This is a genomic window from Streptomyces sp. CAI-85 (assembly GCF_013363615.1).
GTDB lineage: Bacteria > Actinomycetota > Actinomycetes > Streptomycetales > Streptomycetaceae > Streptomyces > Streptomyces antibioticus_B.
Map to the genome: position 1 here is coordinate 282,188 of NZ_JAANNX010000005.1, position 41,341 is coordinate 323,528.

Genomic DNA, 41,341 nt, shown 5'->3' on the forward strand with positions numbered 1-41,341 from the left:
GGGCTGAGTTCAAGGGGGGTGCCGCCGCACAAACCGCAAAATCCGCAGAAAAGCCGGGGATGGTCGCTGACCTGCGGTGATGTGGTGTGCGGGTGGCTGTGGGTGGTGCTCCGCAGAAATCCGCGATATTCCGCAAAAATCAGGGGCGGCCGGTGGGCGGTCCCGGCGGCCGGGGTGGTGCTCGGTTTTTTGCGGAATATCGCGGGATTGTGCGGCGGGCCCCTCGCCGCCGGGGGCTCAGGGTCCCGCCGCAGGTCAGCGGGGGTGTCCGGGGGTTTTTGCGATTTTGCGGTTTGTGCGGGAGGGGTTCAGGGCGCGGCCGGGGTGTCCCCTACCGCAGTGCGGGGTGGACGAGGAGGCGGGGCGCGGGTGGGCGTCCTCGCTTGCCGGTGCGCTCGGGCTGGTAGGACCGCAGGTATCCGTGGTCTTCCAGCAGCGCGAGGGCGGGTTCCAGGTCGGCGACGGTGGGCACCTCGCTGCGGGACAGGACCGTGAACACGTCCCGCCGGCTGACGTCCTCCCACCGGTTGCCCCTCACGGCCTCCAGCACGCTGCGGGCCCGGGAAAGGACCGGGTCGGCGCCCATGACGTCGAACACCGCGAGGGCGTGAGCGGTGTAGTACTCCCCCAACTCGATCGCCGCGCGCATGGTGTCTTCGGTGACGGGGTGGGCGTAGCCGTTGCCGCCGTGCTCGGCGAGGTGCAGCAGCGCGGCCATGCGGGCGGTCGCCCCGGCAAGCTTTCCGGCCCAGTTGGAGATGTGGCCCAGCTTGCCGCCACGCGCCTTGAGCTGCGGTTCGATGCGCTTCTGATAGGCGATCAGGGCCGCGTCCGCTTCCGGGGTGAGCTGGATGACGGCCGGGTCGGTCCACTCCGCAAGAGACAGGGTGAGGTCGATGACCCGGGCGGTGTAGGTGGCGGCCGTCTGCTCGGGGACCGGGTCGGTGATGATCGCGCGTTCGCCGACCGTGGAGACCGGGAGGGAGTACAGGAAGCGGGCGAGCAGTCCGCGTCCCTCGAACCCCTTCACCTTGCCGATGTCGCGCAGGACGTCGGGCTGTACGGCGAGGCCGATGGTCAGCGCGGGGGCGTCGATGTACTCGCGGCGGGTCTGCCGGTTGACCCTCAGCCGGTCCCCGGCATGCCCCTTGAGGAAGACTTCCATGTTGGGGGCCCCGGAGTAGCGGCCGGCGATGATGTCGAAGATGCCGCCCTCCGCGCTCATCACCGACAGCCGGCCGCCCTGCTCCGCCATGAGCGAGGTGACCGTCTCGGGTGTCGAGTCGTCCGCCAGCAGCACCGGTTCGGCGGGGACGGTGAGCGTGTCGGCGGTCTGTGCGAGGCCGACGGCGGTCGCCACCATCTCTTGCCGCTTGTCCGTGTCGGCGGACGCGGCCTTGGCGGCGGCCTTGTCCGCCGCTTCCTTGGCCAGCCTCGCCGTCAGCTCCGCCTCCACGATCACGGGCTGCATGGCGGTCTTGAGCTGTTTCTCAGCCTCATACAGGGGGTCGGTCAGCAGCGCGAAGACGGCCGACTTGCGGTTGGCGGGCGGGAGCGCGACCACGGTGTAGAGGTTGGTGGGCTCGCGCCAGTTGCCGCGTACGTGGACCACGGACCGGCCGCCGGCCGCCGTGGCGAGCACGGCGAGGGCGACCGACCCTGCAAGGTCCACCGGGGTCTGTGTCTCCTCCGCGACGGCCGCCACGAACTCCCCCAGCCAGGTGGGCAGGACGTGGGCGGGGAACGTGGGGCGCTCGCGGCGGCCGGTGAGGGGAATGGGGTCCTCCCACACGTCCGGTGCCGCGTCGTCCTCGCCCGGCGGTTCGTCCAGGGTGGGCAGTCCGGCCCACAGGTCGTTGTCCACAGGCTGTGGAGTCATGATGCCGCCCTCCCTTCGGCGGTGGTGGTGTGCGGGCAGATGCCGACGACGACGCGGGCTTGCAGCGCGATGACGGCGGCACGGCCCCGGGCGCGTTCGTGATGCCCGCACGCGCACAGCCAGTCCGCGACGGGTACGCCCTCGCACTGGAGCTGAAGCCCCGGGGTGATGCCGGTGACGGTGACCGTGTGCGGGTCAGAGCCCACGGCAGAAAGGACGCCCTTGCGGGCGGCGGCCTTCGGTTCGCCCACGGTCGGCCGTGGCGGGCTCTGTACGGCGCCCTGAGGGCCGTTCGCAGGGGTTCGGGATGCTTTGTTCATGCCGCACGCTCCACAGCCGTCTCAAGGCCGTTGGCGACCGCGCGGCGGGCGTAGGCCTCCGGGACGCCCACCGAGACGGCGGCCGTCACGATCTCCTCGCCGAGCGCGGCGAGGCCGCACGGTCCGGGGCACGCGGTGTGCTGGGCGGCGAGGAACCGGGCGACGCCGAACGCCTGTGATCCGGCGCCGGATTCGATGCGGGCACGCACGAGGGCGAGGCCGCGTTCCAAGCCGGTGCGGACGTAGCGCTCGGTGTGGCGGCACCCGGTGGCCACCGACCGGCCCCACGGGGCGGGGAGGGAAGATGCCACCTCCCCCGGGGCGGGGGTGGTGTCTTCCTTCACCAGCAGGGCGCGCACGGCCGCCGGGAGAACAGCCATGCGGCCGGTCCCGGGACCGAGCCAACGGGCGTACTGCATGGCTGACTTGATGTCGACGCCGGGGCGGACCGCATTCGACGACGGCATGGCGCCCCGGTAGATCCAGTGCTCGCCCCGCGTCGTCGGCACCGTGCGGGTGGCGGGCAGAGTCTCGCGGGCCCATGCGACGGCCGCCGCGTTGTCCAGGTCGACGACCGTCAGCCCGGCCCCGCCGGGGTGGTAGGCAACCGACACGGCCTCACGCCACACCGGCGACCACACGGGCGAGGCGATCACGTGCGGGTCGGTGGTCGCGGCGGCCCATGCGTGGCACGGCGCGGGGCACCCGCAGGGGCCCGCCGCCTTCATGTTGGGCCGCCCGCCGCACCGGGGCGGGCGGCCCGTGCAGGAGGGGCAGTTGCCGAACGGGACCTTGCCCGCCCGCAGGGGCAGGACCGGGACACCGGCCGCCGCGAGGGCGAGGGCGGCCCGCAGGGGTTCAGGCGTCACGGTCATGCCGCCTGCCTCAGGGCGAGGGCCGCGAGGAAACCCCGGCCGATCCACTCGGTGTAGGCGGGCGGGATGCACTCGCGGATGCCGTCGCGGTTCATCCAGTCCACGCCCATCACCCGGCGGGCGAGGGCGACCCCAGAGAAGTTGCCGATGAACTGCCCGAAGTGGCCGGGCGGGACGGGGCGGCCCATCTTGGCCTGAGGTGTGGCGTGGGCGGGGTGCGGGAGCTGCGGGAGCTGGAGGCGTCCGCCGGCTTCGAAGTAGCGGTGGCGGTAGGTCTCCAGAGCGAACATGGGCCCGCACAGCAGCACAGGACGGCGCAGCTTGGGCAGCGCGCCGCGTACGTTCTCGATGACCCACGGGCGGCCGGTGGACTCCAGCGCGGCGCGGGTGGGGGCGATCAGGTCGGGGTGGGTGTTGCCCTGGATGCGCTGGCAGTCGCTGTCGTGCTGGCACGGCGGCGAGGTGTGGATGAAGTCGAACTCTGCGCCGTGCTCGCGGATGAAGGCGACCGCGTCCGCCTGCACGAAGGTGAAGGGGTAGCGGGGCTGCGGGGCGAGGTCGACGCCGGTGACGTCGAACCCGGCGAGGTGGTAGCCCATCGCGGCCCCGCCCTGGCAGCAGAACGCGTCCAGCAGACGCGGCCGGGACGCTCGCCCCGATCGGGTGGCCGGGACCGAGGGGCCCTCGCCGAAAACGCGCAGTTCGGTCATGCTGTAGGTCTCCTGTTCTGCAACGTCGGGATACGGAGACCGAGGGCGGCGGGTTGTCCTTGTCCGGGAGCCGCCGCCCTCGGGCGTAGCTAGTTCGGGGTGCGGCCGGCGCGGCGGATCAGGCTCGCGATGGTGGCCACGGTGGGGTAGTCCCAGTGGGCGATCCAGTCGACGATGAGCCGGTCGTACGTGCCGAGTTCGACGCCCGCGTCGGCGAGTTCGGCGTAGAGGGCCTCGCGCTGCAAGGACTCGGGCGAGTAGCCGAACGGGGCGTTGCCGAGCGGTCCGTCAGAGATGGGGTCGTTGTCGCGGTAGGGCACGGGGCCTCCCGTCGGGGTCAGAAGGGCGGTTCGTTGCTGTAGCCGCCGGGCGCCCACGGGTCACGGCCGCTGTCACGGCGGCGCAGCCACCGGGGCCGGCGCGGGAGCGGCAGCAGGGTCACGGCCCACGGCGTCCAGCAGCCGCAGAACTCCCACTCGATACCGGCCCACTCGCCGGTCTCGTAGTCGCCGTAGTCGTGCTCGATCCCACCGAAGCCCTCACAGGTACGGCAGTCCGGGCGGGGCGTGTCGGTGAGGATCAGCGCGGTGCGGGGCAGCGCGGTGAGCCGGATACGCAGCCTGAGCATGGGTGTCTGTCTCCTGTCAGCCGTAGAACTTGTTCCGCTTGATGACGGCCTTGCGGATGTTGACCGTGGTCCCGGTGCCGTGCCGGTTGCTGCTGAAGATCTGCACGGCGATCCATCCGCCGAAGACGACGGCGGCCAGGGTGATGAGCTGGGTGATGAGCGCGGTCAGGGCGGTGATGAAGGTGGTGAGCAGCAGCAGTCCGCCGCAGACGGCGAGGAACCCGATGCCTCCGAGGGCGACGTTCACCGCCGCCCGCGAGACGACCGGCTTGGCGACGACCGGTTCGGGCTGCGCGGGGGTGACCGCGTAACCGGTGACGACCCGGCCATCCGGGAGGACGACGCTCGCCACGGCCGGGACGGTGCCCGGCTGCACGGGCACGAGCGGGGCGGTGTGCGTGGGGGTGAGGGGGGTGGGGGTGTGGACGTGCACGGCCGTCGTCTCGTTACCCGTCGTGCGGTCGTACGGGGTGGGTTCGTTCATGGCGGGTGTCTCCCTTCGGTTCAGCGGCCGGCGTCGTTGAGGGCGTCGGTGAGGGCGGTGACGATCTGGGTGACGGTGTCGGCCGCGCCGGTGTCGGCGAGGTAGAAGCCGAAGAGCGCGACGGCGACGGCCGCCCCCGCGCCGACGGCCCTGGAGCGCAGCAGCAGCGCGACGACGACGGCGAGCAGCAGCACGAGCGGGATGGTGAGCGTCACGGGACCTCCGGGGGGTCAGCGGTGTGTGCAGGCGGGGTAGGCGGAGCCGTGGAAGCAGTGCTTGTAGTCGTCGCGGGTGACGCGGAAGTCGTGGCGTCGGCCGTCGTTCGTGGTGACGGTCAGCCGGTAGTGCCAGCCGCCGGACTTGAAGTAGGCGGCGTTGCGGTCGCTCACGGTCCCGGCAGGGCCGGGGGTGTAGTCCGGGCTGCACGCGGTCAGGGCCACCACGGCACCGACGGTCGCGGCGGCAGCCGCAAGGGACTTGCACATGGCGGCACTCCTTCGGCCGGATGGTCAGCGGGTGCCGGCGCGGTAGGTGCGCGCGGCGCGGTTGTAGATCCAGCGGCCGACGCGTATGCGCTTGCCGGTCGCGTCGCAGCGGCGGCAGTCCTTGCCGCGCCGGGTCTTGCCCTTGCGGTCGGTCTTGAAGCCGTGGCCCATGCCGTCGCACTTGCGGCAGTCCCCGAACGGGCTCAGCCAGCACTTGACGATGTAACCGAGCGTGATGATGAACAGGCAGGCGGAAGCGAGCAGAGCAAGGCTCATCAGGGGCCTCTCAGAGGGGTTTCGAGGGGTTTCCGCAGGTCGGCCGCTAGACGCTAGCGACCTGATCAGGTGCCGTTTTGGTCGCTAGCGGGGTCGCTACCGGTAGCGACGTCCAGCGCTACCGGTAGCGGGCTGCGAGGCCTATTCGGCGTCCCGCTTGTTGTTGCGCTGCGTAATCGCGGTGGCGAGGTCGTCGCGCTTGATGCCGCGCTTGTTGACCTGTCCCTCGCCGTCGATGCGCCGGCTGATCTGCACGGTGCCGATGCCGTACGGCTTGAGCGCGGCGGTGAGCGCTTCGGCCTTGGGCTTGGCGTCCAGCGCGGCCCACGGGCCGTAGACGTCCGGACGCAGGTCGGCAAGCCGGTCCACGATCGTCTCGGACCACACCTTGGCCTCGCCCTTGCCGAGCACGGCCGCGACGTCGTCCAGGATCGTCGTGGACGTCTCCGGGGCCGGGGCCTCGCCCACCGCGTCGCCGGACAGGGTCCCTTCGGCCTCGCGCAGGGCGGCGGCGCGGGTCAGGATGCGGTCGGCGTCGCGGCCGTCGGCGAGGTAGGTCCGCACGATCCCGGAGTCGTCGGACATGCCCTTGAGCAGACCGACGCCCTTGTGGGACTTCAGCAGCTTGGACGCGTCCAGACCCTCCGAGTACGAGCCGGCGCCGAGGATGGTGTCCGACACCTGGTAGGCACCGACCCGCAGCGCGAACCGGGCCTGATGCTGGTCACGCAACTCCGACGGGCACGCCTTGTCGTCCGGCTTCTGCGTCGCCGTCATCACCGAGACACCGACCGCCGGCGCGACGCGGGCGAGGTAGACCATCAGCGACAGGATCTCCTTGCCGTGCTCGGGGTGGGTCAGGTACTCCTGCACCTCATCGACCACGAACAGCGTGAGCGGCATGTTCAGCTTCTTGTCCCGGCTGATCTCCGGGGTCAGCTTGCCCTCCGGGCAGACGTGCAGCGGCAGTTCGGACAGCCGGTGATAGCGGTCCTCGACGTCCGCCTTCAACTCCCGCAGCGAGGTCAGCAGATGCTGAACCGGGTCGACCCCGTTCTTCGGCACGATGCCGAACCCGATGCGGTGGGCGACCTTGGCAAACGTGCGCCAGTCCGGCGACGCCTTCCCGTCGAACACGTACAGGCGCACGTACGGGTCCAGCGCGGCGGCCAGCGCGATCGTGCGGGCGGAGAACGTCTTGCCCTGACGCGGCACGGCACCGACCAGCAGCGACAGCCACAACATCGTGGCCATGACCGGGTTGCCGCGCTCGTCGACACCCCACGGGAACGGCTTCCAGAAGTCCACCCGCGTCGCCCCCAGCAGCGGCGACCTGCCCGACGGCACGGCGAGCGGGTCACGGTCGGCGATCCAGTACGACACCCGCCGCCCGCTCGTCTCGTCCTTGTCCAGGAAGAGCTGAGTAGGAGCGATGTCCATGCCGGACGCGAGACGGGCGTGAGCCTTCATCGCGTCCTCGAACGTCTTGCCGTACGGCAGGTCCACGACCACCCGCCACCCGTCGCCGTCCCGCCCGATCGGGCGCGGGAACGCGATCGTCTGGTCCTTGCTGGTCAGCCCGGCCACCTCGTGCGCGCGGATGACGATGTCGGAAGACAGCTTGCGCTTGCGGAACGTCACCTTGGCCAGGTCGATCAGCGGCCGGTCCGCCGGCGCACCCGCCACACCGAGGGTGGTCGTCAGGGTGGCCACGGCGAGCATGAGCAGCCACGACGGCGCCATGACGTAGAGGGTGAGCGCGGCTGCGAGGCCGACGAACCCGCCCACGGTGGCGACGATCCCCCGCAGCCGGACGCGGTCGTTGCGCTGCCGGGACAGCTTCAGGTAGTCGGCCGCGTTCTCCTCCGCCACGGCGGCCAGGCGCAGGGGCTTGCCCTCCGCGTCGGACACCCACCGGCCGATCGCGGTCGACCACCGCCACGCGCCGCGCGGGGAGTACATGCAGATCTTCGGCGTGTAGACCAGCGGCAGACGGAGCGCGTGATAGCCCGCCACGGCCGAGTAGTGCCGGACGGCCCACTTGCGCACGGCCGCGCGCTGGTCAGGCAGCTTCACCCAGTCCGGCAGCACCGGCAGACGGGCCTTGTCCTTGGCCTCCATCCACTCCGCCACCGACGGCGGGTAGACCTCGCGCAGCGGGTCGACCGGGGCGCCCTCGCTCAGGCCGTCGGCCTCCGGGTCGTCGGTGTCGGGGAGTTCGGCGTCCCACTCCCCCGGCTTGGCCTCGCCCTCACGCGGGGCGGCCGGGGCGGGGGTGGTGGTCTTCTTCAGCGGGAACGGCAGCACGTCGGCCGCCGGCCGCTCGGTGCCCTCCGGGTCCCCGGCGGGCGTGAAGGTGGTGGTCTCGGTCACGATGTACCTACTCCCTTGTGGAGTCGAAGGGTCCGGCCGGCTTGCTGTGGAAGGTCGGGCGGCCGGACCCGGGTTGCGATCGTCGATGCGGCAGAGGAAAGCCGGTGACCGGATTCCGGTCCCCGTGCAGATGTGCGATTCAGGCAGTGCGCTGTTCTTCGGGGTATGCGCAGGTCACACAGGATCCGAGCGTGGGCGGGATGACGTACCCGGCGTCCCGGCCGCACTCGGGGCACCGGCGGCGGGCGGCATTTGCCTTGGCGAGGGCCGCCCACTTTGCCGGGGTCATCGGACGCACCGGGCGGGCGAGGTCGATGCGGTACAGGTAGGCGACCAGCGGCGGGCGGCCCCGCCGCCGGGGCCGTTCGAGCTGAGCAGCCACCCCCTGCCCACCGGGCCGCAGGTCGCGGGCCCGAAGCTGACGGCGGGTGGCGTAGCCGTCCGGGGCGAGGTGCCACCGGAAGACCGGCAGCGTGCTCATGCCACCCCGCGCCGTCCGTGCAGCCACCGGACGTGCACCGCCCACCCGATGACCGGCGGCACGGCCGGTAACAGCGCGGCGAGGATGCTCACGGCGTCACCGCCCCGGCGGCGCGCTCGGCGAGCAGGGCGTCACGCAGCATGCGGGCGTTCGCCGGCGAGGTGCGCAGGGCCCGGCGGATGCCCTCCCCGGTCACCTGAGCGTCCGGGAGACCGGCCATGGCCTTGCGTGCTTCCGCCATGAGTTGGTCGGGGGTGCGGCGGGTGCGGGTCGACTTGGCGGCGACCGGGACACGGCCCGTCGCCCGACGCGGCGCGGTCGACGCCGCCGGGACCGAGCGGGCGGGCGCGGGGGCGATCGGGACCGGCTGCACGATCGGGGCGACGGCGGGCATCGGCTTCATGCCGCCGCCCGACTTGCCGAGGGTCACCGGCGCCGGGTCGGGGACCGTGAGCCGCGTCAGGACGACCGTGGCCGGGGTCGATACGGGCAGGTCAGAGGTAGACCGTTCTCGACTGCTTTCAGTCGATTCCTCCGCATTTGAGATCGGGGAGGGATCGAGGGCGGCCGTGCCGAACATCGAGGCGAGGGCCGCGTCCGCACCGTCGGTGATCCGGGTGCGCTGCACGTCCAGCAGCCTCGATCCGAGCGCGACATCCCCGACCCCGACCTTGCGGGCGAGGCGCCACGACTTGCGCTCCGACCACTTCTTGACCCGATCGCTCGGGTGGTGGGCGGCGCGGGCCCGGTGGTAGGCGAGGGCCTGGACGATGTCGGCGGTGCGCCGCTCGTTCTCGGCGTCGCGGCCGTCGGTGTGGACGACGATCCGGCGGGCGAGGAACGCCATGCCCTCCGCCGAGACGGACATGCCCAGCGGGGTCAGCGCGTAGACGACCGTGCGGCCCGGGTCGGGGGCGGCCATCGCGGCCATGACGGACGCGGCGGCCGGCAGCAGCCACAGCCCGGCCCGTACGACGGGGGGCGAGGACTGGCCCAGCATGGTCAGCCCCAGAAGAACCAGGGCGAGCACGGCCGTCGCGCCCTCGCCGGCACCGAGCGCACCGAGCGCGGTGCCGGAGCCGTAGGCGTGGCCGATGTTGCTGTAGGTGCCGATACCGCCGACCACGCCCGTGGCGAGCATCGGCACGAACGCGGCCGACAACACACCGATCTGAACCTTGGTCAGAGGCTTGCGGGTCTCGTTCATGCCGCTTCCCCCGTCCCCGCCCGCAGGCCGCGAACGGACCGCAGGAACGGCACCGTGCGGGTCAGCGCGTCGGCGTACAGGGCGTCCCAACCGGCGATCTCGTCACCGGCCTCCGCCTCCGCCCGCAGGTCGGCGAGGACGTCACGGGCCGCGTCCTCACGGGCGGCCCGCTCGTCGTCCGTCTCGGACTCCAGCGGGCCCCGGAACAGGTCGACGTCGACACCGAGCGCCAGTTCCGCGAACTCGAAGTCGCCGTGCGCTTCCTGGCCGGCGACGAACGTGCGCATACGCATGATGGATCTCTCCTCATTGCTACGTCGGGAGGAAGACCGGGCGGCGCGTTGTCCTTGTCCGGGAGAACGCCGCACCGGCCTTTGAGGGCCGTCACCGCAGGAAGCGGCAGGCCAGTGCCCCGGGCGAGATTCGATCTCGCGCCCTCACGGCTGGATGCCGGGGCCGATCGCTCAAAGCACTCTGTTGAGTTCTCAAGGAACACACGCTGCCTTCGTACTCACCCCCTCGGGCTTTCCTCCGGACGTCGTTGCAGTACCTGTTTTACAGGTACTGCATGGGGTCCCGTCAAGTACAGCGACGGAACCTCTTGGCTTCGCGCCGGGACTTCTTGGCGCACCATCAGAATCGCCCCAGGTCAGGGGACTTGGTCACCCCATACGTGGACACCTCAAGGGCATCTGAGTACCTTCAAGAGGTCCCTAGACGTCCCACCGGGGGTACAGATGTCCAACGAACGCTTGCGGTCTGCCTTGTTGGCCAGCGGCATGACGGTTCAGGCACTGGCCGAAGAGATCGATGTCAACCCGAAGACCGTCGAACGCTGGATCACGAAGGGGAAGGTTCCGTATCGGCGACACCAGTACGCGACTGCCGCAGCGCTCAAAGTCGATGTCACAACGCTGTGGGACGACGACCGGGCCGTTGAGAGCGCGGCGGACCTGACGAAAGCTGAGATCGTCACGGTCTACCCGCATCGGCACACGGTGCCGTCCGGCCTCTGGCGAGAGATCTATGGGCGGGCCCAACGGAACGTAGATGTGCTCGTCTACTCCGGGCTCTTCCTGTCCGAGGACCCCGTCTTTCATGACCTCGCCAAGGCGAAGGTTGAGGCAGGCACCCAGGTGCGCATCCTGCTCGGGGACCCCGACTGTGCGGCGGTCGAGCAGCGCGGCATAGACGAGGGACATCGGATCATGGGCGGCAAGATTCGGAACGCCCTACTGCACTACCGCCCGCTCATGAAGAGTCATCCCGACATCGGGGTCCGGCTGCACGATTCGACGCTCTACAACTCCATCTACCGGTCCGATGACGAGATGCTCGTGAATCCCCACGTCTACGGCATCGGCGCGTACATGGCCCCAGTCCTGCATCTGCGCCGTCTGCCCGGCGGCGGGCTGTTCGACACGTACGCGAATAGCATCGAACACACCTGGGACAACGCCCGGCCGATCACAGATCAAGACATCGCAAGCATCACAGGAGCCTGACCATGGGACGCATTGACTACCTGCATGACCCCGATGCCCCGCCAGCCAACTCGGTGGTGCCGTCCGTCGTTGCGTTCGTGCAGAACGACGCGGGACAGGTGCTGATGATCCAGCGGTCCGACAACGGCCGGTGGGCACTGCCCGGCGGTGGCCACGACGTCGGCGAGTCCATCAGTGACACCGTGGTCCGCGAGGTCTGGGAGGAGACCGGAATCAAGGCGGAAGTCGTCGACATGTCCGGGATCTATACCGACCCTGGCCACGTGATGCAGTACGACGACGGCGAGGTCCGGCAGCAGTTCAGCATCTGTTTCCGCGCGCGTCCGGTCGGGGGCGAGGTGCGAACGAGCAATGAGACGACGCAGGTCCGATGGGTCGCCCCATCGGACCTGCCAACGCTAGACGTCCACCCGACCATGCGGCTCCGGATCGAGCACGCGATGGACCGGACCCGCACAGCCCCTTACGTCGGCTGACGCTTCCCGGCGGCGACGCGTTCGAGCACGCGTGAAGTGCTCGCGAGGATCTCCGGTTCAGCCCGGCGGATGAACATCCCGATCAGGCTGTCCGGCCCGTACCGGCCGGCAATCTCGTTGATCCGGTCCACTGGATTGGTGGGCACCCCGTCCGGGGTCGTGTTCATGTCGCAGTAGCACAGCGCGTCATTGAGGTGCGCGTGCTCGCGTGGAAATTCGCCCTCAAGTTCCTCGCGCAGCCCCCGGGCATCTGCCTCCATCCATGAGCAGGAATGGTGAGCCACGAGGTTCACCACCCGCTCGTCGGCGTGCGCGATGTCGCGAAGGTAGCGGGCCCCGTCGAGCGGGTGAAATCCCGTCTTGGCGAGGTCCGGCGCGTAGCCGATGTCGTGCAGGACCGCCGCCGCCTCCAACAGCTCCGCGTCCGCACCGAGGATCGGCGCGATGGTGCGTGCGCGCTCGGCGACTCCGACCGAGTGCTTCCAGCGGCGCGGCAGTGGGTCGGAAAGCAGCGATTCAGCGAGCGGGTATGCCCACTCTGTCAGTCCCGTCACAGTGAGGAACTCTCCTCTCGATTCGGCAGGGCCCGCACGGTACGTAGCTTGCCCTGTCCCCCTTCGGACAGCCATCCTGCGGCTTCCAGCTTCCCCAACGCCTTGGTGACCGTCGGGCGCGAGACACCGAACCTCTCGCACAGCGCGGAAGCACTCGGGAACGCTGCCCCGACTTCAAGGCCGTCATCCGCGAAGACGTCAGTGAGCCGCTCGGCGAGGGGCCGGCGGTCGGTCCGCTGTCCCTCCCTGACCACTCGCCAGCGTCCGCCCGGCACAGGCTCAGCGGCACCGTCCTTGCGCAGCACGCTGAAAGCGCGAAGCACAACCCCGCGCGAGACTCCGTGCTCATCCATGAGGTCCGTAATAGCTGGCAACCTTGTCATGGTTGGCTCCGCGCCGATCTGGGCTCTCAACGCCTCCGCGATCTCTTGGAAGGTCCCTCTCGGGCTAGCCTGCGACACCTGCCGCCCCCTTTCTAGGCCTCACAGCGGTAGTCCTGAATTCTAGTGTGCGTGTCCACTGCGCATCAGGTCTGCACCTTGGCAAGCTCGGCGTTGACCACCTCCGCCACCTCACTAACATGCCGAATTGCATCACCATCGATCTGCGCAGTCACCGACAGGCCATGAACGATTTGACTCCTAGCGGCTTGCAACTCTCGGATATCCCGGTAGAGATCCCCGGGAAGAAGCCCCTCGGAAACCATCTTCTCGGCCATTTGACTAACACTCAAAGGACGCCTTTCCACCCCCCCTTCAAAATATCGCGCCATAGTCCATTCCAGAACTGAAAACGCTAGAACAAATGCAGCACGCAACACTTCCTGATTTTCAGTAGACTCACCCGCGGTCACAAGTTCGGCTACAGTTTGAAGTCTTTTATCAATCTCATCCCCCTGCGCCAAACGAGGGGACTGAGGGAGAATGATGACCTCGACATCCCAGCCGCTAAACCTATTTAGCCGCTTGCGAATGCTCTCGACGTGGGCAATCTTGACACGGGAGGCGGCAGACCTTTGCCGAAGTACTTCAAACACGATACCGCCGCCAGGACCAACAGCGACTGCATCGAATTCCTCGCGCTCACCCCTTGCAAATCCATCAGGGAGATGCTCGGCGTCGACTACGTTAGTGTACATAACCCAGCCAGCAGGAAGGCTTTCCGCCCGCTCACGTAGAGCCCTCATCGTTTCATCTTGCCAATCCACGGCAACTCCTCTTGCGGCATCGCTGCATATACGGTGACGTAGACAAAGGGGTCCGCGCTTACCAGATAGGGGAGAATTATCGGCGGCGGGTTCCTGAAGGAAGCACCTACCATTTCCCTCCTTGACGCCGACACATCTTGAATTTGTGCGTCATCATCCATAACTTCCGGATACATACCGTCAATGATGCGCTTCAAGATGTTGTCAATATCTACGTCCGTCCCACCTGAATGGAAGTATGTAACTGATACCGACACATCACCTGAAAGCGGGAATCCATCTTCCGGCAGCTTCCCTGTAGCACAAGAGCGCACATGCTCAATCCATCGCTGCTTTTTCTTTGCATCTTTGGAATTAACCGAGAGCGGAATTCCGGGAATCACAAAGTCCCATATCATTCAACCATTTCCCCTCCCTGACTACGCGGCAGCAGCTAGACATCAGCCTACGGCTGCCCCATGCCGCGCGCGGACACAAGTCTCGGTTGTCCTGCTCTCTGTTCAGCGCACTGACAGCCGCCACCGTTCACCGCCGTGCGCGCACCCCCTCTGACCTGCCGTGTGGACCTCTACGAACGCCCCGGAGCGGTCATGCGGACAGTCGGAAAGCATGTTGCGGGCAACCTCTGGCGAGTTCCGCCAGCCCAGAGTGCCGGATCACGAAAGTGGTCCGGCACTCTGGTGTTAGATCCGTCTGTCCGTGCCGGATTCCGTCCGCCAGGTACGACGGGTGGACAGGAACGCATGCCGGACATCGCTCAGGTGGCAAGGGGGTACGTGTCGGCCACCTCCGGCCGCGGCCTAGGCACCGTCGCTGCCGCTACCCGGGCCTGCTCCTGCACCAACGCACGCAGTTCTGCCGGCGTGGGCCACGGTGCGCAGCGGTGAATCATGCGGTGGCAGTTCGAGCAGATCAGGGCGAGGTCTGCGAGCCTCGTCGTGCCTTCCCCTGCCTCATGGAGCGGCACCACATGGTGGCACTCGATGTAGCCCTGTCCACGCTCGCCGTAGACCGCGCTGAAGTCGAAGTCACACACTTCGCAGGCCAGAGTGCCGCCCTTTTTAAGGACAGCGGCGATCTTCTTCGCGCGGAGCGCCTTGTTCCGTTCGCGTGTGCGGTGGCGTCGGTAGAGCACGCGCCCCTCAGGCGCGCTGACCTCATCGTCATCGGTGTCGTCCCCCTCGGGGAGCGCGGGCTGAAGAGTCCCAGAGCGCAACCCGTCGCGCAGCAGTGCCGCGGCCCGCGCCATCTCTGCCGGGCGTTCAAGAAAGTCCTGCAACACCTCGCGGTCCAGCTGCCCGCCGTTCGTCGGGGTGCCCTGGTAGCCCGGATGGAAGCTGGCGATGTTGAGCGTCTTGTAGGCGGCACCATTGTGGTTACGGTACTCAGCCGCACGCTCCTCCGGAGGGTAGGCACCCAGGAGTTGGAGGAGTTCGGACAGCTCTTCGATACGCGGGTCGGAGGCAGGCAAGCCCTGCCAGCCGTTCCCCGCTACGACGTCACAAGCCAGGATCAGTTCGTCGCGCGTCCACTTCGGGCTACGCGATACACCGATCTTGAACCCTTCGCGCTTGAGCCAGTCAACGGCATGGCCTACACCTCCGCTCAGCTCTTGCCAGGTGAGGGGCCTGCCGTGCTGGTGCTTGTGAGCTACGGCCGCGATGGCCTTGGAGTCGTACTCCTTGCCGTCGTGGAGGATGAGGAACTTCCGGGCCGCTTTGAAGCCGTAAAGGCTGAGAAACGCCGGTCCCCCCAGCTCGTCGTACTCCTGCATGGTCTTCAGGACGTCGTCCCGCGAGATCGCTCCCTTTTCCATGTGCGGCAGTTTAAGCACGGGCTACGACACCGGCCTTGGAGAAGGTCACCGCAAGCTCCGGCCGAGGACAGTTGGTCAATGCATCGCCGTGCTCGCCGCAGCGTTCACCCGTAGGGAGCGGGAAAGAATGCTGGTGCCCGGCATGAAGCCATGCCGGGCACCGCATCGTGAGCGTCAGCTCGCAAGCGGCCAGCGCTCCCGGTCGTAGGGAAGAAGCCAGCCGGCGACCTCGCCGGCGATGCACCTCACCTCCGGCTCCGGCGTGTCCGAGCGCAGCGGCAGGACGTGGATCCCCCTCCACTTCTCCGTCTTGGGGAGGTCGTGGAGGTATTCACTGACGTGGCTCGCCAGACCCCGGCCGTCGCCGGGCCGACAGACGGATCCTACGTAGCAGACGCGCCCCAGGGCATCAACCGCGATGTAAACGGCGCAGGAGCTGTCCGGCATGAGGTCAGAATCCGGCGGGAGTTCCTCGGGCATGGCACGGGTCAGGTAGGGTCCGCAGAGTTCCGTCAGCGCCGCGTAGGTGGCCTTTTTCATCAGGCGGCCTCTTCTCCGGTCTCGTCCTCATCCTCACCTTCATCGACCGTGATGGTGTCGGCGGTGGTGCCGGGAGACTGAGCCTCCACGGCCTTCTCCCACCACTCCTGGGCGTCTCCCGCCAGTTCCTGGAGCTTGTCCATGAGGAGACGCGCGTGGGCGCGGCCTTCGCGCTCGATCAGCGGAGTGCCATTGTCATCCACCACGCCGACCAGGTTGCGCATCTCAGTCTCCAGAATGCGGAGCGTCTCCCTCACGGCCTTCACGCCGCGCTTGTAGTGCTCCTGTACGGTGCTCCCGGGCGTCAGGGGCGGCGGGATCTCCCCGCCCTTCGGCGCGAGCTTCGTGCGCAGGAACTCGTTGGAGACGGGCAGGTCGTTGCCTTCGCCGTCCTGGCGCGGCTGGCCGTGGTCGTCCACCTGACGGGGCTTGATCCCGGCGCGGTCATCCTCGATCACCTGGCGGAAGTGGCGCAGTCCGCGCTCGTTTCCAGCGAGGGCCTCCAGTACGGCGCGGGCGCTGCGGCGGTCACCGCCCTCACCGAGGTCGTGGCGGGGTCCGCTGATGGCGTTGTGCTTTGCCAGGACGTACGCAGCGCGGACCCACAGCTCGGTGACCGCCGGCCGCATGTCGGCCTCGTCCTCGATCTCCTTGACCGCCGCCTTGTAGAGGTCCTCGGGAGAGCGCTTGGTCGGAAGCCAGGAGAGCTTCTGAAGGTTGTCGGGCAGAGCCTCCGTGAGCGACTTGCGGAAGCGGGTGATCTCGGTGTCCGAGGCCTTGCCGCGCAGTTCCCTGATGATCAGCTCCACGGCGAGCGGAAGCTTAGTCCTGGTCGTGACCTTGGCGCGCTTGCGCGCACCGGCCGGCTCGTTGGTCAGAACGAGGGCGATCGGCTTACGGACAGCCTGGTGGATCCGGGGCTCTTCGGTAGTGAACAGGTACACCGCGCGGGCCGCCCTGTCATCCCCGTAGGGGGGGAGCTTCCGAGAGCGGGCTTCCGCAGGGGTGATGCGGCCGCCCAGCCAGTCGGCCTCGGCATCGCTGGGTACGGCCCCGGCAGCGCGGGCCGAGATGAGGCACTCCTCGGCAAGCGCAGTGTTCTTAGCCTCGTCGGTCCACGGGGTCTTCGTGTTGAGGTGGTCCTGTGCAACGCGTGCCTTGATGGCCTGCGGCAGGTCAACCGCACCCGCAACGTCCGACACGACTCCGATGATGAGTTCGAAGTCAGTGACGGCGCACCGCACCGCGGCCTTTTCGTTGTCGAGGATGTCGTCGGAGTGCTTGCCGACGTACCCGTTGATCTTGTCGATGTGCGCCTGCATCGAACTCGCGTTGCGTGGCAGGGAAAAGAGGATCTCCTCCGCATCGACGCTCATGTTGGCCAGTCCGTGGCTGGTCCGGCTGGACCCCTCGCGGACGATGATGTGCGTGGTCGGGCTTTCATCGGTGCCGTCGTAGTGGACGGTGGTGGCGACGCCGATCGGCGGGTCCATGATGCCCTGCTCGGCAATGTCCGGCACCGGGCGGTTGCGGTTGCGGGTCGTCTCGATCGCCCAGTCGACCTGCTCAATCAGTGCGTCCCGGCTTTCTACGTGGATGGCCAGTTCGCCCTCGCCATCCTGTGCGGCGGACGCGAGAGCGGCCGGCGGCGCACCGACGGCCTGCGCCAGGGCGAACGGGACGTGGTCGGCGTTACGCGGGTTGAGCGGGTCAGGAACGAGACGCGCGGTGTACACCGAACCCGAGACGACCAGCAGGTAGGCGCCGGGGATGCGGCGACGCTGCGGATTGGTGATCTGCGGCAGTACGGCTGCGGGATCGGTCCAGATAGTGGAGATCGCGCCGGCCACCCTGTCTGCGATGCCCCGCTTCTTCAGAGCGGCACGCAGTTCCTTGTGCAGTGCAGGGTCAGGGATAGACGGCACGCGGCGGATCGGCTTGGACAGCTCGGTCCGCTCGCCATTGACCCTCGGCTCGCCAGGGTTGTTGTCTCCAGATGCCACGGCAAGGCCTCCTCAAGGCTCCGTGCACCGCAGAAGCCACTCCCGCGGTGGTGATCACGCGGGAGCCGGAGACGCCGAACCAGCCCTCGCACCCACACTCCACGGATCCGGCCCGCTTTGGTGGGAGCGGCATGGGACACATCCAGACTGCGTTAGTTCAGCCTCGGCGCTCAGATTGCTGGCGCTGCATGGGCCTCGCTGTGTCTCCCCAAAGAAGTCGGCGCTTCCCAAGGAGTACGCAGTCACGCGTGTCCCGCGTCACTGAGAGGGAGTTTGAACCCCATGGCGACAACGGCGCAACCCAATATGACTCGCACGTACGCATCCTGACGGACTGTCGTGTCGCTGAGGTTGGCGAGACGGCTTGTTACACGGCGCTGCGCCGGTACCGGGTTGCCGAGAAGACCAACGGTGACCGCTACGGAGTGGGTCGCCATGGGTGTCCCGGGCAGGCACTAGGTCAGCGGCACCGGGATGCGATTCCGATAGACCCGCTCTCACCGGCGTCGAAGGGCTCCCTTACAGCGGGAGGTTGACGGCTCCCGAGGGCAGCCCTGGAAGGTCCCGCTCCGTCTCAGTTTCCGTCTCGTTCACCACCGTTCGGGAGTGGTCGGGACCGTTCACTCGGCCCCGACCAGCGCAACTCACGTACGAGAATGAACGCCGCTGAACCCGTCCGGATCATGCGCTGACCAGCACAGACAAACCTGCAAAGCGAGGTACGTGGGTTCAATTCCCGCCACGGCCTCTACCTGGCCTGACCAGGCAGAACAAGAGGGCGACACCCTGACGGGGGTGCCGCCCTCTTGGGCGTCCGTCTCAGTCGGCATCCGGGGTTCCACTCGTCCGAATCGCCCCGCGATCCGGGCCATGACCTGGTCGAGCATCGCCCGCCAGCAGGCAGGGTCTGCGCCATGGCCTGCGGCCACCGCAGGATCTTCAGGAGTCCAAACAGCCCCCGAAAATCACGCGGTGGCCGTTCCCATCCCCGGCCGGGTCCAGGGCAGTGCCGGACTCCTCGCTTCGGCTCGACGGCGCTGATCGGCAAGATGAGCGCATGGACAGCGAACCTCTACAGATCCCGCTTGACCGGCTCCGGCACGTCTTCGAGCTGGCACTGCGACACATCGAAGCGTCGGCCGACGGCACAGTGGCACTCGAACGCGACTACTTCTGGTCTGTCCCGGGCGACGAGCTCTACGACGTCTCCAACGAACCGCGAACGATCACGATCGGCCAGCTCTCCGAGTCATGGCAGCACCTTGAGGACCTACTCGCCGACCCGGACCGGGTCGTGGGCCACCACCTGGTCTGGCTTGCCGATGTCCTCCGTGCGATCGGGCAGGAAGCCACCCGGTAGCCACCACGCCCGCCTGACGTGACATGGAATTACAAAGTCCCACTGGAGTACTGGTCGTCGGAGGGCAGATCTCGGGCGCCGGGACCCGCGAGACCGGTTCAGACCTCATTACTGCGTTCCCCCTGCAACCCAGCCCACGACAGCACCTCGGGGCCGCCGAGAGCCTCGGACTCACGCTTGCGCGTCAGCCGCGCTGTGCGGCGACGGCATCGGTGTACGTCTCCTGTGTCAGGTCTTCCGGTCCGATGCCCAGGTCGGTGAGTATCGCGTGTACGTCCTCCAGGGCCGCCGCCAAGTCGCTTTCCTCGACAAGGGTCTCGACCTCGAGGAACGTCCCGTCGAGCTCGGGCACGCGGACGAGGGTGGCGAGCATTCGCCGGCCGTGGGCGGTGAACTCGTAGTTTCTGCAACGCTTCTCGAACTCGATGAGAACAACGTGTCCGAGACCCCGCAGGATGGCGTGCGCCGCCTCGGCGTCCTCGACGAGAGTCTCGTGTTCCGGCTTGGACCCGGACGCCTCATCGACCGCGGCCGCCTTCCACGTGAGCACTGTCCGGGTGCTGTCGGGGCCGTGCACGGTCCGGAGGCGGAGTTCCTGGCCGGCTTTCTCCAAGGAACCATCCGGCCGGTCGAAGTAGGTGTCGTGATACACCTCCACCCGAGCCTGCGCGCGCTCCTCCAGTTGTCGCACGACCGCTTCCGGCGCGTGGACGCGCGCCTTCAACTCCGCCTCGATCACGACCCGCTCCCCTTCCTGGTCACACCGTGCGCTCGGCACCGGCGATGACTGCCTCGAACATCCTGCGGAACCCTCTGAACAGGGGCCCGTGCGGCGTCGCCATGACTTTGTACGTCGCCGACTCATGGCCTTCCCAGCCCGCGTCGAACGCGCCGACGAACATCGTGGAGTCCGTACGGATGACTCGCCAAGTGGGCAGCATGCGGTATCGCCAGACGCCGACATCGCAAGTGTCGGCCAACTCCCGCAGCCGTGCCTCGGCGAGGCGCACACCACCGGAAAGGGACTCGGGAGATTCGCCGATCTCAGCCGCACGCAAGGCCAGGGCGTCGCTGTCAGGATCGAGGAGCGCGACGCGGATACGAAGGCCCTTCCCGCCCTGTTCCCGCGGCAGGCAGGCGCGGAGCAGGCTGTCGTTCAGTCCGATCAGACCGAGGCCGCGCACGGCAAGGACGTCCAACTCCTCCGCCGCGCGGGCCTGTTGCTGAATCTCCTCGGCAGCGGAGTTCTGCGCCGCGTAGACGCGCACGACCTCGGGGAACGCGGCGAGGTCGAAGGCGGCTCCACCATGGCGCTTCTCACGGCCGGCGGCGAGCCCCAGGAGGTGGCGCGCGTCGTCGGGCATCCGCAGACCGTCGGCGATGCGCTCATACACGTCGAGCCGGGACACTTCGCGGCGCCCATTGATGATCTCGTTCACACGGGCCTGGGTCATCCCTGTGGCGGTGGCGATACGGGCCTGACTGGCACCGGCGTACTGCTGGGCATGACGGAACACCGCACCTATGTCCCGGGCACGCAGAGCCTGTCTGACTTCGGCACGCTCCCACGCCCAGTCCGGTAATTCAATCGGTACCAGCGCAATCGGCATGACGGCCTCCGGGATCCCCATGCGGGACGGGAAGTTATCTCACCGTGAGATTACCGGCGGGGGATCGCTTCACCGCACCGCGCGGACCAGGCTGGCTGAAGAACGAGACCCCCGCGACCGCGCGAACGGCCCGGGGGCGTGGCCGACTTGCGAAGGAGTCGACGTGACCGACCGTACAATCCGGCCGGGCCCTGTGGTACCGAGCCGGGTCGAACCCGTTTCCGGCGTGCTCGTGCACAGCAGTGCCGACCGGCGGCTGGCCGCCGAGCACTGGTTGCTGTCCACGCTGCCCGAGCCGAAGCAGGGCCTTCGGCAGTGGCGGACGACCGGAGTCGCCATGCTGCCCCTGGGCACGCTGTTCTCCGCGATCCGTCTGCCGGGCCGACTCGTCCTCGCCGTGATCGGCGCGCACTCCCTGCCTTCCGCCGAGATCGACACCGTCCTGGAGGAGGCGCTCGGCGGCGCGCCCGTGATCTGCGACCTGCGTCACCACCGCTACTACGTCCTCATGCCGGCGAGCGTGCCCACGTCCTGGCGTGAGGCCGTCGATGACTGGCGTGTGGTCGATGTCGACGCCCTGGGACGCGGCACACTGCTAGGCGTGCCGAAGCTCTCCCGGACCGAGCCGCTCCCCTTGGACACGTACTGGTCGGTGCCCATGGAGTCCGCCGCCGCGCTCGGCGCGCCCCTGACCGTGGCCCGGTTCATCGCGGCCGCACGGCACCTGATGGGGGCCGAACAGCCGTAGCGGCGACTCCTCCCCCGATCAACGACTGCTCCGAGTGGCGCCCATGAGTGGTGGGCCTCTGTCCGTGCGCTCAGGCTGGCCCACGTGGTGCCCGACCGCAGCAGGCGGTGGCGGGCGGAGCCCTGCCCTGCGTGGCCGGGGGCGTCAGAGAAACGGGATCGTATGAGGGAACAGCGCATTAGAACGGGCTGGCCGCCGACCGTTCGCAGGAGCGGCAGCGGCAGCAGTGGGAACAGCGGCCCGTCCGCACTGCGGCACCCCCGGCGGACTCGCGCCGCAGTGGCAGCCGCCGGGCTCGCCTTCCTCGGCGTCCTCGCCCCGACGCCCGGTCACGCCGCGAGCGGGCCGCAGCCGGTCGCGTCCGCGCGGTTCGTGCCCGGGCCGTGTCCGTCGACGCCCGAGCCGGTGCCCGGGCGGTGCGGGTTCCTGGAGGTTCCGGAGAAGCGGTCGCGGCCCGGTGGGCGGACGATCCGGCTGGCCGTCGCGGTCGTTCCGGCCGTCTCGCCTAAGCCGGGCGCGGATCCGGTCGTGTTCATGGCCGGTGGTCCCGGGGGCGACGCGTTCGGTGACATGCCGTTCGTGATCGGCGCGGGCGTGAACCGGGACCGCGATCTGATCGTCATGACCCAGCGCGGAACGCTGTACGCGCGGCCGAACCTCGCCTGCCCGGAGATCGACCGCTTCTACGCGGAGGCCGTCGGGCTGCGCTACGACGCGGCGTCGACCGGACGGCGCCTGGTGCGCGCGACCAAGCAGTGCCGGGACCGTCTCGCGGGCCAGGGCGTCGACCTGAGCGCCTACAACACCACCGAGAACGCCGCCGACTTCGCCGACCTGCGCACGGCGCTCGGCATCCGCCGGTGGAACGTCTACGGCTACTCCTACGGCACCGACCTCGGGCTCACCTACCTCCGCCGCCACCCCCAGGGCATCCGTTCGCTGGCGATCGACTCGGTCGTACCTCCCCAGATCGTCAGTCTGCCGTGGACCTGGGACAGCGCCCGCGAGGGCATCAACACCGTGTTCGCCGCCTGCGCGGCCCAGCCGGCGTGCAGGAACCGCTACCCGAACCTCTCGCGCACGCTGACCCAGCAGGTCCGGCGGCTGGAGGCACACCCCCTGACGGTGCGGGCACAGCCTCCCGGGGGAGGCGCGCCGGTCAAGGTCGTCCTCGACGGGGGCGCGCTCGTCAATCTGCTCGTCGCCAACGCCGTCCCGGCCGTCGACGTGCCCGCGGCGCTCGACGAACTCGCCCACGGCGATCCGGGGCGCTTCGCCCGGGCCCGCGCCGCCGGCGCCACACCCGTCATCGGGGAGTTCGCGCACGGCCTCACCCAGTCCGTGGCGTGCGGCGAGTGGGTGCCGGGCTATTCACGGGCCGACCTGCTCGCGGCCGGCCGCCGGGCCTTCCCCGGCTGGCCCGACTCGGTGCTCGCCCAGGCACCCCAGCTCCCCTTCCAGCACGAGGCGTGCCGCGTCTGGAACGTCCCGGACCGCACCCCGGTCCAGCGGGTGACGACCGTGAGCAAGGTGCCGTCGCTCGTGCTCTCGGGAACCTTCGACGCCAAGACGGGGGCCCGCTGGGGCGCGTACGCGGCCCGCACCCTGTCCCGCTCGACCACCGTACTGATTCCCGGCATCGGCCACTGGGTGGTGCCCCAGTCGCCGTGCGCGGCGAGCGTCCTGACCTCGTTCCTCACGCGTCCCACCGCGCCCGACACCCGCTGTGTCGCGGGCCTGACGCCGAAGCCGTTCACCATCGTCCCCGCCCGGGAGCACTCATGACGTCCAGCCCTGGAGAACGTAAGACGTCCCACCGTCCGCCGCGCCGGCTGCCCGCCGCGCTCGCGGGGGCCACGGCCGGCCTCCTGATCGCCGGTCTCGCCGCCTCCCCCGCCGAGGCCGAGCCCGGCACCACGACGACTCCGCGCACGGTCGCCCGGACCACGACAACCACCACGACCACGACGAGCACGACGACCCCGGGCACCGTCGCCCGGACAGCCGGCCACTCCCGCTTCGTACCGGGCCCCTGTCCGCGGACCGCGGACCCCGTCCCCGCTCTGGAGGGGGCGAACTGCGGCACGCTCACCGTGCCCGAGAACCGCTCCCGCCCCCGGGGGCGGAAGATCACCCTCTCCGTCGCCGTCGTGCCGGCCGCCACCCGCAGGCACGCGCCCGACCCGATCGTGTGGTTCGCCGGCGGGCCCGGCGACGACGCCGTCTCCGAGGCCCAACTCGCGGTCGACGGCGGCCTGAACCGCGAACGGGACGTCATCTTCATGTCCCAGCGGGGTACTTACTCCGCCGACCCGGTGCTCACCTGCCCGAACATCGACGAGTTCAACGCCCGTGCCGTCGGCCTGGTCTACAACGCCCCCTCCACCGGACGCCTGCACGTCCGGGCGACACGGGAGTGCCGTGACCGGCTGACGCGGCGCACCGCCGACCTCGGCGCCTACAACAGCACCGAGAGCGCCGCCGACTACGCCGACCTGCGCGTCGCCCTCGGCATCAAGCGCTGGAACGTGTTCGGCATCTCGTACGGTACGGACCTGGCCCTGACCTATATGCGCACGCACCCGCAGGGCGTCCGGTCCGTCGGCATCGACGGTGTGCTGCCGCCCTCCCTGGCCGGCGGCGCGGTGACCTGGAGGGCGGCGCGCGAGGGCTTCGACGGACTCTTCGCGGCCTGCGCGCGGCAGCCGGCCTGCAACCAGCGCTATCCCCGACTGTTGAGGACCTTCCGGGACCTGGTGAGCAGGCTCGAGGCCCGTCCGGTCACCACCCATGTCACCGTCCCCGGACAGCCCGCACCGGTGAAGGTCGTCATCGACGGCGGCACGCTGGTCACCTGGCTGACCTCCGCCACCCACCTGGCGTCCGGAGTGCCGCGCTCCATCGACGAGTTGGCGCACGGCAACCCGCAGCGCATCGCCGAGCAGTGGGCCGGGGGCAAGCTCAGCCCGCAGGCCGTCGGCCGGGTCGCGCACGGGCTCGCCTACGGCGTCTTCTGCGGCGAGTGGACACCGTACGAGACCCAGGACGAGGTGATCCGGGCGGGACGGCGCGCGTTCCCCACGTTCCCCCGCTCCGTCCTCGCCAACGCCCCGCAGCTCCCCTTCCTGCACGACGACTGCCGCGCCTGGAACGTCCCCGCGCAACCGCGTGCCGTCCGCAGCGTCGTCCGCAGTGACATCCCCACCCTGGTCATGTCGGCGGGCTTCGACGCGCAGACCGCGCCGAGCAACGGACCCTACGTGGCCCGCACCCTGCCCCGCGCCACCACCGTGACCGTGCCGTACGTCGCCCACGTGGCCTTCGCCGAATCGCCCTGCGCGCAGTCGATCACCCGGTCGTTCTTCGACGCGCCGACGTCGGCGGACACGTCCTGCCTGGCCGGTCTCCAGCCCCCGCAGTTCGAGATCGCGCCGTGAATCGTTGAGGGCGACCAGTGGTTCCGGGGCGGGCGAGCAGCCGAGAGACAACGGCGCTCGCCCGCCCACCGCGTCGGGCCCCCAGCCCCGCAACCCCCTTTCCGTTCCCGGGAATTAACCTCCGCCCCCTTGGCGACCCCCTCTCTACGCGCGTAACTTGAGCCGACTTCACCGCGACGTACGAGGAGACCGTCACCGTGTCCAGAAACGCCGGTAGCAGACCGCGCCCCGCTCGCCGGGCCGGGTACGCGTCCATCTCCATGGGGCTGGCGAGCGCGTTCGCCATCGTGTCCCTGCCCGCCGCCGCCCACGCGGCGCCGTCCGGTACGGCCGTCATAGCCGAGGTGTACGGCGGCGGGGGCAACTCGGGAGCGACGCTGGTCCGGGACTTCGTCGAGCTGGGCAACGCGGGCTCCGCGGCCTACGACCTGTCCGGATACAGCGTGCAGTATCTGCCGGGGTCGCCGTCGGCGTCCTCGCAGTGGCAGGTGACCGCGCTGAGCGGGGCTCTCACGCCCGGCGGACGGTACCTGGTGGCCGAGGGGGCGGGCACCGGCGGCACGACCGCGCTTCCGAACCCCGACGCCACCGGCTCCATCGCCATGAGCGCCACCAGCGGCACGATCGCCCTGGTCTCCGGCACCGCCGCGCTGACCTGCAAGACCGCCGCCGACTGCGCGGCGGACAGCCGGATCGTCGACCTGGTGGGCTACGGCAGCGCCGTCGTGCGGGAGGGGAGCGGACCGGCCGCCGGGGCGTCCAACACCGCGTCCGTGACGCGGAGTTCCGGCCTGACCGACACCGACGACAACGCCGGGGACTTCGGCGCCCAGACGCCGTCGCCCGTCAACTCCGCCGGGGAGGCTCCCGGTTCGGGGGACGGGGACGGCGATGGCGACGGCGGTGATCCCTCCACCCCGGGTACCGTCCGCGTCCGTGACATCCAGGGCACCACCCGCCTCTCCCCTCTCGACGGCCGGACGGTCACCCGTGTCCCCGGTGTCGTCACCGGGGTGCGGACCTCGGGGTCGAAGGGGTACTGGGTCCAGGACCCGGAGGCCGACGCCGATCCCCGCACCAGCGAAGGCGTGTTCGTCTACACCGGTTCCGCCGACCCGGCCGTGGCCGTCGGTGACTCCGTGCTGGTCAGCGGCAAGGTCAGCGAGTACTACCCGAGCAGCACCAGCCAGTCCGTCACCGAGATCACCACGCCGACCGTGACCGTGCTGTCCGGCGGCAACCCGCTGCCCGCGCCCGTCACCCTGGACCCGGCGAGCGTGCCGGCCGGCTACGCGCCCACCGCCGACGGCGGCAGCATCGACGCGCTCGCCCTCGAACCGGCCGTGTACGCGCAGGACTTCTACGAGTCCGCCGAGGGCATGCGGGTGACGTTCGCCGACGCGCGCGTGGTCGGCGCGACCACGGCCTACGACGAGCTGTGGGTGACGGTCAAGCCGGACGAGAGCCCCTCCGCGCGCGGCGGCACCCTCTACTCCTCCTACGACCAGCCCAACACCGGCCGCCTGAAGGTGATGTCCCTCGACACCGCCGCCGCCTTCCCGGTGGCGAACGTCGGTGACGTGCTGTCCGGCACCACCACGGGGCCGCTCGACTACTCCACCTACGGCGGCTACAACGTCCAGGCCACGCAGCTCGGTACACGGGTCGACAAGAAGCTGAAGCGGGAGGTGACCCGCCGGGCGAAGGGCGGCGAGCTGGCGGTCGCCACGTACAACGTGGAGAACCTGGACGCGCTGGACGACCAGGGGAAGTTCGACCGGCTCGCCGAGGGCGTCGCGGTCAACCTCAGCTCGCCCGACATCGTGGCCCTGGAGGAGATCCAGGACGACAACGGCGCCACCAACGACGGTACGGTCACCTCCGAGGCCACCCTGAAGCGGTTCACGGACGCCATCCGCGCGTCCGGCGGGCCCCGCTACCAGTGGCGGTACATCGCCCCCGCGAACAACCAGGACGGCGGCGAGCCCGGCGGCAACATCCGTCAGGTGTTCCTCTTCAACCCCAAGCGGGTGTCCTTCACCGACCGGCCCGGCGGTGACGCCACCACGGCCACCGGGGTGGTCAAGACCCGCAAGGGCGCCCGGCTGACCGCCTCCCCCGGCCGGATCGACCCGGCGAACAGCGCCTGGGGCAGCAGCCGTAAGCCGCTCGTCGGCGAGTTCGTCTTCCACGGCGAGACCGTGTTCGTGATCGCCAACCACTTCGCCTCCAAGGGCGGCGACCAGCCCCTGCACGGCCGCTACCAGCCGCCGGCCCGCAGCTCCGAGACACAGCGGCAGGCGCAGGCCGTCGCGGTGAACACCTTCGTCAAGTCGCTGCTGGCGGCGGACAAGAAGGCCAAGGCGGTCGTGCTCGGCGACCTCAACGACTTCGAGTTCTCCCCGACCGTCGCCGCGCTGACCGCCGGCAAGGTCCTCAAGCCGCTGATCAGCACCCTGCCGGCCGCGCAGCGCTACACCTACGTGTACGACGGCAACGCGCAGACCCTGGACCACATCCTGACGAGCCCGGCCGTGACGCGCTTCGACTACGACGTGGTGCACATCAACGCGGAGTTCGCCGACCAGGCCAGCGACCACGACCCGCAGATCGTGCGGATCGACGTGGACGGCTGCCGGTAACCGAAGGCGACGACGGGGACGAGGCCGGGGCCGGGGCCGGGGTGGCGAGGGTACGGGTCATCGCCTCGGCCAGCCCGTCGTACATCCCGGTCAGTTCCCGCACTACACGCAGAGCCCGCTCACGCCGGGTCAGCCACAGGGCGAACGCCAGGGTGGAGACATCGGCGCTGAGCGGGCGCGGGCCGGGGTCGCTCAGGGACTCGCTCCACGTCAGAACGGCCCCCGTCGCGCCGTCGACCATCAGGCTCGCGCCCCGCGGCAGCCGCCCGAGCCGGATCAGCCGGCCCCCGGTGGACCCGGCGAGCGTCTGAAGCGGGACGTCGGTCTCCAGGGCGAACCGGTCGGCCCGCTCCGGCAGCCCCACCTCGCGCAGGAACCGGCGGGTCGGGGCGTGGGTGAGTTCCCGCGGGAAGTCGACCTCCTCGAAGCGCACGACACCCGCCGCGCCGAACTCCTCGTCCAGCAACCGGAACGGAAGGTCCAGGGCGAGCCCCGAGCCCGAGCCGGTCGCCCGTCCCGCCCCACCCGGCGCCGGCGGACGGATCACCGTCGCGATCCTCCACAGCGGGTCGGGACCGCCCCCGGTGGCCTCCTCGAACACCGCCAGCAGCCGCCGCGTCACCTCCGCCACCGCGGACGGCTCCAGCCGGGCCGCGTAACAGGCGAACTGGCCTCTCAGCGCCGCCAGTTCATCGGCGACCGTGGCACATCTCTCCAGGGTGGGCACCACCGGCCGCGCGGCCGCCGGACCGGGCCGGCCGGACAGGAAATACGCCGCCGAGACGGCCCCGCGCGACGCCCCGAAGGCCGTCGGAAGCGTGACGCACCGGCCGAGCCGGTCCTCGGTGAAGGTGGTGATCGTCGTCCTGGTGGTGGTCCTGGTCGTGCTCATCGGGTCCCCCGTGCATGAAGTGCGCCGTCCCACTGCTCCGCAGCCTACGGGGCCCCACTGACAATCGGTCCGACCGGCGATCGCGCCCGGCCCGCTCTCCCCGGACGACAAGTCCAACAACCGTGCGGAGACGGTTTGTTCCCGTTCCGGATGTGGCGTTCCCCGCAGCCGTGCGACCTGTCGCGGCACCCCGCGGCCGCCCCATACTCCAGAGCCCGACGGCGAACAGGTGAAGGAGCACGGTGAGCGCGGCGACGGCGGCAGGGACCTGGAAGCTCGGCGATCTGGAGGTGAACCGCGTCGGCTACGGCGCGATGCGGCTGACCGGCAACGGCATGCTGGGCAACTCCGACGGCCCTCCGGTCGACCGCGACGCCGCCGTACGGCTGCTGCACGGCGCGTTCGAGCAGGGCGTCGACCACATCGACACCGCGGCCTTCTACTTCTCGCCGCTGCGCTCCGCGAACGAGCTGATCAACCGGGCTCTCTCGTCCTGGCGCGGTGACGTGGTCGTGGCGACCAAGGTGGGTCCGGGCCGCGATCCTTCCGGCGAGTGGCTTCCCATGGCCCGCCCCGACCGGCTGCGCGGCCAGGTCGAGGAGAACCTCCGCCAACTCGGCCGGGACCACCTGGACGTGGTGAACCTGCGCAGCAACGGCATGGACTCGGTCGCCGAACACTTCGGCGCCCTGGCCGAGTTGCGCGAGGCGGGCCTCGTCCGGCACCTCGGCCTCTCCAACGTCCGGCCGCAGCACGTCGCCGAGGCTCAGACGATCGCGCCCGTGGTCTGCGTGCAGAACGCCTACGGCCTGGACTGGCGCCGCGCCGACGAGAACGGGCTGGCGGACCTGTGCCGGGAACAGGGCATCGCCTTCGTCCCGTTCTTCGCCGTCTCCGGCCTGCGGCGCGAGGCCGCCGCGGCCCGGGAGCGGGACGCGCGCGTCCACACGGTCGCCCGCGCCCACGGCGCGACACCCGCCCAGATACGACTGGCCTGGACCCTGCACCGAGGCCCCCACGTCCTGGCCATCCCCGGCACCACGAACCCGTCCCACCTCACCGAGAACATCACCGCCGGAACCCTGCGCCTGACCGAGAAGGACCTGGCCCTCCTCGACGAACCGAACGAACCAGACACCACGGACACCACGGACGACCCGGGCGCCTGAGCGCGCCCCCCGGATCGTTACTGGCTCGTGACCACCGCTGCCTGGGGGCGGATCGGGAGGCGGTTGATCGGGCGGCCCGTCGCGGCGCGGACCGCGGAGGCGATGGCGGCCGGGGAGGTGACCACCGGGACCGCGCTGGCGGCCTTGGCGCCGAAGGGGGCGACCACGTCCCGTTCCTCGATCAGCTTGACGATCCGGATGTCCGGGGCGTCCAGGGCCGTCGGCAGGGCGTAGCCGGTGAGGTCGGGGTGGCGGATCAGGCCGCGCGGGGTGCGGAGGTTCTCGGTGAGGGCGATGCCGACGCCCTGGGTGACGCCCGCCTCGATGCGCGCCGCGAGCTGCGCCGGGTTGAGGACGCGTCCGACGTCCTGGGCCACGGCCAGTTCCACGACCCGGACCGAGCCCAGCTCGATGTCGACGTCGACCACCGCGCGGACCGCGCAGAACGCCATGCCGACGAAGGCGTCGCCCTGGCCGGCCGAGTCCAGCGGTTCCGTCGGGTGCGGGCGGCACTGTGCCGTCGCCCACAGCTCCTTGCCGTGGAGTTCCTCGGCGACCGTCGTCGACAGGACGCCGTCGTAGGAGGTGATCTTGCCGTCGGTGATCTGGAGGAGTTCGTGGGACATGCCGAACTTGTGGGCCAGCGGCTGGAGGAGCTGGGTGCGGACCATCTTGGCCGCGCGTTCCACCGCGCCGCCGGAGACCCAGGTGTGCCGGCCGCGGCAGCCCGCGCCCGCGGGCGGCTGGTCGGTGTCCACGGGCGCCACGTGCACCTCGTCGATGCCGAGCGTCTCCTGGACGATCTGGCGGGCCAGCGTGGTGAAGCCCTGGCCGGTCTCCACCGCCGCGCACAGGACCGTGGCGACGCCGTCCTGGACCTTCACGGTGGCCGTGGAGACCTCGTCGGCGCCCTCAGCGCCCAGCATGTGCACCATGCCCAGGCCGTAGCCCACGCCCCGGCGCACCGCGCCCGGCTCGCCCGCGCCCTCGGGGCCGCCGGGCAGCAGCCACTCGTCCTCGGGGGTGTCCTTGGGCAGCGGCGGGAGCGGGTACTCCTGGACGGCCTGGAGGAGTTCGGCGACCGGCGCCGGGCAGGTCACCGTCTGGCCGGTGGGCAGGACGTCGCCGGTCGCCATGACGTTGCGCAGCCGCAGCTCCGCCGGGTCGACGCCGAGCTTCTTGGCGAGCTTGTCCATCTGCGCCTCGTAGGCGGCGCACACCTGCATCGCGCCCTCGCCGCGCACATGGCCCGACGGCGGGTTGTTGGTGCGGACGGCCCAGCCCTCGATGAAGGCGTTCGGGACGACGTAGGGGCCGCAGGCGAAGGAGACGGCGGCGGCGAGCGCCTCGGAGGACGTGTCGGCGTACGCGCCCGCGTCCAGCAGGATCTGCGCCTCGACCTTGACGAGCCGGCCCTCGGAGTCGGCGTGGTGGCGGTAGCGCAGCAGGGTGGGGTGCCGGTGCGCGTGCCCGAGGAACGACTCCTCGCGCGTAGCGGTGAGTTTCACCGGGCAGCCGGTCTTCAGCGCGAGCAGGCCCAGCGGGAGCTGGAAGCCCTGGTCCTCGCGGTCGGCGGTGGCGCCGGGCACCCCGGTGACGACGATCTTCACCTGGTCGGTGGAGAGGCCGTAGACGGCGGCGGCCGTGTCCCGGTCGGCGTGCGGGTCGGTGGAGGCGAGGTACAGCTCCACGCCGCCGTCGGGGCGGGGCACGGCGAGTCCGGCCTCGGCGCCGATCGGGGCGGGGTCGGCGCGTCCGATGCGGTACTGGCCCTCCACCACGATGTCGCCGGCCGCGGACGGGTCGCCGTGGTGCAGCGGGATGTGCCGGATCAGGTTGCCGTCGGGGTGCAGGGCCGCCGCCTCGAAGGCCAGCTCGGGGTCGGTCACCGGGTCGAGGACCTCGTACTCGACGATGACGGCGGCGGCCGCCATCCGCGCGGTGTCCGGGTGGTCGGCGGCGACGGCCGCGATGGGCTCGCCGTGATGGCGTACGGCCTCGGAGGCGAACACCGGACGGTCGGCCCGGCCGCGTCCGTGCACCGGCCGGCCCGGCACGTCCTCGTGGGTGACGACGGCCCGTACGCCGGGCATCTCGCGCGCGTGGGACGTGTCGATGGAGACGATGCGCGCGTGCGGGTGCGGGGAGCGCAGCACGGCCGCCCAGAGCAGGCCCTCGGCCCACAGGTCGGCGGCGTAGGGGAAGGTGCCCTCGGTCTTCGCGCGCGCGTCGGCGGGCTGGAGGGACGCGCCGAGGCCGTGCGGGATCGGCTCGGGGGCCGGGGCGGCGTCGGCGGGGGTGGTCGCGGTGGCGGCTTCGTTGCTCACGCCTGGCCTCCGTCCTGGGCCGGTCCGTACGCCTGGTCGTAGCCCTGGTCGTATGCCTGGTCGTACGACGGGTCGTGCGGGTGCGGCTGCGCCGGGTTCTCGAACGCCGACGCGTGGACGCCGCCCGCGCCGGGGCCCGCCTGGTGCGGGATGCGGGCCTCGTCGCCGTCGGCGTCCGCTTCGGCCTCCTCGGCGAGCGCCTCGCGTTCGGCGACGACGTCCTTCACGGCCCGCAGGACGCCCTTGTAGCCCGAGCAGCGGCACAGGTTGCCGCACAGGGCCTGCCGGGTCTCCAGCTCGGTGGGGTCCGGGTTGCCCTCCAGCAGGTCGTGCACGGTCATCGCCATGCCGGGCACGCAGAAGCCGCACTGCACCGCGCCGCACCGGGCGAGCGCCCGCTGCACGTCCGAGGGCTGGCCGTCCACGGCGAGGCCCTCGACGGTGCGGATCTCGCTGCCGGCGGTGGTCACGGCGGGCACCAGGCAGGAGGCGACGAGCCGTCCGTCGACCTGCACGTTGCAGGCGCCGCACTCGCCCTGCGAGCAGCCGTCCTTGGCGCCCGCGAGGCCGAGGCGCTCGCGCAGCACGTAGAGCAGCGACTCGCCGATCCAGGCGTCGGTGACGGGCCGGTCGGCGTCGTTGACGCGCAGGACGTAGGAGGCGAGCGGGTGCTCCTCGGCCGGGGGCGGGGGCGGCTCGTCGGCGTCCGGGGCGTCCGGGGCGTGCGCCCGGTCCGGCGCGGCGGTGTTCTCGTTCGGGGGCGCCTCGGACTCCGGGCCGGCGGACGGCGCGGCGGGCCCCTGGGGGGCCTCGGCGGCCTCCTGACGGCCTGTCGCGTCCTCGGAGGTGCCGGTGGACCCGGCGGACCCCGCGGCGGTCCGGACGCCTTCCTGGGGCGTCTGGTCCCGCGTGTCACGGGAGGGCGCGGGGGCGGTGTCGTACCCGGCCGGAGGCTGCTGCTCGGACCGCTCGGGTCGCTCGACGCGCTCCCTGGCCTCGCCGCCGTACTCGCGCTCGCGCGCCGGATCGTGCGCCCCGCCGTGCTCCGGCGCGTGCCCGTACTCGGGTGCGTCCGGGCGTACGGGCTCCCGCACCCCGGTGTGGCCCGCGGCGGCCTCCGCCTGCTGGGCCCAGTTCTGGCCCGCGCCGTCGGTCGCGCCGGTCGCCCAGGGGGCCTGCGCGCCGCCCGGCAGGGTGGCCGGAGGCGTGCCGCCGCCCCACTGCTCGACCAGGGACGACTGGGTGAACTCGCCGGTCTCGTCCGGAAGGTCGCCGCCGACGACCGGGATCGACCACTGGCCGGTCACCTCGTGACCGGAAGCACCCGGACCGCCCGGACCCCCCGGAGCGCCCTGACCGCCCGGCGCCGCCGCGCCGCCCGTCGCCTCCTCGAAGTTCCACTGCCCGGTCGAGCCCGGGTTGTACGTGAACCGGTCGTCGCCGACGGTCTGCGGGCCCGTCTGCGCGGGCCACTCGCTGCCGCCCGCCGGGGTCGCCCAGGTGCCGGTGTCGTCCGTCGGGGGCGCGGCCGCTATCGGCGGGGGCACGTAACCGTGACCGGGCGCCGCGAGCGGAGGGGCCTCACCGGCCAGGAGCGCCTCGATGCCGCCCTCGGGCAGCTTCACGAACGCGGTGGCGCCGTCGTCGTAGTCGCCCTGGGGCAGCGGGTCCCAGCGGCCGCCGCCGCTCGGGGGCCTGCCCTCTCCGTGCTGGTCGTCGGTCACGACAGCGCCCTCCCCAGTGCTCGTCGGGCCAGCGCGGCGACGGTGCGCCGCAGGTGCAGTACGGCGGGCGGAAGCTCGGCCACGGAGCCGTCCACGCCCGGCGCCGGGTCGGGGATGCAGGCGGCGGCGACGTACTCCCCGAAGGCGGTCAGGGCCTCGGGGACGATCGAGCGGTTGTTGTCCCAGTCGATGAGCCGGGCGACCCACTGCTCGGCGTCCAGGGGGCGCAGCGGCATCGGCGCGATGGCGCCGACGGCGCACCGCACGCCGCGCCGGGCCGGGTCCAGGACGAGGGCGACGGACGCGACGGCGCGTCCGGGGCCGGTGCGCCCGGTCGCCTTGAGGAAGACCTGCGGGGCGTGCAGCAGCGGCACGCGCACGTACCCGATCAGCTCGCCGCCGCGCAGCATCTCCATGCCGACCAGCAGGTGCGAGACCGGGATCTCCCGGCGGGCGCCGTTCGGGCCGGCGATGACGAGGGTGGCCTCCAGGGCGGCCAGGACGGGCAGCGCGTCGCCCGTCGGCGCGGCGGAGGCGATGTTGCCGCCGAGCGTGCCGGCGTTGCGGATCTGCGGCGGGCCCGCGGCGCGCGCCGCGGCGGCGAGCGCCGGGATCAGGGCGGCGAAGTCGGGGCGGCCCATCCGCGCGTGGGTGAGTCCGGCGCCGAGCAGGGCGTGGCCGTCCTGGTACTGCCAGCCGCGGATCTCGCTGATCCGGCCGAGGCCGACCAGTCCGGCGGGCCTGAGGAGCCCGGAGTTCACGGCGGACATCAGGTCGGTGCCGCCGGCCACCGGCACGGCGGCGGGCATGGCCGCCAGGGCCGCCACGGCCTCGTCCAGCGTCGTAGGCAGCGTGACGGCCTGCGCCGCCTGCGGTGCGTGCGTGGTCAAAACCGGCTGCCCCTTCCCGCTGCCCCACCTGGTCCCACCTGTGTTGCCGTACGGTACGTGCTGACAGGGCGGACGTGGCAACTCTGGCACATCTTCGCAACACCCGAACGCGGGGGTCCGCTAGGAGGCATTCGCCCGTCTCACTGCGGAGATGGTCCGTTTTGACACGGCATCGCCGGTGCGTACGCATTGCCACTCTTCGGGGTCTCTGTCGTGCCTCTCCCGCAGCGGACGGGACGGTCACCGGTGCGGCGGCGGGCCCTCGATCGGGCGCCCCAGGACACCGGGCCGCCGCTGCCACGGCCGCGGCCCTCCCGGCGGCCGGTAGGCGACGCCCAGGGCGTCCAGCCGCGCGCAGTGCGCCACCGTCCGCCGCTCGAAGTCCGCGAAGTCCCGTTCCGCGGGCGCGGGCAGGGAGCTCCAGGCGACCTCGGCGAACGCCGCGAGCCGGGGGAACACCTGGTAGTCGACGCGCGCGGCGTCCTCCATCGCCTCGGTCCAGACGTTGGCCTGGGTCCCGATCACGTGCGCCGCCTGTGCGGGCGTCAACTCCGGTGGAACGGGCTCGAACCGGTACACGTCCTCCAGGGTGCGGACCCAGCCGATCGGCACCGGCTCGTCCGGGCCGCCGTCCTGCCGGTGGTCCAGGTACACGTGCTGCTCGGGGCACATGACGACGTCGTGCCCCGCGCGCGCGGCCGCCGTACCGCCCGCGTAGCCGCGCCAGGAGGACACCGCCGCGCCGTCCGCGAGACCGCCCTCCAGGATCTCGTCCCAGCCGATGAGCCGGCGCCCGCGCGCGGACAGCCAGGTGTCGAAGTGCCGGACGAACCACGACTGGAGCGCGTCCTCGTCGGCGAGGCCGAGTTCCGCGATCCGGGCCTGTACGGCCGGAGAACTCCGCCACTGCTCCTTGGGGCATTCGTCGCCGCCGATGTGGACGAACTCCGAGGGGAACAGGTCGAGGACTTCCTCGAACACCTCCTCGTAGAAGCGCAGGGTGTTGTCGGTGGGGGCGAGTACGTTGGGATTGACCCCCCAGGTGTCCCACACGGAGAGGGCGGTGGTGTCGACGACATCGGTGTTGCCGAGTTCCGGATACGCGGCGATCGCGGCCTGCGAGTGCCCGGGTACGTCGATTTCGGGGACGACGGTGATATGCCGCTCGGCGGCGTAGGCGACGATCTCGCGGATGTCGTCCTGCGTGTAGTGACCACCGTGCGGCTTCTCGTCCCACAGGGGTGAGGCGCGATGGCCGAATTTCGTGCGGGCCCGCCAGGCGCCGACCTCGGTGAGCCGGGGATGGCGCCGGATCTCGACGCGCCAGCCCTGGTCGTCCGTCAGATGGAAGTGGAAGACGTTCAGTTTGTGCGCGGCCATCAGATCCAGGTAGCGCAGGACACCGTCCTTCGGCATGAAGTGCCGGGCCACGTCGAGCATCAGGCCGCGCCAGCGGAAGCGGGGCGCGTCCTCGATCGTGAGGTGCGGCACGGCCCAGGTCCGGTCGCGGCGCACCGGCGCCCGGCGGTGGGCGTCGGGGCCGAGGAGCTGGCGGAGCGTCTGGGCGCCCCAGAAGACACCGGCCGCGTCCCCGCCCTCGACGAGCACCCCGCGCGCGTCGCTGACGAGGCGGTACGCCTCGGGGCCGAGCCGGCCGTCCACCCGGAGCGCGATGCCGTCGGTGCCGTCGGGCTCCCGTCCCTCGCGCAGCGGCAGGCCGGTGGCCTGCCCCAGGGCGGTGCGCAGCCAGCGTTCCGCGCCCTCCGCCCCCGGACCGGCGTGGAGCCGGGAGCGCGCCGTGAGCCGCACCTCGCCGGGTGCGGCGGTGACGGCGCGGGGCGCCGGAATCAGTTCCGTCATGTCAGACCCAAGACCTTTCAGACCTTTCAGTCCTTGACCGCGCCGCCGAGTCCGGAGACCAGACGGCGCTGCACGAGTACGAAGAACACCAGCACCGGAATCGTCATCAGCGTGGAACCCGCCATCACGCCGCCCCAGTCGGGGTCGTCCGGCCGGAAGAACACCAGCAGGGCCATGGGCAGGGTGGACTGCGAAGTGTCGCTGATGATGAACGACTTGGCGAAGAGGAAGTCGTTCCAGGCGGAGATGAAGGAAAAGACGCTCGTGGCCACCAGACCGGGCAGCACGAGCGGGAAAAGAATCTGCCAGAGAAAGCGCGTCCGGCTCGCCCCGTCGAGGTACGCGGCCTCCTCCAGGGCTTCCGGGACGGCTTTCACGAACCCCCTCAGCATCCAGATCGCGAAGGGCAGCGAGAAGGCGATGTGGGGCAGGATCAGAGAGCCCAGGGTGTTGAGCTGACCGGCGTCCCGCATGAGGAAGAACAGCGGGATCGTCAGGGCCTCCACGGGCACCATCTGGGCCACCAGGAACATGATCAGCAGGGTGGTCCGGAAGCGGAACCGGAATCGGGTCACGGCGGTCGCGGCGAGAAACGCGATGAGTCCCGAGGCGATCACCACTGCACCCGCGACGAGAAGGCTGTTGAGCGCGTAGCGGCCGAATTCCTGTTGTCCGAACACCCTCCGGAAGGAATCCAGGGAAGGGGCGAGGGTCCATGGCCGCGGCGCGCCGGACTCGATCTCCCCGGCCGGCCGGAAGGCGCCGAGCACCATCCAGTACAGCGGGAAGGCGACGACGGCCGCGGTCAGCAGGGCGGCCGCCTCGGCCACCAGCCGCCAGGGCCGGGCCACCAGGTTCCGTACGGCGTTCACAGCTCCTCCCCCTGGCGGCGCAGCAGCCGCAGATACACGAGCGTGACGGCGAGCAGCAGGACCAGCATCACGACGCCGATGGCCGAGCCGAGGCCGTACTGCGAGGACGCGAACGCCTGTTGGTAGGCGTAGACGTTCAGGACGAGGTTCTGGCCGGCGATCCCGCCGCCGCCCGTCATGACGTAGATCTGGGTGAAGACCTTGAAGTCCCAGATGACGGACTGGATGGTGACGACGGTCAGGATCGGCCGCAGCAGCGGGGCGAGCACGGACCGCCAGATCCGCCACGGCGAGGCGCCGTCCAGCGCGGCCGCCTCCAGCACCTCCGCGGGCACGGCGCGGATCCCGGCGTAGACGGTGATCATCACGAACGGGAAGGAGCACCAGACGACTTCGAGGAGGACGAGGAAGAAGGCGCTGTAGCGGCCGTACGTCCAGGAGTGGTCGCCGAGGCCGAGGATCCGGTTCACGGGGCCGAAGTCGGGGTCGAAGAGGAACAGCCAGACCGTCGAGCCGGTGACCGCCGGGGTGGCCCAGGCGCCCAGCGCGGCCAGCATCAGCGCGAGCCGGGGCAGGGCACGCACGCGCGTGAGGAGCACGGCGAGGGCGCAGCCGACGGCGAGCGTGCAGAGCACGCACAGGGCGGCGAAGACGACCGTGGACAGCAGCACCTGCCAGAACCGGTCGTCGCCGAAGACGTCGGCATAGTTGCCGAAGCCCCGGAAGACGGTCGGTTCGCCGCCGCTGACCTGTGCCTGGGTGTACTCGAAGAGGGAGATGAGCCCGAGCTGGTAGACGGGGTAGGCGAGCAGGGCGGCGAGGACGACGAGGGCGGGGGCGAGATAGAGCCAGGGCGTCAGCCGGGGCGCCCGCGGGCGCGGACGGCCGGGCACCGCCCGGATCCGCGCCGGTGCCCGCTCGGCGCCCTTGAGGCCGGCCGGCGCCGTCACCCGGCGGAGCCGAACGCGTCGTCCATCTTCTTCGCCGCGTCCGCGGAGGCCGCCGTGACGCTCTTCCGGCCGCTGACGACCTCCTGGAACATGGTCGGCAGGACCTGCTGGGAGTCGATCTGGGACCAGGCGGGCGAGGCGGGCACGAACTTGGTGCCGGCGGCCAGGGTCCGCACGAAGGGCTCGACGAACGGCTCCTGCGCGGCGGCCCGGTCGCGGACGTCCGTGAAGGTCGGCAGGAAGCCCATCGCGTCGAACAGCGCGCCCTGGGTCCTCTTCGACGCCAGTTCCTTCATCAGGCCGACGGCCAGGGTGCGGTGCCCGGTGCTCTTCAGGACGCCGATGTTGTTGCCGCCCGCGAAGGCCGGGGCGACCGATCCCGCCGTGACCCCGGGCAGCGGGACGACGGCGTACTTGCCCTTCACGGCCCCGGCCTCCACGGCGGCGTGGCTGAAGTCGCCGCCGATCGCCATGCCCGCCTTGCCGGCCGCGAACGCGGTGACGGTGTCGTTGCCGCCCATCCCGGCGCACTTGGCGGCCGGACAGTTGTCGTCCGAGAAGAGGGCGGTGTACGCCTCGATGCCCTTGCGGGCGGCGGCGCTGTCGATCCCCGCGGTGAAGGACGTGCCGTCGGCGTCGGCAAGTTCCCCGCCGTGCGCCCAGACGAACGGCATCGCGCCGTACGTGTAGGCGCCGCCGACGACCAGGCCGTACAGGTCGGGCCGGGCGGCGCGGACGGCCCGCGCGGTGACCGCCAGTTCGGCCAGGGACTTCGGGACGGCGAGGCCGAGGTCCTCGAAGACGTCGGTGCGGTAGTAGAGGGCGCGGACGCCGACGTAGAAGGGGGCGCCGTAGACCTTCCCGCCGACGGTGACCGAGCGGCGGGCGGTGGGGTCGGTGTCCTTCGCCTCCGGCCAGGCGCCGAACTCCTTCGTGACGTCGAGGAGTCCGCCGTCGTGGACATAACCGGCGGTGTCGGTGTTGCCGTACTCCAGCACGTCGGGCGCGGACTCCGGGTCGTTGAGGGCGGCCTTGACGCGCTGGGCGCGGCTCTCGACGGGGATGTACTCGACGTCGACCTGCACGCCGTCGTGGGCCTTCTCGAAGGCGGTGACGACGGAGTCGACGACCTTCGCCTTCGGGGTGTTGCCGACCTCCTGGAAGAGCCAGACGCGCAGGGTGCCGGTTCTGTCGTCGGTGCCGGAGGCGGAGTTCGCGGAGGTCTGGGGGGTGCAGGCGGTGGCGACGACCAGGGCCGCGGCCGCGAGCAGGGCGGGCCGGACGGGGAGCTTCATGACGTGTCCCTCCGAACGAGAAGCGCGAGCGTTGCATCATGTGCAATGACTGTTTTGCTCTGCACAACACTCGGAGGCTAGGGACTTCCGGATCACGCCGACAAGAGGTCTCAACCACTCTGTGACCAGGGGACGCACCCCGTGCAACGGCAAACACGCCAAAGGCCCCCGAGACACGCGAAAACGCGTCTCGGGGGCCTCAGAGCCTCAGGGCTTCAGGTGAAGGACCGGGCGGGGTCCCTACTTCTTGTCGCCGCCCTTGCCCTTGCCGTCTCCGCCGCCGACGCCCATCGACTCGAAGATCTCCTTGCACATCGGGCAGACGGGATACTTCTTGGGATCGCGGCCGGGCACCCACACCTTGCCGCACAGCGCCACGACGGGCGTGCCGTCGAGGGCGCTCGCCATGATCTTGTCCTTCTGGACGTAGTGCGCGAAGCGCTCGTGGTCGCCGTCGCCGTGCGACACCTGCGGCGTCGGCTCTACGAGGGTTCCCGTACCGGTGCCGCGCTCGGGCTCGAGAGTGCTCATGCGCCCAAGGGTACTGAAAGCTCCCGGGATCAGTTGAGCGACGGGTCGTCCGCGTACGTGGCCACCATCGCCAGCTCGCTGCGCTGGCGGCGCAGGACCTCGCGCCAGAGTCTCTCGGGGGCCGGGGAGGAGACGTCACCGGGTTCGGACTCCACCACGTACCAGGCGCCCTCCACCAGTTCGTCCTCCAGTTGGCCGGGTCCCCAGCCGGCGTATCCGGCGAAGATCCGCAGGGAGCCCAGCGCGGAGGCGAGGAGTTCCGGCGGGGCCTCCAGGTCGATGAGGCCGATCGCGCCGTGCACCCGGCGCCAGCCGAGCGGGCCGCGGTCCCCGGAGGAGTCGCCCGGGATGACGGCGACGCCCAGCGCGGAGTCGAGGGACACCGGGCCGCCCTGGAAGACGACCCCGGGCTCGCCGGTGAGGCCGGCCCAGCCCTCCAGGATGTCGCTCACACCCACCGGCGTGGGGCGGTTGAGGACGACACCGAGGGAGCCCTCCTCGTCGTGGTCGAGAAGGAGCACCACCGCACGGTCGAAGTTCGGGTCCGCCAGGGCGGGCGTTGCCACGAGCAGCCGCCCTGTGAGCGAGGACACCTCGGTCATGCCAGACATGATCCCCCATCTTCCCCGGGAGTGGGGAGGCAATGCGGGCACGGGAGTGAGGGCAGGTCGGGCGCACGGATGCGGTCCCGGCGCACGGCCGCGGAAGGCTCCGCGCGGTGACCCCGTGTGGCCGCCGCGGAACCGTTCGTGTTGTGACACAGCTATGACCTCCCTGGGCCCTCCTCGGGCTTCCGGCAGGGGGGTCGGCGGCGATTACTCTGTCTCCTCTGGCCCTGCCCCACTCGATGGAACGCGAGACACATGACCGTCAACGGCTCTGACGACGTACTGCTTGTTCACGGCGGAACCCCGCTGGAGGGCGAGATCCGTGTCCGCGGTGCGAAGAACCTCGTACCGAAGGCCATGGTCGCCGCGCTGCTGGGCAGTGAGCCGAGTCGGCTGCGCAACGTTCCGGACATCCGCGACGTGCGGGTCGTACGCGGGCTGCTGCAACTGCACGGGGTGACGGTCCGTCCGGGTGAGGAGCCCGGCGAGCTGGTGCTCGACCCCACGTACGTGGAGAGCGCCAACGTCGCCGACATCGATGCCCACGCGGGGTCGAGCCGTATCCCGATCCTGTTCTGCGGGCCGCTGCTGCACCGGCTGGGCCACG

41 protein-coding genes and 1 pseudogene are annotated in these 41,341 nt (G+C 70.6%); 9 read left to right on the forward strand and 33 right to left on the reverse strand.

Translation table 11 applies throughout. The features are described 5' to 3' along the window. Window positions 1-331 precede the first annotated feature (331 nt). The 14 genes from G6W55_RS10230 to G6W55_RS10295 form a co-directional block, all read right to left on the reverse strand. Window positions 332-1,879 (reverse strand): YfjI family protein, encoded by a 1,548-nt coding sequence (locus G6W55_RS10230; RefSeq protein ID WP_217686715.1) that lies wholly within the window; start codon window positions 1,877-1,879, stop codon window positions 332-334. Next, a complete protein-coding gene (locus G6W55_RS10235) occupies window positions 1,876-2,085 on the reverse strand; it encodes a hypothetical protein (protein ID WP_254876169.1) in 210 nt (69 codons plus the stop codon). Before G6W55_RS10235 ends, G6W55_RS10230 begins: the two co-directional genes overlap by 4 nt. 110 nt (window positions 2,086-2,195) lie before the next feature. Further along, the gene (locus G6W55_RS10240) at window positions 2,196-3,074 is read right to left on the reverse strand and encodes a bifunctional DNA primase/polymerase (protein WP_175520468.1); all 879 of its coding nucleotides are present in this window, start codon (window positions 3,072-3,074) and stop codon (window positions 2,196-2,198) included. Then, on the reverse strand, window positions 3,071-3,673 hold the full coding sequence (locus tag G6W55_RS10245; protein ID WP_254876178.1) for an SAM-dependent methyltransferase: 603 nt from the start codon (window positions 3,671-3,673) through the stop codon (window positions 3,071-3,073). The genes G6W55_RS10240 and G6W55_RS10245 overlap by 4 nt, the downstream gene beginning before the upstream one ends. 200 nt (window positions 3,674-3,873) lie before the next feature. Next, window positions 3,874-4,104 (reverse strand): hypothetical protein, encoded by a 231-nt coding sequence (locus tag G6W55_RS10250; RefSeq protein ID WP_175520469.1) that lies wholly within the window; start codon window positions 4,102-4,104, stop codon window positions 3,874-3,876. 17 nt (window positions 4,105-4,121) lie between these two features. Beyond that, on the reverse strand, window positions 4,122-4,412 hold the full coding sequence (locus G6W55_RS10255) for a hypothetical protein (protein WP_175520470.1): 291 nt from the start codon (window positions 4,410-4,412) through the stop codon (window positions 4,122-4,124). 16 nt (window positions 4,413-4,428) lie between these two features. After that, window positions 4,429-4,896, reverse strand: coding sequence for a hypothetical protein (locus tag G6W55_RS10260; RefSeq protein WP_175520471.1), 468 nt, complete (start codon window positions 4,894-4,896; stop codon window positions 4,429-4,431). A 20-nt stretch (window positions 4,897-4,916) separates the two neighbouring features. Beyond that, the gene (locus G6W55_RS10265) at window positions 4,917-5,111 is read right to left on the reverse strand and encodes a hypothetical protein (RefSeq protein ID WP_175520472.1); all 195 of its coding nucleotides are present in this window, start codon (window positions 5,109-5,111) and stop codon (window positions 4,917-4,919) included. Window positions 5,112-5,126: 15 nt separating this feature from the next. After that, window positions 5,127-5,381, reverse strand: coding sequence for a hypothetical protein (locus G6W55_RS10270; protein WP_175520473.1), 255 nt, complete (start codon window positions 5,379-5,381; stop codon window positions 5,127-5,129). Between the two features lie 24 nt (window positions 5,382-5,405). Continuing rightward, complete coding sequence (locus G6W55_RS10275) at window positions 5,406-5,657, reverse strand: hypothetical protein (protein WP_175520474.1); 252 nt, start codon at window positions 5,655-5,657, stop codon at window positions 5,406-5,408. Between the two features lie 141 nt (window positions 5,658-5,798). Then, entirely contained in the window at window positions 5,799-8,030 is a 2,232-nt protein-coding gene (locus tag G6W55_RS10280) for a cell division protein FtsK (protein ID WP_175520475.1), read from the reverse strand. A 139-nt stretch (window positions 8,031-8,169) separates the two neighbouring features. After that, on the reverse strand, window positions 8,170-8,511 hold the full coding sequence (locus tag G6W55_RS10285) for an RRQRL motif-containing zinc-binding protein (protein ID WP_175520476.1): 342 nt from the start codon (window positions 8,509-8,511) through the stop codon (window positions 8,170-8,172). Between the two features lie 88 nt (window positions 8,512-8,599). Continuing rightward, window positions 8,600-9,718: a conjugal transfer protein gene (locus G6W55_RS10290; RefSeq protein WP_175520477.1), complete on the reverse strand. Its 1,119-nt coding sequence runs from the start codon at window positions 9,716-9,718 to the stop codon at window positions 8,600-8,602. Then, window positions 9,715-10,005: a hypothetical protein gene (locus G6W55_RS10295; protein WP_175520518.1), complete on the reverse strand. Its 291-nt coding sequence runs from the start codon at window positions 10,003-10,005 to the stop codon at window positions 9,715-9,717. The genes G6W55_RS10290 and G6W55_RS10295 overlap by 4 nt, the downstream gene beginning before the upstream one ends. A 450-nt stretch (window positions 10,006-10,455) precedes the next feature. Between G6W55_RS10295 and G6W55_RS10300 the strand changes: the two genes are divergently transcribed. After that, on the forward strand, window positions 10,456-11,223 hold the full coding sequence (locus G6W55_RS10300; RefSeq protein ID WP_175520478.1) for a helix-turn-helix domain-containing protein: 768 nt from the start codon (window positions 10,456-10,458) through the stop codon (window positions 11,221-11,223). A gap of 2 nt (window positions 11,224-11,225) precedes the next feature. Continuing rightward, window positions 11,226-11,699, forward strand: a complete 474-nt coding sequence (locus G6W55_RS10305) for an NUDIX domain-containing protein (RefSeq protein WP_175520479.1) — start codon at window positions 11,226-11,228, stop codon at window positions 11,697-11,699. On the opposite strand, the gene G6W55_RS10310 is transcribed toward G6W55_RS10305, so the two are convergent. The 7 genes from G6W55_RS10310 to G6W55_RS10340 form a co-directional block, all read right to left on the reverse strand. Then, window positions 11,687-12,253 carry an HD domain-containing protein gene (locus tag G6W55_RS10310; protein WP_309243668.1) on the reverse strand — a complete coding sequence of 189 codons (567 nt, stop codon included), beginning with the start codon at window positions 12,251-12,253 and terminating at the stop codon, window positions 11,687-11,689. The genes G6W55_RS10305 and G6W55_RS10310 overlap by 13 nt on opposite strands. Then, window positions 12,250-12,636, reverse strand: coding sequence for a GntR family transcriptional regulator (locus tag G6W55_RS10315; RefSeq protein WP_309243669.1), 387 nt, complete (start codon window positions 12,634-12,636; stop codon window positions 12,250-12,252). The genes G6W55_RS10310 and G6W55_RS10315 overlap by 4 nt, the downstream gene beginning before the upstream one ends. Before the next feature lie 143 nt (window positions 12,637-12,779). Beyond that, window positions 12,780-13,460 (reverse strand): hypothetical protein, encoded by a 681-nt coding sequence (locus G6W55_RS10320; RefSeq protein WP_175520482.1) that lies wholly within the window; start codon window positions 13,458-13,460, stop codon window positions 12,780-12,782. Beyond that, window positions 13,436-13,858, reverse strand: a complete 423-nt coding sequence (locus G6W55_RS10325; RefSeq protein WP_175520483.1) for a RusA family crossover junction endodeoxyribonuclease — start codon at window positions 13,856-13,858, stop codon at window positions 13,436-13,438. Before G6W55_RS10325 ends, G6W55_RS10320 begins: the two co-directional genes overlap by 25 nt. Before the next feature lie 359 nt (window positions 13,859-14,217). After that, a complete protein-coding gene (locus tag G6W55_RS10330; RefSeq protein WP_175520484.1) occupies window positions 14,218-15,276 on the reverse strand; it encodes an HNH endonuclease in 1,059 nt (352 codons plus the stop codon). Between the two features lie 174 nt (window positions 15,277-15,450). Further along, window positions 15,451-15,816 (reverse strand): hypothetical protein, encoded by a 366-nt coding sequence (locus tag G6W55_RS10335; RefSeq protein WP_175520485.1) that lies wholly within the window; start codon window positions 15,814-15,816, stop codon window positions 15,451-15,453. Beyond that, window positions 15,816-17,819, reverse strand: coding sequence for a hypothetical protein (locus G6W55_RS10340; RefSeq protein ID WP_175520486.1), 2,004 nt, complete (start codon window positions 17,817-17,819; stop codon window positions 15,816-15,818). The genes G6W55_RS10335 and G6W55_RS10340 overlap by 1 nt, the downstream gene beginning before the upstream one ends. A gap of 1,057 nt (window positions 17,820-18,876) precedes the next feature. Between G6W55_RS10340 and G6W55_RS10345 the strand changes: the two genes are divergently transcribed. Continuing rightward, window positions 18,877-19,179, forward strand: a complete 303-nt coding sequence (locus tag G6W55_RS10345) for a hypothetical protein (protein ID WP_175520487.1) — start codon at window positions 18,877-18,879, stop codon at window positions 19,177-19,179. Window positions 19,180-19,363: 184 nt separating this feature from the next. Here the strand turns inward: G6W55_RS10345 and cyaB are convergent, their stop codons facing one another. Further along, window positions 19,364-19,918: a class IV adenylate cyclase gene (gene cyaB / locus G6W55_RS10350; protein ID WP_175520488.1), complete on the reverse strand. Its 555-nt coding sequence runs from the start codon at window positions 19,916-19,918 to the stop codon at window positions 19,364-19,366. Window positions 19,919-19,937: 19 nt separating this feature from the next. Beyond that, on the reverse strand, window positions 19,938-20,810 hold the full coding sequence (locus G6W55_RS10355; RefSeq protein ID WP_254876170.1) for a helix-turn-helix domain-containing protein: 873 nt from the start codon (window positions 20,808-20,810) through the stop codon (window positions 19,938-19,940). Window positions 20,811-20,952: 142 nt separating this feature from the next. Between G6W55_RS10355 and G6W55_RS10360 the strand changes: the two genes are divergently transcribed. From G6W55_RS10360 to G6W55_RS10375, 4 genes are all read left to right on the forward strand, one after another. Next, window positions 20,953-21,537 carry a hypothetical protein gene (locus G6W55_RS10360; protein WP_217686717.1) on the forward strand — a complete coding sequence of 195 codons (585 nt, stop codon included), beginning with the start codon at window positions 20,953-20,955 and terminating at the stop codon, window positions 21,535-21,537. A gap of 534 nt (window positions 21,538-22,071) precedes the next feature. Next, entirely contained in the window at window positions 22,072-23,322 is a 1,251-nt protein-coding gene (locus G6W55_RS10365) for an alpha/beta fold hydrolase (protein WP_244368338.1), read from the forward strand. Continuing rightward, complete coding sequence (locus tag G6W55_RS10370) at window positions 23,319-24,974, forward strand: alpha/beta fold hydrolase (protein WP_175520490.1); 1,656 nt, start codon at window positions 23,319-23,321, stop codon at window positions 24,972-24,974. Before G6W55_RS10365 ends, G6W55_RS10370 begins: the two co-directional genes overlap by 4 nt. A 260-nt stretch (window positions 24,975-25,234) precedes the next feature. Beyond that, window positions 25,235-27,616 (forward strand): endonuclease/exonuclease/phosphatase family protein, encoded by a 2,382-nt coding sequence (locus G6W55_RS10375; RefSeq protein WP_175520521.1) that lies wholly within the window; start codon window positions 25,235-25,237, stop codon window positions 27,614-27,616. On the opposite strand, the gene G6W55_RS10380 is transcribed toward G6W55_RS10375, so the two are convergent. Next, window positions 27,540-28,508 carry an SUKH-4 family immunity protein gene (locus G6W55_RS10380; protein ID WP_175520491.1) on the reverse strand — a complete coding sequence of 323 codons (969 nt, stop codon included), beginning with the start codon at window positions 28,506-28,508 and terminating at the stop codon, window positions 27,540-27,542. The genes G6W55_RS10375 and G6W55_RS10380 overlap by 77 nt on opposite strands. A gap of 242 nt (window positions 28,509-28,750) precedes the next feature. Between G6W55_RS10380 and G6W55_RS10385 the strand changes: the two genes are divergently transcribed. Continuing rightward, entirely contained in the window at window positions 28,751-29,677 is a 927-nt protein-coding gene (locus G6W55_RS10385) for an aldo/keto reductase (RefSeq protein ID WP_175520492.1), read from the forward strand. Between the two features lie 17 nt (window positions 29,678-29,694). On the opposite strand, the gene G6W55_RS10390 is transcribed toward G6W55_RS10385, so the two are convergent. The 9 genes from G6W55_RS10390 to G6W55_RS10430 all read right to left on the reverse strand — a co-directional run bounded on the left by G6W55_RS10390 (window position 29,695) and on the right by G6W55_RS10430 (window position 40,728). Next, window positions 29,695-32,004 (reverse strand): molybdopterin cofactor-binding domain-containing protein, encoded by a 2,310-nt coding sequence (locus tag G6W55_RS10390; RefSeq protein WP_175520493.1) that lies wholly within the window; start codon window positions 32,002-32,004, stop codon window positions 29,695-29,697. Continuing rightward, window positions 32,001-33,728, reverse strand: a complete 1,728-nt coding sequence (locus tag G6W55_RS10395) for a (2Fe-2S)-binding protein (protein ID WP_175520494.1) — start codon at window positions 33,726-33,728, stop codon at window positions 32,001-32,003. The genes G6W55_RS10390 and G6W55_RS10395 overlap by 4 nt, the downstream gene beginning before the upstream one ends. Then, the gene (locus G6W55_RS10400; RefSeq protein ID WP_175520495.1) at window positions 33,725-34,618 is read right to left on the reverse strand and encodes a xanthine dehydrogenase family protein subunit M; all 894 of its coding nucleotides are present in this window, start codon (window positions 34,616-34,618) and stop codon (window positions 33,725-33,727) included. Before G6W55_RS10400 ends, G6W55_RS10395 begins: the two co-directional genes overlap by 4 nt. Before the next feature lie 240 nt (window positions 34,619-34,858). Beyond that, complete coding sequence (locus G6W55_RS10405) at window positions 34,859-36,478, reverse strand: beta-N-acetylhexosaminidase (RefSeq protein ID WP_175520496.1); 1,620 nt, start codon at window positions 36,476-36,478, stop codon at window positions 34,859-34,861. Between the two features lie 26 nt (window positions 36,479-36,504). Further along, the gene (locus tag G6W55_RS10410) at window positions 36,505-37,350 is read right to left on the reverse strand and encodes a carbohydrate ABC transporter permease (protein ID WP_030780357.1); all 846 of its coding nucleotides are present in this window, start codon (window positions 37,348-37,350) and stop codon (window positions 36,505-36,507) included. Beyond that, entirely contained in the window at window positions 37,347-38,300 is a 954-nt protein-coding gene (locus G6W55_RS10415) for a carbohydrate ABC transporter permease (protein ID WP_375372441.1), read from the reverse strand. The genes G6W55_RS10410 and G6W55_RS10415 overlap by 4 nt, the downstream gene beginning before the upstream one ends. Then, window positions 38,297-39,595, reverse strand: coding sequence for an extracellular solute-binding protein (locus G6W55_RS10420; RefSeq protein WP_175520497.1), 1,299 nt, complete (start codon window positions 39,593-39,595; stop codon window positions 38,297-38,299). Before G6W55_RS10420 ends, G6W55_RS10415 begins: the two co-directional genes overlap by 4 nt. 240 nt (window positions 39,596-39,835) lie before the next feature. After that, window positions 39,836-40,126 (reverse strand): DUF3039 domain-containing protein, encoded by a 291-nt coding sequence (locus tag G6W55_RS10425; RefSeq protein ID WP_078633653.1) that lies wholly within the window; start codon window positions 40,124-40,126, stop codon window positions 39,836-39,838. 29 nt (window positions 40,127-40,155) lie between these two features. Further along, a complete protein-coding gene (locus G6W55_RS10430; protein ID WP_175520498.1) occupies window positions 40,156-40,728 on the reverse strand; it encodes a YqgE/AlgH family protein in 573 nt (190 codons plus the stop codon). Between the two features lie 261 nt (window positions 40,729-40,989). Between G6W55_RS10430 and G6W55_RS10435 the strand changes: the two are divergent. Further along, window positions 40,990-41,341, forward strand: a pseudogene (locus tag G6W55_RS10435) (UDP-N-acetylglucosamine 1-carboxyvinyltransferase); the annotation flags it as partial.

Coding starts and splice junctions, on each gene's coding strand:
- G6W55_RS10230 (WP_217686715.1), bottom strand. CDS start 1,879: ATGACTCCACAGCCTGTGGACAACGACCTGTGGGCCGGACTGCCCACC.
- G6W55_RS10240 (WP_175520468.1), bottom strand. CDS start 3,074: ATGACCGTGACGCCTGAACCCCTGCGGGCCGCCCTCGCCCTCGCGGCG.
- G6W55_RS10245 (WP_254876178.1), bottom strand. CDS start 3,673: ATGGGCTACCACCTCGCCGGGTTCGACGTCACCGGCGTCGACCTCGCC.
- G6W55_RS10255 (WP_175520470.1), bottom strand. CDS start 4,412: ATGCTCAGGCTGCGTATCCGGCTCACCGCGCTGCCCCGCACCGCGCTG.
- G6W55_RS10260 (WP_175520471.1), bottom strand. CDS start 4,896: ATGAACGAACCCACCCCGTACGACCGCACGACGGGTAACGAGACGACG.
- G6W55_RS10270 (WP_175520473.1), bottom strand. CDS start 5,381: ATGTGCAAGTCCCTTGCGGCTGCCGCCGCGACCGTCGGTGCCGTGGTG.
- G6W55_RS10275 (WP_175520474.1), bottom strand. CDS start 5,657: ATGAGCCTTGCTCTGCTCGCTTCCGCCTGCCTGTTCATCATCACGCTC.
- G6W55_RS10285 (WP_175520476.1), bottom strand. CDS start 8,511: ATGAGCACGCTGCCGGTCTTCCGGTGGCACCTCGCCCCGGACGGCTAC.
- G6W55_RS10290 (WP_175520477.1), bottom strand. CDS start 9,718: ATGAACGAGACCCGCAAGCCTCTGACCAAGGTTCAGATCGGTGTGTTG.
- G6W55_RS10295 (WP_175520518.1), bottom strand. CDS start 10,005: ATGCGCACGTTCGTCGCCGGCCAGGAAGCGCACGGCGACTTCGAGTTC.
- G6W55_RS10300 (WP_175520478.1), top strand. CDS start 10,456: ATGTCCAACGAACGCTTGCGGTCTGCCTTGTTGGCCAGCGGCATGACG.
- G6W55_RS10305 (WP_175520479.1), top strand. CDS start 11,226: ATGGGACGCATTGACTACCTGCATGACCCCGATGCCCCGCCAGCCAAC.
- G6W55_RS10315 (WP_309243669.1), bottom strand. CDS start 12,636: ATGACAAGGTTGCCAGCTATTACGGACCTCATGGATGAGCACGGAGTC.
- G6W55_RS10325 (WP_175520483.1), bottom strand. CDS start 13,858: ATGATATGGGACTTTGTGATTCCCGGAATTCCGCTCTCGGTTAATTCC.
- G6W55_RS10330 (WP_175520484.1), bottom strand. CDS start 15,276: ATGGAAAAGGGAGCGATCTCGCGGGACGACGTCCTGAAGACCATGCAG.
- G6W55_RS10335 (WP_175520485.1), bottom strand. CDS start 15,816: ATGAAAAAGGCCACCTACGCGGCGCTGACGGAACTCTGCGGACCCTAC.
- G6W55_RS10345 (WP_175520487.1), top strand. CDS start 18,877: ATGGACAGCGAACCTCTACAGATCCCGCTTGACCGGCTCCGGCACGTC.
- G6W55_RS10355 (WP_254876170.1), bottom strand. CDS start 20,810: ATGGGGATCCCGGAGGCCGTCATGCCGATTGCGCTGGTACCGATTGAA.
- G6W55_RS10365 (WP_244368338.1), top strand. CDS start 22,072: ATGGCCGGTGGTCCCGGGGGCGACGCGTTCGGTGACATGCCGTTCGTG.
- G6W55_RS10370 (WP_175520490.1), top strand. CDS start 23,319: ATGACGTCCAGCCCTGGAGAACGTAAGACGTCCCACCGTCCGCCGCGC.
- G6W55_RS10375 (WP_175520521.1), top strand. CDS start 25,235: ATGGGGCTGGCGAGCGCGTTCGCCATCGTGTCCCTGCCCGCCGCCGCC.
- G6W55_RS10380 (WP_175520491.1), bottom strand. CDS start 28,508: ATGAGCACGACCAGGACCACCACCAGGACGACGATCACCACCTTCACC.
- G6W55_RS10405 (WP_175520496.1), bottom strand. CDS start 36,478: ATGACGGAACTGATTCCGGCGCCCCGCGCCGTCACCGCCGCACCCGGC.
- G6W55_RS10420 (WP_175520497.1), bottom strand. CDS start 39,595: ATGAAGCTCCCCGTCCGGCCCGCCCTGCTCGCGGCCGCGGCCCTGGTC.
- G6W55_RS10425 (WP_078633653.1), bottom strand. CDS start 40,126: ATGAGCACTCTCGAGCCCGAGCGCGGCACCGGTACGGGAACCCTCGTA.
- G6W55_RS10430 (WP_175520498.1), bottom strand. CDS start 40,728: ATGACCGAGGTGTCCTCGCTCACAGGGCGGCTGCTCGTGGCAACGCCC.